This window comes from Nocardioides sp. NPDC051685 (genome assembly GCF_044453405.1).
Taxonomy (GTDB): Bacteria; Actinomycetota; Actinomycetes; order Propionibacteriales; family Nocardioidaceae; genus Nocardioides.
Genome location: NZ_JBITCR010000007.1, coordinates 18,797 through 76,467, shown reverse-complemented (window position 1 = coordinate 76,467; position 57,671 = coordinate 18,797). Strand labels below are relative to the sequence as shown.

The window sequence follows — 57,671 nt, the reverse complement described above, 5'->3', positions numbered from 1 at the left end:
GGCGGCCCGGGCCGCCGAGGAGCGTGCCGCTCGGGCCGCCCGGTCCGCCGATCGCCGCGCGCGGCGGGAGCGGCTCTTCGGCTGGGTTCCGGCTCGCCGGCCCCGGGCGGTCAGCGCGCTCGCGGAGCGCCGGCGGCGCAACGTACGGATCCTGGTCGTCGTCCTTCTCCTCCTCAACGCGCTCGTCTACCTCGTCACCGAGGACGTCGGCACGGTGGTCTTCGCGGCCATCGCGTCGGTGCTGGTCGCGCCTGTGGTCTACACGCTGCTGTTCCGCCGCTGACCCCTCCCAGCACGGCAGGATGGTCGTCGTGATCGACGACTTCGCCAAGGCTCACCTGCACGACAAGCTCCGAGGCGTCCGGGAGGTGTTGGCGTGGAAGCTCGAGGGGCTGCCGGAGGACGACATCCGCCGCCCGCTGACCCCGACCGGCACCAACCTGCTCGGCCTGGTCAAGCACAACGCCCTCTCCGACGCCCGCTACTTCGGTGAGGTCTTCGACCGTACGCCGCCGATCGACCTCCCGCCCTGGGACACCGACGGGTGGTGGGCCGCCGCCACCCGTCACGCCGGCCACGCCGACATCCTCCGCGAGACGATCGACGGCTCGGTCGGCGTCAACCCCGAGACCGCCTGAGGTGCGGGGTCCGAGAGTGCACAGGTGGGCGATCCCCGAGCGTGAGTACGCCCGACAAGAGGCCCGGCGGGGCAGACGCCATGCCTACGAGAGCCTCGACCCGTCCCGGACCGCGCTGCTCGTCGTCGACCTCGTCCCGTTCTTCTTCGAGGCGAACACGACCTGTGCCGAGATCATCCCGAACGTACGTCTCCTCGCCGATGCCCTCCGTGACGCCGGTGGCGCCGTCGCGTGGATCGTGCCGGGCGACCCCGGACCGACGACCTGGGCGCGGGAGTTCCTCGGGGAGGAGGTCGCGGAGATGTTCCGGGGCAGCGGCGGGAGCGGACCGATCGCGAGCCGCCTCGGACCGGGGCTGGAGGCACGCGATGGCGACGTGCTCATCGAGAAGACCGCGACGAGCGCACTGTTTCCGGGCAGCTCGACGCTGCACGACCGGCTTCAGGAGCGCGGCATCGAGAACGTCGTCGTCACCGGCACGCTCACCGAGGTCTGCGTCGCCGGCACGGCGCGCGACGCTGCCACGTTGGGATATCGCACGATCCTGGTCGCCGACGCCACCGCAGGACGCGACGCCGACTCCCACAACGCGACGCTGACCACGGTCTATCGCACCTTCGGCGACGTACGCAGCACCGAAGACGTGCTCGAACTGGTCGCCGCGGGCGTACGGTCATGACATGACCGACTACCAGGTCTCCAGGTCTGCTGTGCTGCCGTGCGACATCGGCCGCGTGCACGCGCTGCTCGACGACTTCCACCAGTGGCCGGCCTGGTCGCCCTGGGAGGAGCTCGATCCGGACATGTCGCGGACCCACTCGGGTGCCGAGTCCGGTGTCGGCGCGCGCTATGCCTGGTCGGGCAACAAGCGCGCTGGGGCCGGCACGATGGAGATCATCGAGTCGCGGCCCGACCATGTCGAGGTCGCGCTGGAGTTCCTGAAGCCGTTCAAGAGCCGAAGCACGGTGAGCTTCGACCTGGCGACCGTGGCCGACGGCACCCGGCTGACCTGGACCCACACCGGGTCGGTGACGGGCGTGATGGGGTTGATGCTCAGGTTCTACTCGATGGAGAAGGCGATCGCTCCCGACATGGAGAAGGGGCTGGCCAAGCTCGCGACCATGGCAGCAGGGCCGAATCCGATTGCGTAGGAATCTCGGCGCGATCTAGGTTGCCGGAATGACACCTCGGCGGTTCGGGATCTGCATCGATGCCAACGACCCGGAGCGGGTCGCGGACTTCTGGGCGGCGGTGCTGGATCGGAAGACCGAGACCAGCGGCGAGGAGATCAGGCTGCTGCCGCGCGCGGACGACGACCTCCGGATCCGGTTCCTGCGCACGGATGCGCCGAAGGTGCTCGCGAACCCGCACCATCTGCATCTGACCAGCGCGCTGGCCGACGACCAGCAGCTGACCGTGGAGCGTCTGATCGGCCTCGGCGCGACCCACCTCGACGTCGGGCAGCTGCCGGACGAGGACCACATCGTGCTCGGCGACCCGGAGGGCAACGAGCTGTGCGTGATCCCGGCGGGCAACAACTGGCTGGCCGGCACCGGGTTCCTCGGCGAGGTCGCTGCCGACGGATCCCGGGAAACCGGGGTGTTCTGGAGCGCGGCGCTCGGCTGGCCGCTGGTCTGGGACCAGGACGGCGAGACCGCGGTCGCGACCCCCTCGGGCAGCGCCAAGGTCGCCTGGGGTGGGCCGCCGCCGGTGCCGCGCGGTCCGCGTGACCGGTTCCGCTTCGACCTGATCGCGCTCGAGGACACCGATCCCGCCGACGAGATCCGACGTCTCGTCGGGCTCGGAGCGACGCTGGTCGCCGAGATCGGCAGCGACGGGCGGTGGGCGAGGATGACCGACCCCGACGCGTACGAGTTCGAGCTGCTGGCGCCCCGCTGAGCGTGTTCCTTGGTCAAGGTATGCAGCCGAACGACCGCTTCCCGTGCGGAGTTCCGCGAGGGATGTGTTCCTTCGCCTGCATACCTTGATGGAGGAACCGTCTCGCACCCGGACCGCGGGGCAGGAGTGGCGGCGTACAGAACATAGGATCGTCCCCATGGGTGACTACCTCGAGCTCCTGCCGGCCGTCGATGTGAAGGGCGGGCAGGCGGTGCAGCTGGTCCAGGGCGTGGACGGGTCGGAGAAGCGGTTCGGCGATCCTTACGAGGCCGCGCTGAGGTGGCAGGAGACCGGCGCCGAGTGGATCCATCTGGTGGACCTCGACGCCGCGTTCGGCCACGGCAACAACCGCGAGATCCTCGCCGGGATCGTCGGCAAGCTCGACATCAAGGTCGAGATGAGCGGTGGCATCCGCGACGACGAGTCCCTCGCGGCCGCGATGGCGACCGGCTGCCGCCGCGTCAACATCGGCACCGCCGCGCTGGAGAACCCGGAGTGGACCCGTGCCGCGATCGCGGAATACGGCGACCGGGTCGCGGTGGGTCTGGACGTACGCGGCCGCACCCTCGCCGCGCGCGGCTGGACCAAGGAGGGCGGCGACCTCTACGAGACCCTTGCTCGCCTGGACGAGGAGGGCTGCGCGCGCTACGTCGTCACCGACGTCAACAAGGACGGCATGCTCCAGGGTCCCAACCTCGACCTGCTCCGCGCGGTCTGCGAGGCCACCGACCGCCCGGTCGTGGCGAGCGGGGGAGTGACCACCATCGACGACATCGAGGCGCTGATGGGCCTGGTGGAGATCGGTGTCGAGGGCGCGATCGCCGGCACGGCGCTCTACACCGGCTCCCTGGACCTCGCCGAGGCGCTCGACCTCACCCTCGGACGGCCACGGGGTGACCAGTCGTGACCCTCTCTGTGCGCGTCATCCCGTGCCTCGACGTCGACGCCGGTCGCGTCGTCAAGGGGATCAACTTCAAGGAGCTGCGCGACGCCGGCGACCCGGTGGAGCTGGCGGCGATCTACGACAAGGAAGGCGCCGACGAGCTCACCTTCCTCGACATCTCCGCCTCCCACGAGGGGCGGGCGACGACCCTCGAGATCGTCACCCGCACCGCTGAGCAGGTCTTCATCCCGCTCACCGTCGGCGGCGGGATCCGCAGCGTCGACGACGTCGACCGGATGCTCCGTGCCGGCGCCGACAAGATCGCGGTCAACACCGCGGCCATCGTCCGTCCCGAGCTGATCGCCGAGATCGCCGACCGGTTCGGCAACCAGGTCCTGGTGCTCTCCGTCGACGCCCGGCGGGCGCCGGGGACCGACTCCGGGTTCGAGGTCACCACCCACGGCGGGCGCAAGTCCGCGGGGATCGACGCGATCGAGTGGGCGGCGAAGGCCGTCGAGCTCGGCGCCGGCGAGATCCTGCTCAACGCGATGGACGCCGACGGCACCGAGGACGGCTTCGACATCGACCTGATCAAGGCCGTACGCAGCGAGGTGACCGTCCCGGTCATCGCCTCCGGTGGCGCCGGGAAGGCCGAGCACTTCCCGCCCGCGGTCGAGGCCGGCGCGGACGCCGTCCTCGCGGCCACGATCTTCCACTTCGGCAAGGTGCGGATCGGCGAGGTCAAGCAGGCGCTCTCCGGCGCCGGCGCGCCGGTTCGCTGACCAAGCGCCTAGCTCAGCAGCGAGTTCGGGATCTGCCCCTGGCGTACGCGCTGGGGGTGGTTGCCGACGTCGAGGTAGGCGAGCTCCTTGCCGGTGCGGAAGTCGATCACCGCGACTGCGTCGGCGTCCGACAGCGACGCCCAGCAGGTGTTTCCGAGGCCCTCGGTGGTCCAGTAGGGCTTGCCGTAGTAGTGCCCGGTCGTCTCCTCGTCGAGGGTCGTGAAGTCACCCGTCGCGCGGTCGACCATCGCGACGTAGTCGTCCATCGTGCCGGCCGCACACAGCGTCTTCCCCTTGGCGTCGATCGAGAGGCCGTGGTGGGCGGAGTCGTTGACGTAGAGCTCGCGCGGCAGCTGGGTGCGCTTGGGGAGCGGGATGACGCGCGTGACGGCGCCGGTGCGGGGCTCCTCGATGGAGCCGGTGGAGTAGCCGACCTTGCCGTCGATGTCGGCCGCCTGGGTGTCGAACTCGACGAGGCCGTGCAGGAAGGACATCTGGAAGTAGATGAACCGCTCACCGGGCGCGACCGCCATGGGACGTACGGCTGAGGAGATCGAGGGGTAACCGGCCTCCTCGAGCTCCTTGCCCATCTCCCAGCGCTGGGAGACCTCGAAGCTGGACTCGTCGACGATCTCGAACCAGCGGTCGCCCTTGATCGCGTCGTGGACCGGGCCGATCTTGATGGGCGGCAGCAGGTCGGTGCCGGGGATGGTGCCGAGGCCGAGCTGGTCGAGGTTGATCAGCGGCAGCGAGTCGAGCGAGAGCTCCTTCTGGTCGCCGGGGAGGTAGACGCGGCCGATGGAGGCGTGGAAGATCCGCGAGCCGTCCTCGGAGTAGTTGTTCTCGTGGGGCGTCTCGCCCGACTCGAACGTACGCAGCCGCTCGCCGGTCCGCGGGTCGCCGGCGCCACCCATCCAGTACTCGTGCACCGAGCGCGAGGTCGAGTCGGAGACCAGCAGCTTGGTGCCGTCGGGGGAGAGGCCCATGTGGTCGGTGCGGTGGCCGTCCATCTGCTGCTCGACCACGATGGGGTCCGGTGAGCCGGCGAGCGCCTTCTCGATATCGATCCAGACCACGTCGGCGAGGCTGGGACGCGAGACCGCCAGCAACCTGCCGTCCCGGGTGGTGAACATGTCGTCCACGAGCTGGTCGTTGCCCTCACCGGGGCCGTAGCGGACCAGGTAGTAGTAGGCCAGCCGCTCGGGATCCTGGTGGATCTCGGCGATCTCCTCGTCCTTGTCCGGAACCAGGTCGATGCCCTTACGCAGCACCTCGAGGCTGCGCGCGTCGACGATCGAGGCCGTGCCGTCCCAGTTGTTGCCCACGACCATCACGTCCCGCAGCTCCGGCGTCGCGCTCGCGCTCATCGCCGGCGCCGCTGCGGTGAGCGAGAAGACGAAGAGCATGGCGACGGTGACTGCTGCCGCACGACGCATCGCGGGACCTCCTGGGGGATTCGGTTATCTGAGACACAACGTCTCCAGACCGAGGGAGGTTACGGGCAGTCGTTCCGCTGAGTGGGACCTCAGAACCCGAGGCTGGCATTCTCCAGCTGCGTGATCCGCTCCGCCGGCCCGTCGAAGGACAAACCCCGCACCTGGTGACGCCCGAAGCAGAAGAGCAGGAGCTCACCGACCGGCCCGGTGACGGTGACGGGCTCCTCGCCCGCGCGCAGGGTGGCGGTGTCGGTGCCGTTGCTGACGACCACCGGGGTCTCGGCGGACCGGACCAGGCCCTTGCCGAGCAGCTTCAGGGTGCGCCAGAGGTCACGCTCGGCAGCGGCGGGGAGCGTACGCGGCTCCCAGCCAGGCTGGGCGCGACGGAGGTCCTCGTGGTGGACGAAGAACTCCACGGTGTTGACCACGTTCTCGATCGGTGCGAGCGCGAACGGGGTGCCCTTCGGGTCGCGGAGGCGGGCGGCGAGAGCCTCGAGCGGCTGGGTCGTGTACGCAGCCTCCGCCTTCCTCAGCACAGGCGCGAGCGGCGGCAGGAACATCCCCGGCGCAGCCCAGGGGCGACGCTCGCGGACCAGCAGATGCACCAGCAGATCCTTGACCCGCCACCCTTCGCAGAGCGTCGGGGCCGCTGGCCCGAGAGAGACGGCGGTGTCACACAGGGCGATGCGCTCGGCGCGCGCGAAGGAAGCCACGGCCCGCAGCCTATCGAGCCAGCCCGACCAGCAGGGGCACCAAAAAAATTCGTCGCAGGCACGGTGCTGACCTAGGCTTTATCTCGAGATGAGCGACGATGAACCAATAACCCAGCGGGCCACCACGACCGACGGGTTCCGGGTTCTCGGAGTCGCCATCCGGCGCGAGTGGGGGGTCTTCACGCTCTCGACCCTCGGATCCGCGCTCTTCGGGGCACTGACCGTCGCCGATGCCTGGGTGCTGGGCTGGTCCACCGACCACGTCCTGGTCCCGGCGCTGCGCGACGGCGAGATCGGCGCCGGCTGGCTGTGGGCCGTGGTCGGGCTCTTCGTCGGTGTCGCGATCCTGCGCGCGGTCGGGGTGGTGGCGCGACGGCTGGGCGCGGGGGTGATGCAGTTCCGGATGCAGGCGCATTCGCGCCGCGCGGTCACCCGCCAGTATCTGGCTCTTCCGCTCGCCTGGCACCACCGGCACCCGACCGGTCAGCTGCTCTCCAACGCCAACTCCGACGTCGAGGCGTCCTGGGCGCCGATCGCGCCGCTGCCGATGGCCGTCGGGACGCTCGCGATGATGGTGATCGCGGTCGGGCAGATGTTCTGGACCGACGTCGTCCTGGCCTCGGTCGCGATCCTCGTCTTCCCCGCGGTCGTCGTCGCCAACCTGGTCTACCAGCGCTTCTCCTCGCCCCTGATGACCCGCGCCCAGCAGCTGCGCGCCGAGCTCTCCGGGATCGCGCACGAGTCCTTCGACGGCGCCCTCGTCGTCAAGACCCTGGGCCGCGAGGCCGAGGAGACCACCCGCTTCCAGGACAAGGCGCAGGAGCTGCGCGACGTCAACATCCGTGCCGGCCGCCTCCGCGCGGCCTTCGACCCGATCCTGGCCGCCCTGCCCAACGTCGGGGTCCTCGCCGTGCTGGCCGCCGGCGTGGGACGCGTCTCCAGCGGTGCCGCAGCGCCCGGTGACGTCGTCCAGATCGGCTTCCTGCTCACCATCGTGGCCTTCCCGATCCGCTCCTTCGGGTGGCTGCTGGGCGAGTTCCCGCGCAGCGTCGTCGGCTACCGGCGGGTGCAGCGGGTGCTGGAGGCCACCGGCCGGCTGGCCTACGGGACGGCGAGGACCAGCCGCGAGCCGACCGGCGCGCGCGTGCGGGTCGACGGCGTCTCCTACGCCTACGCCGACGGCCCCACGCTCCTCGACGGTGTCGACTTCGAGGTCGAGCCGGGGCGTACGGTCGCGATCGTCGGCGAGACCGCCTCGGGCAAGAGCACCCTGACCATGCTGCTGGCCCGGCTGGTCGATCCGGACGACGGCCGGATCACCCTCGACGACACCGACCTGCGCGACCTGGGCGCGGGGGAGTGGGCCCGGGTGGCGGCGCTGGTGCCGCAGACCGCCTTCGTCTTCGACGACTCCGTGCGCGGCAACGTCACCCTCGGCACCGACCTCACCGACGACGAGGTCTGGTCCGCGCTCAAGGCTGCCCAGGCCGACGGCTTCGTCACCGCGCTGCCGAACGGCCTCGACACCACCCTCGGCGAGCGCGGCGCGAGCCTCTCCGGCGGGCAACGGCAACGCCTGGCCCTGGCAAGAGCGCTCGTACGCCGCCCACGACTCCTGATCCTCGACGACGCCACCTCGGCGGTCGACCCCGAGGTCGAGCAGCGCATCCTCGCCGCCCTGAGGAGCGGAGCCGGCGACACCAGCCTGGTGGTGGTCGCCTACCGCAAGGCCACGATCGCGCTCGCCGACGAGGTCGTCCACCTCGAGGACGGCCGCATCCGCGACCGCGGCACCCACACCGAGCTGCTCGCCCGCGACGAGTCCTACGCCCGCCTGGTGAACGCCTACGAGACCCCGGAGACCGCGGCATGACCGCCACCCTCGAGCCCGAGACCCGGGTCGGCAGCGGCGAGGACCTCGGCGCCTTCGAGACCATCCGCCGGGGCATCAAGCACTCCCCGGAGCTGGTCGAGGGCATCCGCGGCACCTTCGCGCTGGCCGTGCTCGCCAGCGTCGGCCAGGTCGTCGTGCCCGTCGTCGTCCAGCAGACCCTCGACAACGGGCTGAGCGGCCCGGGCGGCCCCGACCTCGGCTACGTCGTGCGGGCCGGCCTCATCGCAGTCGTCGCCATCGCCGTCACGGGCGTGGCCTCGTTCCTGATGACCAGCCGGCTCTTCACCGCCGCCGAGCGGGGCCTGGCCACGCTGCGTACGAAGGCCTTCCGGCACGTCCACGACCTGCCGATGCTCACCCAGTCGACCGAACACCGTGGGGCGCTGGTCTCGCGGGTCACCAGCGACGTCGACCAGGTCAGCCAGTTCATCGTCTTCGGCGGGCTGCTGTTCATCGTCAGCATCGGGCAGATGCTGATCGCGACCGTCGTGATGGTGGTCTACTCCTGGCAGCTGGCGATCCTGGTCTGGCTCTGCTTCGGCCCGCTCTTCCTGAGCCTGCGGTTCTTCCAGCGCAAGCTCTCCGCGGCCTACACGCTCTCCCGCCGCCAGGTCGCCAAGATGCTCTCCGCGGTCTCCGAGCCGGTCGTCGGGGCGGCCGTGGTCAAGGCGTACGCCGTGGAGGACCGCACCCAGGAGCGCATCGACCGCGAGATCGACGCCACCAGCGCCGCCCAGACCAGGGCGCAGGCCTACACCTCGATCTTCTTCAGCCTCGGTGGCCTCTCCGGCGGCCTCGCCAACGCCGGTGTGATCGTCGGCGGCGTCCTGCTGGCGCTGGCCTACCGGGGCAGTGGCGGTGCGCTGAGCGTCGGCGAGATCCTGGCGTTCGCGTTCCTGGTGACGCTGTTCGTGGGCCCGGTTCAGATGGGTACGCAGATCCTGACCGACGCGCAGAACGCGATCGCCTCCTGGCGGCGCACGATCGGGATCCTGGACACGCCCGCCGACCTGGTGGACCCGGGCCCCGCCGGGACCGTCCTGCCCCGTGGCCCGCTCTCGATCGAGTTCGACGCGGTCACCTTCGCCTACCCCGGTGGCCGCCCGGTCCTGCATGACATCTCCTTCGAGATCGCGCCCGGCAGCCGGGTCGCCGTGGTCGGTGAGACCGGCTCGGGGAAGTCGACGATCGCCAAGCTGCTCACCCGGGTGATGGACGTGACCTCGGGGAAGGTGAGCCTCGACGGCGTCGAGGTACGCGAGATCGGCAACGCCTCGCTGCGCACCAGCGTCGTGCTCGTCCCGCAGGAGGGCTTCCTCTTCGACTCCACCCTCGCCGAGAACGTCCGTTACGGCCGCCTGGACGCGACCGACGAGGAGATCGTGGAGGCCGCGGGGGTGCTCGGCCTGGGTGACTGGCTCGCCGGCCTCCCCGATGGCGTGCGCACCAGCGTCGGGCAGCGCGGCGAGTCGCTCTCGGCCGGTGAGCGGCAGCTCGTGGCGCTGCTGCGGGCCCAGCTCGCCGATCCCGACCTGCTGGTCCTCGACGAGGCCACCTCGGCCGTCGACCCGCGTCTGGAGATGCGGATCAACCGCGCCCTGGAGCGGCTGATGAGCGGACGCACCTCGGTCACCATCGCTCACCGTCTCTCCACCGCCGAGGCGGCTGACGAGGTGATCGTGGTCGACGCCGGGCGCCTGGCCCAGCGCGGCCCCCACAGCGACCTGGTGGCGCAGGCCGGGTCGACGTACGCCCGGCTGCATGCCTCCTGGGTCGCCCAGCAGGGCAGCTGATCAGGCCGCCAGCACTGTGAACGGCCCCCAGGGCAGGTTGCGGACGACCGTGAAGACGAGAGTCAGCGCCAGCCAGGTGTAGAGCGCGGCGCGGGAGCGCGCCCAAGCGGGCGCGGGGCGACCGCCGACGCGGTCGCGGAGCCAGAAGAACCAGAGCAGTGCGAGCAGCGGGACCCCGAGCAGGAACATCAGCGCGTTGTGGCCGATAGCGCCGCCGACGTCACCGGAGAGCAGCGACATCGTCCCGCGCGTCATCCCGCAACCGGGGCAGTCGATGCCGGTGAGCGCGTGGATCGGGCACGGCGGAACGTAGGCGACCAGCCCGGGAGAGGTCGCGAAGACGGCCGCGAGGCCCGCCCCGCCGGCCACGACGGCCAGTGGGACGAGCCCCGCACGCGCGTGGGCGCGAGTGGTCACATGCTCCCCGACTGGGCAGCCATGCCGAGGCCGAGGACGACCGAGGCGATGACGTAGAGGACGATCACGACGACGCCGGTGATGGCGCCGATGAGGCCCCACTTCTTGGCGCCCGCGGCGTCACCCTGGACGGCCTTGACGATCGAGACGATGCCGAAGGGCAGGCAGCAGAAGATGGTGACCAGGATGCCGATCACGAGGGCGCTGGTGTCGGTCTGCTTCGCCGGTGCCGGCTGCGGGGTGGGGTTAACCATGGTGCGGTGTTCTCCAGTTTGAATAGTCGACCTTGTGGGTCGGCTCGAGGGCCGTAACCGAGTCCGGCCCGAATGACCGGGAGAGTCTGGCAGGCCCCGGCCTTTCCAGGCGCCGGATTATCGCCGCGACATGCCGGTTGTGTCCGTACTGTTGCCCAGCGGGATACTGGAGCCGTGACTACTGGACCCACGAGCGAGGGCCTGGACCCCGCCATCGCCGATCGCCTCAAGCGCAACCCCGACGGGCTGGTGCCCGCGGTGGCGCAGCAGCATGACACCGGCGAGGTGCTGATGCTCGGCTACATGGACGACGAGGCCCTGGCGCGCACGCTCGCCACGGGCCGGGCGACCTACTGGTCCCGCAGCCGGCAGGAGTACTGGGTCAAGGGGGAGACCTCCGGCCACCACCAGCACGTCAAGGAGGTGCGTCTCGACTGCGACGGCGACACGATCCTGCTCAAGGTCGACCAGGAGGGTCCCGCCTGTCACACCGGTGACCACACCTGTTTCGACGCCGGCCTGATCTCGTACAGCGCAATTTCATGAGGCGATTCGGTCCCACCGTCATCGCCGGCCTGGCCGGCGCTGCCCTGGCTGCCTGGGCGGGTTCCAACGAGTGGGTCAAGGTGACCGCGCCGGCCCAGATGCCGGCCGACCTCAACGACTCCCCGGCCACCACCGGCCTGGCCCTGGTCGCCCTCGCGGCCTGGGGCGTCGTGCTGGTCACCCGAGGTCTCGTACGCCGCCTGGTGGCCGCTCTCGCCGGCCTGGCCGGGATCGGCGTGATCATCAGCTTCTTCGGCCATGCCGGGATCGACGCGCTCGGCCGGGCGATCGACTCCAAGGTCGTCTGGGGTGAGACGGAGCACACCACCACGCCTTGGCCCTACCTCGCGCTCCTCGGCGCGGTCCTGACCGTGGCGGCAGCGGTCGTGGCCGTACGCCAGGCGCCGTCGTGGCCCGAGATGGGGCGCAAGTACGACGCCCCGGCCGACGCGAAGCCGGAGCGGAAGCCGTTGGAGGAGCAGTCCACGATCGACGTCTGGAAGTCGTTGGACGAGGGTCGGGACCCGACGGCGGGGGATCAATGAATACACTGCAGCCAAGCCCATCTGGATCGCTTCGGGCTTCGCAACAGCTTAGAGAACTCGTAGAGGAGTCACGCATGTCCGCCAGCCACGGCAACACCCCGGCAGCCTGGATCGCAGTCGCGGTCGGCCTCCTCGGCTTCCTGATCGGCAGCGTCGCCATGATGCTCGACCCGATCAGCTGGTTCGTCTTCTGGATCGGCGTAGCCGTCACCGTCGCCGGTGGTCTGCTCTTCGTCGTGCTGTCCAAGCTCGGCTTCAACGTCGAGTCACACTGAGCCTGTGAGACAGCGAGGCCCCCGGCGGATCCGCCGGGGGCCTCGCTGATTGCTGAGCCGGACTCAGTAGGTGCTGGTGCTGCCGCTGACGCTCAGGGCGCCGGTGGCGTACAGGATGATTGCCAGCACGGTCCAGACGATCGAGATGATCCCGAGGATGAAACCAGCGGTCGCCATCCCGCGGCCCGAGATCGCACCGCCGGATGCGTCGATCTCGCCCTGTGCCTGCTTGCCGAGGATCAGCGCGGGGATCCCGGTGAAGATGCCGCAGCAGACGAGACCGAGGATGCCGAGGATCATGGCCCACAGCGCCTTCTTGCTGTTGCCCGCAGGCTGTCCGGGCGCCGGCGCACCGTACGGGGGCGGTGGCGGCGGAGTTCCGTAGCTCATGTGTCTGACCTCCAAAGTCAGGCGAGTTGGGTTGAGATGGGAGAAACTTAACGTTTCCCGCCCGCACTGTGGCGCCAAATCGGGCGTGTCACGGTTCGGGTGAGAGGCTTTGCACGTGGGTCATACCCGGAAACGAGAGGTTTAAACATGTCGGTGCTCGAAAAGATCATCGACGGCGTACGTCTGGACCTGGCGCAGCGCCAGGCGACGGTGTCCGAGGCGGACCTGCGGGCCCGGCTGGCCGACGTCGACGCGCCTCGCGACCCGATGCCGCACTTCCGTGCGCCGGGCAGCAGCGTGATCGCCGAGGTGAAGCGGAAGAGCCCCTCCAAGGGCGCCCTGGCCGACATCCCCGACCCGGCCGAGCTGGCCGCGAAGTACGCCGCCGGCGGCGCCGCCGCGATCTCGGTGCTCACCGAGGAACGCCGCTTCGGTGGGTCGCTCGCCGACCTGGTCGCGGTCCGCGCGGCCGTCGACACGCCGATCCTGCGCAAGGACTTCATCGTCGAGCCCTACCAGCTGCTCGAGGCCCGCGCGGCCGGCGCCGACCTGGCGCTGCTGATCGTGGCCGCGCTGGACGACGACACCCTGCGCCGTCTCTACGACCAGGCGCGTGAGCTGGGGCTGACCGTGCTGGTCGAGACCCACGACGAGGCCGAGGTCGCCCGGGCCGTCGACCTCGGCGCCGAGCTGATCGGCGTCAACGCCCGCAACCTGAAGACCCTCGAGATCGACCAGGACGTCTTCGGACGGCTCGCCCCGCTCATCCCCGAGGACCGGGTGAAGGTCGCCGAGTCCGGCATCTTCACCGCCACCGACGTCAAGCGCCACGTCACCGAGGGGGCCCGCGCGGTCCTGGTCGGCGAGGCGCTGGTCAAGCATGGCGACCCGCAAGGCACGGTCGCCGAGTTCACCGGAATCCAAGGCTAGGACCAGCCATGACAACTCACATCCACGAAACGACGAGCTACGACGCCGACGAGTTCGGCTGGTTCGGTGGCGAGGCGGAGGGCTTCGGCGGCCGCTTCATGCCCGAGGCGCTGATGAAGGCCCTCATCGAGCTCGACGACGCCTGGCAGAAGGCGAAGGCCGACCCGGAGTTCGTGGCCGAGTTCGACGCGATCCTGCGTGACTACGCCAACCTGCCGAGCCCGCTCTACCACGCCACGAGGCTCTCCGAGCAGCTCGGCGTACGGGTCCTCCTCAAGCGCGAGGACCTCAACCACACCGGCGCTCACAAGATCCGCAACGTGCTCGGCCAGGCGCTGCTCACCAAGCGGATGGGCAAGACCCGCGTCATCGCCGAGACCGGCGCCGGCCAGCACGGCGTGGCCTCCGCGACCGCGGCCGCCTACTTCGGCCTCGACTGCACCGTCTACATGGGCAAGGTCGACACCGACCGCCAGGCGCTCAACGTGGCCCGGATGCGACTGCTCGGCGCCGAGGTCGTCCCGGTGCCCTCCGGCAGCGGCACCCTCAAGGACGCGATCAACGAGGCGCTGCGCGACTGGGTCGCCAGCGTCGACCACACCGCCTACCTGTTCGGCACCGCCGCCGGGCCCCACCCGTTCCCGACACTTGTGCGCGACATCGTGCGCGGCATCGGCGACGAGGCCCGGGCGCAGTCGATCGAGCAGTTCGGCGGTCTCCCGAACGCCGTCGTCGCCGCGGTCGGCGGCGGCTCCAACGCCATCGGTCTCTTCACCGCGTTCCTCGACGACGAGGACGTCGAGATCCACGGTTTCGAGGCCGGGGGAGACGGGTTCGAGACCGGCCGCCACGCGGCCACCATCCAGGCCAACGACCCCGGCGTGCTCCACGGCGCCCGCACCTACGTGCTCCAGGACGAGGACGGCCAGACCATCGAGTCCCACTCGATCTCCGCCGGCCTCGACTACCCCGGGGTCGGCCCGCAGCACGCCTGGCTGGCCAAGTCCGGCCGGGCGAGCTACACGAGCATCACCGACAAGGAGGCGATGGACGCCTTCGCGCTGCTCTCGCGCTCCGAGGGCATCATCCCGGCGATCGAGTCGGCCCACGCGATCGCCGGCGCCATCAAGATCGCACCCGAGATCAAGGAGCGCCACGGCGAGGGCGCCACGATCCTGATCAACCTGTCCGGTCGCGGCGACAAGGACATGGGCACGGCCATCGAGTATTTCAACCTGGGAGACGAGAAGTGAGTACGTCGGTAGCGTTCGAGAAGGCGAAGGCCGAGGGCCGCGCCGCCCTGGTCGGCTACCTGCCGGCGGGCTTCCCGACGGTCGACGGCTCGATCGAGGCGCTGACCACGATGGTCGAGGCCGGCTGCGACATCATCGAGATCGGCCTGCCCTACTCCGACCCGGTCATGGACGGCCCCACGATCCAGGACGCCGTGCAGCAGGCGCTCGACGGCGGCGTACGTGTCGACGACGTGTTCCGCGTCGTCGAGGCCGTGGCGTCGACCGGGGTGCCGACGCTGGTGATGACCAGCTGGAACCCGATCGAGCGTCGTGGCGTGGACCGCTTCGCCCAGCAGCTGCAGGATGCCGGTGGTGCGGGTCTGATCACGCCCGACATCACCCCCGACTTCGCCCAGGAGTGGATCGAGGCCGCGGACGCCCGCGACCTCGACAAGGTCTTCCTGGTCGCGCCGAGCAGCACCGACGAGCGGATCGCGATGACCACGGCCCAGTGCCGCGGCTTCGTCTACGCCACCGCGGTCATGGGGGTCACCGGCGCCCGCGCCAAGACCTCCGAGCTGGCCGCGCCGCTGGTCGCCCGTACGCGCCGGACCACCGACCTGCCCGTCGGCGTCGGCCTCGGGGTCAGCAACGGTGCCCAGGCCGCCGAGATGGCGGCGTACGCCGACGGCGTCATCGTCGGCTCCGCCTTCGTGCGTACGCTGCTGGACAACCGCTCCGACGAGCAGGCGGCGCTCAAGGCACTGGCGAGCCTGACCGAGGACCTGGCCGCGGGAGTCCGCGCGCGTTGAGGTTCCTCGCTCTTCCCGTCCTGCTCGTTCTCGTCGGAGTGCTCACCGGCTGCGGTGCTGCCGGCACCGGCCAGGCGCCGGCCTCGGCGATGACCGGGCAGCAGCACACCCCCTATCAGCTCTCCGACACCGCCCTGACCGACACGGAGGGCCGGCCGTTCTCGCTGGCCGAGGACGCCGACAAGCCGCTGACGCTGGTCTTCTACGGCTACACCAGCTGCCCCGACGAGTGCCCGCTGGTGATGTCGAGCCTGACCGCTGCGCTGACCCGTCTCGACACCGCCGACCGGGACAAGGTCGAGGTCGTGTTCATCACCACCGACCCGGCGCGCGACTCCCAGAAGGTCCTGCGCAAGTACCTCGACCGCTACGGCAAGGACTTCATCGGTCTCACCGGCGACCTGAAGGACATCGTCACCCTGGCCGAGTCGATGCGGCTCTACATAGGGGAGGCCGACCGGCTACCCAGCGGGGGCTACGATCTCGGGGTCCACGACACCCACGTCTCCGCCGTCTCCCAGGGACAGGCCAGCGTGGTGTGGTCGATGAACACCTCGCCGAAGCAGTTCGCCGACGACATCCACCACATCCTCAGTCAGAGCTAGCCCGAGTTAGTAGGAAGAGCGCCGCATGATGCTCCCGATGTCCATCCCCAGCCCGGCCGAAGGCGTGCTCTGGCTCGGACCGATCCCGCTGCGCGGCTACGCCTTCGCGATCATCCTCGGCATCATCGTCGCCGTCTGGGTCTCGGAGCGACGCTGGCAGGCCCGCGGTGGCCGGGCCGGTGACATCCAGGACATCGCGCTGTGGGCGGTGCCGTTCGGTCTGGTCGGTGGCCGGCTCTACCACGTCATGACCGACTGGCAGCTCTACTTCGGCGACGGCGGCAGCCCGATCGAGGCGCTCTACATCTGGCGCGGCGGGCTCGGCGTGTGGGGCGCGATCGCGCTCGGTGCCGTCGGCGCGATCATCGGCGCGAGGTCCAAGGGCATCAAGATCGTCCCGCTGCTGGACACCATCGCCCCGACCTGCCTGCTGGCGATGGGCATCGGCCGCTGGGGCAACTGGTTCAACCAGGAGCTCTACGGCAGGCCCACCGACCTGCCCTGGGGCCTCGAGATCGACCCGTCGCGCTACCCCGACGGCCCCAGCCAGTTCCCGGTCGGCACCACGTTCCACCCGACCTTCCTCTACGAGTTCTGCTGGGACATCCTCGCCTTCTTCGCGATCGTCTACCTGCAGAAGAAGCTGCGCCTGGGCGGCGGCCGCGTGGTCGCGCTGTACGTGATGGCCTACTGCCTCGGCCGTGGCCTGATCGAGACCCTGCGCATCGACAACGTGCAGCTGGCCAACGTGCTCGGCCTGCGCTGGAGCGAGTGGATGTCGATCATCCTGTTCGTGCTCGCGGCCGCGTGGTGGGCATATGCCACGTTCACTGGCCGGGGTAAGGTCGAGGAGGAGGTCTACAGCGATCCTGCCAAGGCCCCGGCGAACGACACTGACACGAACGACCCTGACAGCGACGTGGCTGACAACGGGACCGACGACGAGGAATCCTCGACCAAGGCCTGATCAGACGCAGATATTCGGCGCAATGTAGCGCCACGCGGGAGGGTGTCCAGCGATGGGCCCTCGATCGGAACACATCCGTGACACAGTGGTAACCTTTCCACACTCGCGCGGGCCAACGCTGTCCCCTGCAGATTGCCAGTTTCATCCCCGCAAGGGCGCGCGCACCCGTCGCAGACATCCCCCGCTCCGGACCCGACTCGAAGCAGAGTCGAAGATCCGGAGTTATTGGGCTGCGTCGGTCGGTGCGTGCCCGAGCCCGGACAGACGGGAGATCCCGGTGCCGTACGAGCACTCGTATCCATCCCCCCAGGGCCTCTACGACCCTCGGTTCGAGAAGGACGCCTGCGGCGTCGCCATGGTTGCCACACTGACCGGCGTCGCCAGCCACGACATCGTGAAGCAGGGCATCCGTGCCCTCGTGAATCTCGACCACCGCGGTGCTGCCGGCGCCGAGACCAACTCTGGCGACGGCGCCGGGATCCTGCTCCAGGTCCCCGACGCCTTCCTGCGCGAGGTCGTCGACTTCGACCTGCCTGCCGAGCGTGCCTACGCCGTCGGAACCGCCTTCATCCCGGGCGACGTCGACCAGGTCGAGCGCACCGTGAAGCTGGTCGAGGAGATCGCGACCGAGGAGGGCCTGGAGGTCCTCGGCTGGCGTGAGGTGCCGGTCAACCCCGAGTCCCTCGGCGCCACCGCCAAGGCGGTCATGCCGACCTTCCGTCAGCTCTTCGTCGCCGGCGCCAAGCAGCGCGTGACCGGCCTGGCCCTGGAGCGGCTCGCCTTCTGCCTGCGCAAGCGCGCGGAGAAGGAGACCGACGTCTACTTCCCGTCGCTGTCCAGCCGCACCATCGTCTACAAGGGCATGCTCACCACGCCCCAGCTGGCCGAGGTGTTCCCCGACTTGGTCGACGAGCGGGTCGCCTCCGCGATCGCCGTCGTCCACAGCCGGTTCTCGACCAACACCTTCCCGAGCTGGCCGCTGAGCCACCCGTTCCGGTTCATCGCCCACAACGGCGAGATCAACACCGTGATGGGCAACCGCAACTGGATGAAGGCGCGCGAGTCGCTGCTCGAGTCCGAGCTCATCCCGGGCGACCTCGAGCGGCTCTTCCCGATCTGCACCGAGGGCGCCTCCGACTCGGCCTCCTTCGACGAGGTCCTCGAGCTGCTCCACCTGGCCGGCCGCAGCCTGCCCCACGCCATGCTGATGATGATCCCGGAGGCGTGGGAGAAGCACGAGGAGATGGACCCCGCCCGCAAGGCGTTCTACGAGTTCCACTCCTCGCTGATGGAGCCCTGGGACGGTCCCGCGAGCGTCGTCTTCACCGACGGCACCCAGATCGGCGCGGTCCTCGACCGCAACGGCCTGCGTCCCTCGCGCTACTGGGTCACCGAGGACGGCCTGGTCGTGCTCGGCTCCGAGGCCGGCGTGCTCGACGACATCGACCCCGCCACCGTGGTCCGCAAGGGCCGGGTCCAGCCGGGCAAGATGTTCCTGGTCGACACCGCGGAGCACCGCATCATCGAGGACGACGAGATCAAGTCCGAGCTCGCCGCCGAGCACCCCTACGACGAGTGGCTCCACGCCGGTCTCGTACGCCTCGAGGACATCCCCGAGCGTGAGCACATCGTCCACACCCACGCGAGCGTGACCCGTCGCCAGCAGGTCTTCGGCTACACCGAGGAGGAGCTCCGGATCCTGCTCGCGCCGATGGCCAACACCGGCGCCGAGCCGATCGGCTCGATGGGCACCGACAGCCCGATCGCGGCGCTGAGCGACAAGCCGCGGATGCTGTTCGACTACTTCGCCCAGCTCTTCGCGCAGGTCACCAACCCGCCGCTGGACGCGATCCGCGAGGAGCTCGTCACCAGCCTCAACGGCACCATCGGCGCCGAGTCCAACCTGCTCAACCCGGGCCCGGCCTCGTGTCGTCAGATCGTGCTGCCGTTCCCGGTCATCTCCAACGACGACCTGGCCAAGATCCGTCACATCAACCGTGACGGCGACATGCCGGGCTTCCAGGTCCACATCGTCCGCGGCCTCTACGAGGTCGACGGCGGTGCGGAGGCTCTCCGCACCCGTCTGGACGAGATCGCCGCGGAGGTCTCCCAGGCGATCGAGGACGGCGCCCGGATCATCGTCCTCTCCGACCGCCACTCCACCCAGGAGATGGCGCCGATCCCGTCGCTGCTGCTCACCGGCGCCGTCCACCACCACCTGGTCCGCGAGCGCACCCGCTCGCAGGTCGGCCTGCTGGTCGAGGCCGGCGACGTACGCGAGGTCCACCACGTCGCCCTGCTCATCGGCTACGGCGCCGCCGCGGTCAACCCCTACCTGGCGGTCGAGTCCGTCGAGGACCTCGCCTACGAGGGCTACTACGTCAAGGCCGACGCCGAGAAGGCGATGGCCAACACCATCAAGGCGCTCGGCAAGGGCGTCCTCAAGGTGATGTCGAAGATCGGCGTCTCCACGGTCGCCTCCTACACCGGCGCCCAGATCTTCGAGGCCGTCGGCCTCTCGCAGGAGGTCGTGGACCGCTACTTCACCGGCACCACCTCCAAGCTCGGCGGCATCGGCCTCGACGTGATCGCCGAGGAGGTCGCGAAGCGACACGCCACGGCCTACCCGCGCGACGGCGTCGTCAACGCCCACCGCGCGCTGCCCATCGGCGGCGAATACCAGTGGCGTCGCGAGGGTGAGCCGCACCTGTTCGACCCGGAGACGGTCTTCCGCCTCCAGCACGCGACCCGCAGCGGCCGCTACGACGTGTTCAAGCAGTACACCGACCGCGTCAACGAGCAGTCCGAGCGGCTGATGACGCTGCGCGGGCTCTTCAAGCTCAAGAGCGCCGAGGAGCTGGGCCGCCAGAAGATCTCGATCGACGAGGTCGAGCCCGTCGAGGCGATCGTCAAGCGCTTCTCGACCGGCGCGATGTCGTACGGCTCGATCTCTCGTGAGGCCCACGAGACGCTCGCCATCGCGATGAACATCCTCGGTGGCAAGTCCAACACCGGCGAGGGTGGCGAGGACCCCGAGCGGCTCTACGACCCCGAGCGGCGCTCCTCGATCAAGCAGGTCGCCTCCGGTCGCTTCGGCGTCACGAGCGAATACCTGACCAACGCCGACGACATCCAGATCAAGATGGCTCAGGGTGCCAAGCCCGGTGAGGGCGGCCAGCTGCCCGGCCACAAGGTCTACCCGTGGGTGGCCAAGACGCGTCACTCGACGCCGGGCGTGGGTCTCATCTCCCCGCCGCCGCACCACGACATCTACTCCATCGAGGACCTGGCTCAGCTGATCCACGACCTCAAGAACGCCAACCCGAGCGCTCGCGTCCACGTGAAGCTCGTGGCCGAGGTCGGCGTCGGCACCGTCGCCGCGGGTGTTTCCAAGGCACACGCCGACGTGGTGCTGATCTCCGGTCACGACGGCGGCACCGGCGCCTCCCCGCTCACCTCGCTCAAGCACGCCGGCGGTCCCTGGGAGCTCGGCCTCGCCGAGGCGCAGCAGACGCTGCTCCTCAACGGGCTGCGCGACCGCATCGTGGTGCAGACCGACGGCCAGCTCAAGACCGGCCGTGACGTGGTCATCGCCGCGCTGCTCGGTGCCGAGGAGTTCGGCTTCGCCACCGCGCCGCTGGTCGTCTCCGGCTGCGTGATGATGCGGGTCTGCCACCTCGACACCTGCCCGGTCGGCGTCGCCACCCAGAACCCGGTCCTGCGGGAGCGGTTCACCGGCAAGGCGGAGTACGTCGTCAACTTCATGCGCTACATCGCCGAGGAGGTCCGCGAGCTCCTCGCCGAGCTCGGCTTCCGCAGCATCGACGAGGCCGTCGGCCACGCCGAGGCGCTCGACGCCCGTGACGCGATCGACCACTGGAAGGCCTCCGGGCTCGACCTGTCGCCGATCTTCACCCGCGTGGAGTCGCCGCAGCAGTTCGCCGACCAGGCCCTCTACAACACCAAGGGCCAGGACCACGGGCTGGAGAAGTCGCTCGACGTCAACGAGCTGCTGCCGCTCGCGGCCCCGGCGCTCGAGCGCGGCGAGCCCGTACGCGCCCAGCTGCCGATCCGCAACGTCAACCGCACCGTCGGCACGATCCTCGGTCACGAGATCACCAAGCGCTACCGCGGCGCGGGGCTGCCCGAGGGCACGATCGACATCACCTTCACCGGCTCCGCGGGCCAGTCCTTCGGCGCGTTCATCCCGAGCGGCCTGACGCTGCGCCTGGAGGGCGACGCCAACGACTACGTCGGCAAGGGCCTCTCCGGCGGCCGGGTGGTCATCCGCCCGGAGCGTACGGCCGGGTTCCGGGCCGAGGAGCACATCATCGCCGGCAACACGCTGGCCTACGGCGCCACCAGCGGGCGGATCCACATCCGCGGTGGCGTGGGGGAGCGGGCCGCGGTCCGCAACTCCGGCGCCAGCATCGTCACCGAGGGTGTCGGCGACCACGGCTGCGAGTACATGACCGGTGGTCGTGTCGTCGTGCTCGGCCCGACCGGGCGCAACTTCGCGGCCGGTATGTCCGGCGGTATCGCCTGGGTCCTCGACTTCGAGGAGCAGCGGCTCAACGGCGAGCTGGTCGATGCCACCGGCGTCGAGGAGAAGTACGCCGCCGAGCTCGAGCAGCTGGTCCGCGACCACCTCGAGGAGACCGGCTCGGCCGTCGCCGAGGCGCTCCTGGCCGATTGGCCGAATTCTCTGACCCGCTTCACGCAGGTCATGCCCAGTGACTACAAGCGCGTGCTCGAAGCCCAGGAGGAGGCCCTCGAGGAGGGTCTCAACGAGGACGAGGCAGCGCAGCGGATCATGGAGGTGCTTCATGGCTGAGCTTGCGAAGTCCATGAAAATCCAACACAGCATGGATGAGCTTGCGAGCTCGACGAACGTCGAGCACAGCATGGCTGACCCTGCTGAGGTGAAGAAGGAGGCCTACTGTGGCTGACCCCAAGGGCTTTTTGAAGAACGGTCGTGAGGTCGCGACCCGGCGTCCTGTCGAGGAGCGGGTCAAGGACTGGCACGAGGTCTACCCGGGCAAGATCGGCAAGACCCTGCTGCCGATCATCAACACCCAGGCCTCGCGCTGCATGGACTGCGGCATCCCGTTCTGCCACCAGGGCTGCCCGCTCGGCAACATCATCCCCGAGTGGAACGACCTGGTCTGGCGCAACGACTGGGAGGGCGCCTCGGAGCGTCTGCACGCGACCAACAACTTCCCCGAGTTCACCGGTCGCCTCTGCCCGGCGCCGTGTGAGTCCGCCTGCGTGCTGGGCATCAACCAGCCCGCGGTGACCATCAAGAACATCGAGGTCGCGATCATCGACAAGGCCTGGGACGCGGGCCACGTCAAGCCGCAGCCGCCCGAGTGGCTCTCCGGCAAGGCGGTCGCCGTGATCGGCTCCGGCCCCGCGGGCCTGGCCGCCGCCCAGCAGCTGACCCGGTCGGGCCACACCGTGGCCGTCTACGAGCGGGCCGACAAGATCGGCGGGCTGCTGCGCTACGGCATCCCCGAGTTCAAGATGGAGAAGTCGCAGGTCGACCAGCGCCTGGCGCAGATGCGCCGAGAGGGCACGGTCTTCCGTCCGGGCGTCAACGTCGGCACCGACATCACCGGCGCGCAGCTGCGGGACCGCTACGACGCCATCGTGCTGGCCAACGGCTCGACCGTGGGCCGCGACCTGCCGGTCCCCGGGCGTGAGCTGAAGGGGATCCATCAGGCGATGGAGTACCTGCCGCAGTCCAACCGGTCCTCGCTCGGTGAGGCGGTCCCCGACCAGATCCTGGCCGAGGGCAAGCACGTGGTCATCATCGGTGGCGGTGACACCGGCGCCGACTGCCTCGGCACCGCGATCCGCCAGGGCGCGGAGTCGATCACCCAGCTGGAGATCATGCCGCGTCCGCCGGAGGAGCGCCCCGAGGGTCAGCCGTGGCCGACCTACCCGATGACCTACCGGGTCGCCTCTGCGCACGAGGAGGGTGGCGAGCGGGTCTACGCGGTCTCCACCAAGGAGTTCCTCGGCACCGAGGACGGCCGCGTACGCGCCCTCAAGCTCGTCGAGGTCGAGTTCATCGACGGCAAGCTGACCGAGAAGGAGGGGACCGAGAAGGAGATCCCCGCCGACCTGGTCCTGCTGGCGATGGGCTTCACCGGCCCGGAGAAGGACGGCCTCCTCACCCAGCTGGGTGTGGAGTACGACGCGCGCGGCAACGTCGCCCGCGACGACTCCTTCGCCACCTCCGTCCCCGGCGTGTACGTCGCCGGCGACGCGGGCCGCGGACAGTCGCTGATCGTGTGGGCGATCGCCGAGGGCCGCGCTGCGGCGGCCGCGGTCGACACCTACCTCACCGGCTCGACCAACCTGCCCGCGCCGATCCGTCCGACGGACCGGCAGCTGATGGTCTGAGGCCCACAGGCCGAGGCACAACGGCGTGCCGACCACTGGCCCGGCACCTCCACCTCGGAGGTGTCGGGCCAGTCGGGTCTCAGCCATCGGATCGGAGGATCCGACAGCGTTCGTACACACTTGTGGCGGGGAGTTTGTGGCACACCTCCATTGCCCGGGCCCGCGGGAAGCGGCTAGCCGCCGGCGCCTTCACGCCGGGCCCAGCGTGGAGCGACCACATCTGACTCGGACGATGGGGTAAACCGTGCGTGAACGGCCTGATCAGGACGTGGTCCGGGTGCTGGTTTGAACGATCCAGAGGGGTAGTCTGGGCTCCCGTGAGAAGAGCGAAGATCGTCTGCACCCTGGGACCCGCCGTCGGGACGGAGCGTCGCATCCGCGAGCTCGTCTACGCAGGCATGGACGTGGCCCGGATGAACATGAGCCATGGGTCCCACGACGACCACTCCAGCAACTACGCGCTGGTGCGGGAGGCGGCTGCGGCGAGCGGGCACAGCGTCGGCATCTTCGCCGACCTGCAGGGGCCCAAGATCCGGCTGGAGCGGTTCAAGGAGGGGTCCACGACGCTCCGCCGCGGCCAGGCCTGGACGATCACCACGCGCGACGTACAGGGTGACGACCAGATCTGCGGGACGACCTACAAGGGCCTGCCCGGTGACGTGAAGGTCGGCGACCCGATCCTGATCGACGACGGCAAGCTGCGCCTGCGGGTGACCGCGGTCGACGACACCGACGTCCACACCGAGGTGCTGGTCGGCGGGCCGGTCTCCAACAACAAGGGCATCAACCTCCCCGGCGTCGCGGTCTCCGTGCCGGCCCTGTCCGAGAAGGACGAGGAGGACCTCCGGTTCGCCCTCAAGCTCGGCGTCGACATGGTCGCGCTCAGCTTCGTGCGCAACGCGAAGGACTACGAGGACGTCCGCAAGATCATGGACGAGGAGGGGCGCGTCGTCCCGGTCATCGCCAAGATCGAGAAGCCGCAGGCGATCGACAACCTCGACGAGGTCATCGCAGCGTTCGACATGTTCATGGTCGCCCGTGGCGACCTCGGCGTGGAGTGCCCGCTCGAGGAGGTCCCGTTCCTGCAGAAGCGGATCATCGAGCTGGCCCGGCTCAACGCCAAGCCGGTCATCGTCGCCACCCAGATGCTCGACTCGATGATCTCCAACCCGGCGCCCACCCGCGCCGAGGCCAACGACGTCGCCAACGCCGTCCTCGACGGCGCCGACGCGGTGATGCTCTCCGCCGAGACGAGCGTGGGGGAGTATCCGATCCACACCGTCGAGACCATGGCGCGCATCATCGCCGCCACCGAGCGCCACGCCCTCTCCCGGGACGGCTCCGCCGCCGCCGAGCTCAGCCGCATCGACTGGGACCCGCACACCCGCTCCGGCGTGATTGCCAAGGCCGCCGCCGAGGTCGCCGACCGGGTCGGTGCGAAATACCTGGTCGCCTTCACCACCTCCGGCGACTCCGCCCGCCGCCTCTCCCGGCTGCGCGGCGCGATCCCGTTGCTCGCCTTCACCCCCTACGATGCCGTACGCAGCCAGCTCGCGCTCAGCTGGGGCACCGAGACCTTCCGCACCGACGAGGTCGAGCACACCGACGAGATGGTCCGCCAGGTCGACGAGAACCTGCTCAAGCTCGGCCGGGTCGAGGAGGGCGAGCTCGTCGTCATCATCGCCGGCTCGCCTCCCGGCATCCCCGGCTCCACCAACGCCCTGCGCATCCACCGCATCGGCGACGCGATCAACGAGGTCGCGCCGGCCTACGAGCGTAAGGGTTAGGTCTTCGGTCCGATCAGCGCGTCGAGTGCCGCGACCGCCTCGCGGCGCGAGACGCTGATCGTCTTCCAGGAGGACCGGCGCCACGGGATGTCGACCAGATCGAGCGCCCAGGTGCAGAGGTCGCGGATGTCGTCGGAATGGTTGACGAACTGCCACCGACCGTACGCGTAGCGCTTCTTCTCGCCCGCGACGACACGAGTCGCCCAGTTGTTCACCCGACATCCGTCAGAGTGGAACAGCCCGCGTAGGAACGGTCCGGGATGAGCCGTCACTATCTCTTCCTGCCAGTCCTCCAGGGCGATCGGGCGCTCGTGTTTGCGGCCGGGGCCGAGTTGAGGAAACAGGCAGGGGAGGTGTTTCCACGAGATCGTGGTGATCACAGCTCCGGGCACGAGGCGAGTATGTGGACGACCGCCGGGTTTGAGCCGAGCCATCAGGACCGTGAGGCGCTCGTTGATGTCGGGGTACTTCCGGTCGTTGACGATGTGCAGATTGAACACACCGCGGCGGCCTTCGCTGATGTGTCCGTCCCCGAGATACCAGCCAAGAAGCTCGGCGTACGCCTCTTCATCAAGGTCGGCCCCGTCGCATCGTGGACATGGCGGCGCGAGATGGGTCTGGCCGCGGACGATCCCGCGACGTTGGTAGAGCCGCCGCCATCGACGGATCGTCTTGATCGCAACGCCGTGCTTCGCCGCATTGTCTGCGTCGCGCATCCCCTCGTCGGAGCAGCGCAGTGCGCTGTCGACGACGGACTGGGGACGTACGTGTGGCATACGAGCATCATGCGCGTGACCACCGACAGTCTTGGTGCCGGATGTGGGATTCGAACCCACAAGCCCTTTCGGGCAGCGGTGTTTGAGACCGCCGCGTATGCCGTTCCGCCAATCCGGCTGGATCGGGAGAAAATCTACCGGACCGTGGGCGGAATCACTGCACCGGGACGTACCTCCGATGGCCTAGTCTGTGCTCGTGACGGAGAGCAACCCCAGCAGCACCCCGGAGACCCAGGCGCGGCGTACGGTCGTCATCGCGGAGGACGAAGTCCTGATCAGGATGGACCTCAAGGAGATGCTCACCGAGGAGGGCTACGACGTCGTCGGTGAGGCGGGCGACGGCAAGGCCGCGATCGAGCTCGCCACCGAGCACAGACCCGACCTGGTGATCCTCGACGTGAAGATGCCCGTGCTCGACGGGATCGCGGCGGCTGAGGCGATCGCGCGCGACCGGATCGCCCCGGTCGTCATGCTGACCGCGTTCTCCCAGCGAGACCTGGTGGAGCGGGCCCGCGACGCGGGGGCGATGGCCTACCTCGTCAAGCCGTTCAACATCACCGACCTGGTCCCCGCGATCGAGCTGGCGGTGAGCCGCTTCCAGGAGCTCGCCCAGCTCGAGAAGGAGGTCGCAGGTCTGACCGACCGGCTGGAGACCCGCAAGGCGGTCGACCGGGCCAAGGGCATCTTGCAGGAGGGGCTGACGCTCAGCGAGCCCGAGGCGTTCCGGTGGATCCAGAAGACCGCGATGGACCTGCGGCTCTCGATGCGCCAGGTCGCGGAGGGCGTCATCGAGCACGGCGTCAGCGGGCCACGTACCTGAATCCGTGTAAACGGCACGTCACAGAACGGTTGCGGTCTCAGATGGGGGCGAACCTGTGGCTTGTTCGTGGGTGATGTCGGCCTAGACTGCCCGCGCGGATCCGGTCGACCGGCGACATCAGCTGGTGCGAGGATCCGTATTTAGGACACACAGGCAGGAGTACCCACGTGCGCAAGCGGCTCTACAGAGTCCTCGTCGCGCTCATCGGTGCGCTGATGGTGCTGTTGGTAGGGACCCCGATCGCCGCGCAGGCGACCGAGACCCCACCGCCGGATGCCACCGCGATCCAGGTGACGCTTCAGGACGAGGCCAACAAGGATGCCCAAGGCAATCCGAAACCGATCCCGGGAGTGACCCTGGAGGTCACCAAGGACGGCAAGAAGGCCGGTGAGGGCGTCACCGACGCCAAGGGTGTCGCGACCATCGTCGTCGAGGAGCTCGGGAAATACACCGTGACCCTCGACGAGAAGACGCTCCCGGAAGGCACCGTCCTCGACGAGAACACCAAGGACGAGGTCACCGTCACCGTACGCTTCCAGGGCCCGAACAACCGAGCGATCTTCCCGATCGGGGTCACTGCCGGTGAACAGTCGAGCTTCGTCAAGGACTTCGCCCAGAACCTGCGGGCGGGGATCGTGTTCGCCCTGGTCCTGTGTCTGGCCGGCCTCGGCTTCTCGCTCATCTTCGGCACGACCGGCCTGTCCAACTTCGCCCACGGTGAGCTGCTCACCTTCGGCGCCGTGATGGCCTGGAGCTTCGACCAGATCTTCAAGACCGGCGGCCTGGCCTCGGTCTCGGTGATCCTCGCCGGGATCATCGGGGTCGTCCTCGGTGGCCTCGGTGGCTACGTCCAGGACAAGGTGCTGTGGGGCCCGCTGCGCCGCCGCGGCACCGGCCTGATCGCGATGATGATCATCTCGATCGGCCTGGCGATCTTCCTGCGCTACCTGTTCCAGTACTTCTACGGCTCCTCGACCCGCTCGCTGTCGCAGTACAACGGCCAGCAGCGCGAGCAGCACTGGTACTACCTCGGCCTCTCGCTCGCCGACCGCGAGGTGATCATCGTCCTCATCGCGGTCATCACGATCACCGCGGTCTGCGTGTGGCTGGCCAAGAGCCGGATGGGCAAGGCGATGCGCGCGGTCTCGGACAACCCGGCACTGGCCGCGTCCTCGGGGCTGCGGGTCGACGGCGTCATCACCAACGCATGGGTGATCGGTGGCGCGCTGACCGCGCTGTCCGGTGTGCTCTACGCGATGCAGCTGCAGGTCAACAGCTTCATGGGTATGCGGATCCTGCTGGTCATCCTCGCCGCGGTCACCCTCGGTGGTCTCGGCACGATCTGGGGTGCTCTGGTCGGCTCGATGGTGATCGGGCTCGTCTACGAGCTCGGGCCGCTGTTCGGCGTACCGACCTCGATCAAGGAGATCGGCCCGCTGCTGATCATGATCGTGATCCTGCTGGTGCGGCCCCAGGGCATCCTGGGTCGTAAAGAGCGGCTCGGGTAGGAGAGACAATGGATATTCTCGACATTCTCCGGGCGGCGCTGCAGCAGGCGCTGGGCCCGCAGGCGATCGTCTTCGCCCTGGCCGCCATCGGCCTCAACATCCACTTCGGCTACACCGGGCTGCTCAACTTCGGCCAGGCCGGGTTCGTCGCGGTGGGTGCGTACGGCCTGGCTGTCTCCGTGGTCACCTTCGGTGCGCCGTTCTGGCTCGGCATCGTGATGTCACTCGTGGCGCCGCTGGTGCTCGCCGTGATCCTGGGTGTGCCGACGCTGCGTCTGCGTGCGGACTATCTGGCGATCGTCACGATCGCCGCGGCCGAGGTGCTGCGGTTCGTCTTCGGCTCGGTGGAGATGAAGGAGACCTTCGGTGGCTCCAACGGTCTCAACGGCTACGCCAAGCCGTTCCAGGAGGCCAACCCCTACAGCAGCGGCATCGACCTGGGCATCATCTCGTTCGGTCGCAACGACCTGTGGTCGCTGACCGTCGGCTGGATCCTGGTCGCGCTCTGCTGTCTGCTCGTGTGGGCGCTGATGCGCAGCCCGTGGGGCCGTGTGCTCCGCTCCATCCGTGAGGACGAGGACGCGGTCCGCTCGCTGGGCAAGAACGTCTTCGCGTACAAGATGCAGGCCCTTGCGCTCGGTGGTGTCATCGGTGGCCTGGGCGGCATGTTCCTGGCGCTCAAGCAGGCCTCGGTCGTGCCGAGCGACTACTCCACGCTGATGACCTTCTACGCCTTCGCCGCGCTGCTCCTCGGCGGCGCGGCGCGGGTGATGGGGCCGGTTGTAGGCTCGATCATGTTCTGGTTCCTGATCGCGGGGCTGGGCTCGTTCTTCAGCCAGTCGGCCGGTAAGGGCGGCTGGATCCCGACGGTGATCATGACCGACACCCAGGCCAGCGTGATCCGCTACATCATGCTGGGTCTGGCCATCATGCTGCTGATGATCTTCCGTCCCCAGGGGATCTTCGGCGACCGTAGGGAGATCGCGATCGATGGACGCTGACATGACTGACCAGACGAACGAAGAGGCGAGCAAGACCGGGCCTGCGGGCCTGGTCGGGGTGAGTAACGAGCCGGGCAGCAAGAAGCCCGACCCGATCGTCGTCGCCGACAACATCACGCGTACGTTCGGCGGGCTCACCGCCGTCGACGTCGACCACGTCGAGATCCAGCGTGGTGCGATCACCGCGCTGATCGGCCCCAACGGCGCCGGGAAGACGACGTTCTTCAACCTGCTGACCGGCTTCGACCAGCCCAACTCCGGCTCATGGAGCCTGGAGGGCAAGTCGATCAAGGGCGTCGCGCCCTACAAGATCGCCCGCCTCGGCATGGTGCGCACCTTCCAGCTGACCAAGGTGCTGGCCAAGCTCACCGTGATCGAGAACATGCGCCTGGGCGCCACGGGGCAGAAGGGCGAGCGGTTCTGGGCCGCGCCGTTCAAGTTCCTGTGGGGCAACCAGGAGGACGAGGTCACCAAGAAGGCCGACGAGCTGCTCGCCCGGTTCCTGCTCGACAAGAAGCGCGGGGACTTCGCCGGGTCGCTCTCGGGTGGTCAGCGCAAGCTGTTGGAGATGGCCCGCGCGCTCATGGTCGACCCGGAAGTGGTCATGCTGGACGAGCCGATGGCGGGTGTGAACCCGGCCCTGAAGCAGTCGCTGCTGGGCCATGTGAAGTCGCTGCGCGACGAGGGTCGTACGGTCCTCTTCGTCGAGCACGACATGGACATGGTCCGCGACATCTCCGACTGGGTCATCGTGATGGCCCAGGGGAAGATCGTCGCGGAGGGCACTCCTGAGACGGTCATGGCCGACCAGCGTGTCATCGACGCCTATCTCGGGGCCCACCACGACACCGACCTGAGCGAGCTCGACGAAGAGGTCCTCGAGGCCGAGGTCGAGGCAGAGCTCGAGGCCGAGATCGCCCAAGAGGAGGATTCGAAGTGACTTCCAGCGACGCGGAGAAGTTCCGCGAGACACACCTGGGCGAGGCCGAGGGCGCGGTGCTCCGTGCCGACGGCCTGATCGCGGGCTACCTCCCCGGTGTCAACATCCTCAACGACACCGACCTCTACTGCCAGCCCGGCGAGCTCGTCGGCATCATCGGCCCCAACGGCGCCGGCAAGTCGACCCTGCTCAAGGCGCTGTTCGGCCTGGTGAAGATCCACGAGGGCACGGTCAAGCTGGAGGGTGAGGACATCACCGGCAAGCGTGCCGACGAGCTGGTCAGCCGGGGGATCGGGTTCGTCCCGCAGAACAACAACGTCTTCCCGAGCCTGACCATCGAGGAGAACCTCGAGATGGGCTGCTACCAGGCCCCGAAGAGGTTCGCGGAGCGGTTCGAGTTCGTCACCGGGATCTTTCCGGCCCTTGGTGAACGCCGTAAACAGCGCGCCGGTGGCCTCTCCGGCGGTGAGCGCCAGATGGTCGCGATGGGCCGGGCGCTGATGATGGAGCCGTCGGTCCTGCTGCTCGACGAGCCCTCCGCGGGGCTCTCGCCGGTCATGCAGGACGAGGTCTTCGTCCAGACCCGCAAGATCAACCAGGCGGGTGTCTCGATCGTGATGGTCGAGCAGAACGCCCGTCGCTGCCTGCAGATCTGCGACCGCGGCTACGTGCTCGACCAGGGCCGCAACGCCTACACGGGTCCCGGACGAGCACTCGCCGACGACCCGAAGGTGATCGAGCTCTACCTCGGCACTCTGGGTGCCAAGGAGGACTGACGAGTCAGGCCGAACGGCGAGGGCCCCGGAGCGTTCTGCTCCGGGGCCCTCGCCGTCTGTGCTCAGGCGACGGTGTGCGAGCGTCGCTGGGAGCGCCGGGCGGCGAGCAGCTCGCCGACGGCGCTGGACTGCTTCGGGCTGCGCGGCAGGCGCGAGTGATGGGGAAGGGCCCGGCCGAGGACGTTGAGCCGGGAGCGTACGACGGCGGTCGGCGCCACGCGCATGACAGCCTGGGCGCCGAGGCCGATCCGGGCGAGGAACCGGTTGCCGTCACGGCCACCGGCGGAGGCCGCGGCCGCGACCGTCCTGATCCCGCGCTCCTCGGCGAAGGAGACGGCCGACTCCATCAGCATCCGCCCCACGCCGCGGCGGCGGAAGCTGGGCACGACGTGGGGCGCGAAGATCTGCACCGTCGGCTCCAGGTTGAGCGGACCGAAGGTCGTCGCACGCATGTAGACCGCTCCCACCGGCTCGCCGCCGGACTCGGCGACCAGCAGGCGCTGGTCGGGGGAGGCCTCGGCGTCACGGATGATCGTCTCCAGGTCGTTCAGCTGATCCTGGGCGTCCGCCATCCGCAGCGAGTCCTGCCAGATGCCGAGGAGGAAGAGCGCGTCATCGGCTCGTGCCTCTCGCATCGTCACCGGCACCCTGGTCATCGAGTCCGACCCCCATGGGTGCGGGGCGTACAGATCATCACAATTCCTCCACGATCGTGCCTGTTCCTGGCGGGAATCGGTTTCCCGAGTGATCATGTGTCACGTAGGCACCAATGATACGGAGCCGATCATGGGGGCAACCCAGGCGATGATGCCATGGGGGAGATGTAACGGATTGGTGAAAAGACAGGTCCCTCGGGTGATTCACCCACTGAGCGTCTCTAATGTGACTCCGCAAGGTCCGGCGTGAGCCGGGCCAGCCCATACGAAAGAGGGACTTAGCAGTGAACTCATCATCCTCTACCTGGATGAAGCTGACCGCAGGCGCCGGCGCCTTGGCGCTCAGCTTCACCCTCGCCGCCTGTGGCGGCGAGACCGCTTCCGAGGAGCCGGAGAAGAAGCCTGCCGCCAAGGGCGACGGCACTCTCACCATCGGGCAGCTCCTCCCGCAGACCGGCAGCCTCGCGTTCCTCGGCCCGCCCGAGTTCGCCGGTTCGGACCTGGCGATCCAGGACATCAACGCGGCCGGCGGCGTGCTCGGCAAGGACGTCGTGTCGGTCGTCGCGGACTCCGGTGACACCACCTCCGCGATCGCCCCGACCGAGGCCGACAAGCTCATCGACGCCAAGTCCGACGTGATCGTCGGCACCGCCTCCTCGGGCGTGTCGATGACCGTGATCGACAAGATCATGTCGTCCGGGACCGTGATGTTCTCCCCGGCCAACACCTCGACCGAGTTCGACGAGGGCGACTTCGCCAAGCCGGACCTCTACTTCCGCACGGCTCCGTCCGACATCCTGCAGGGCGCCGTCATGGCCAACCTGCTGCTCGAGGACAAGCGCACCAACGTGGCGATCCTGGCCCGCCAGGACGCGTACGGCGAGACGCTGGCCGAGGAGGTCAAGGCCAACCTCGAGGGTGCCGGCTCCAAGGTCGCCACCACGGCGTTCTACTCCGAGGACGCCACCTCGTTCGACGCCCAGATCAACGAGGTCGCCGGCTCCGGTGCCGACGCGGTCGTCGTGATCGCGTTCGAGGAGACCAAGAAGCTCATCCCGCAGCTCATCGCCGCGGGTGTCGGTCCGGCCAAGCTGCCGACCTACTTCGTGGACGGCAACCTGTCGGACTACTCCAAGGACTTCACCAAGGGTGAGCTCACCGGTGTCAAGGGCACGCTCCCGGGCGCCGAGACCGCTGGTGACTTCAAGCAGCAGCTGCTGAAGGTCAACCCGAAGCTGGCCGACTACTCCTACGCCGGTGAGTCCTACGACGCCACCATCGTCTCCGCTCTGGCGGCGGTCCAGGCCGACAACGACAACGGTGAGGCCATCGCCAAGGAGATCGTCGACATCACCACCGGTGGTGAGAAGTGCGAGACCTACGCCGACTGCGTCAAGCTGATCGAGGACGGCAAGGACATCGACTACGACGGCAAGTCCGGTCCGATCGAGCTCGGCGAGACCGGTAGCCCGACGGCCGCGTCCATCGGTATCTACAAGTACAACGACAAGGCGACCTACGCCCCCGTCAAGTACATCGCTGGCGAGGTCTGAGCCTGTGACCCTGCGACGAAGTCGCAGGGTCACAACGCGAAGAGATCGAGCGAGCGCAGCGGGTGAGCTTGCGAACCCGCGAAGCGGGTCGAGATCCAGTCGCTGAGCGAAACTGATTGACGAAGGGCCCCGGAGCGACGCGCTCCGGGGCCCCTTCGGCGTTCGTTCCTACATCGAGATCCGCTCCGCGTCGATGAGGGAGCAGGTGATCCGCGAGGTGCAGACCCGCTTGCCACGCTCGTCGGTGATCACGACCTCGTACGCCGCCGAGGTGCGGCCGAGGTGGATCGCCGTCGCGGTGCCGGTGACGATCCCGGAGGTCGCCGAACGGTGGTGGGTGGCGTTGATGTCGACGCCGACCGCGATCTTGCCCAGGGTCGCAGCGTGCATCCCGGACCCGGTCGAGCCGAGCGTCTCGGCAAGGGCGACGGAGGCGCCGCCGTGGAGCAGGCCGTAGGGCTGGGTGTTGCCCTCCACCGGCATGGTGCCGACGACCTTGTCGGCCGAGATCTCCAGGATCTTGACGCCCATCTTGTCGTTGAGGCCTCCCATGCCGTGGGGGAGTGAGGCGAAGAAGACCTCGCCTGCTGTCTGGTCGGCGGTTGATGCATCGGTCATAAATGCATGGTCGCACGTGGGCTGCGAGGGCGGTGCGCGGGGATACGGGACTCTTCGCGCGCGAGGCTCGGATGTCGGTGGCACCGTTGTCGGTGGTCGTGGATAGAGTCGGACCGTGGCTGATGTGACGCGTGACCGACTGCTCCTCCTCGATGGGCACTCGCTGGCCTACCGGGCCTTCTTCGCCCTGCCGGTGGAGAACTTCTCGACCGTCACGGGGCAGAACACCAATGCCGTCTACGGCTTCACCTCGATGCTGGTCAACGTGCTGCGCGACGAGACCCCGACCCATGTCGCGGTCGCCTTCGACCTGTCGCGGCAGACGTTCCGGCTGGAGGAATACTCCGAATACAAGGCCAAGCGCAACAAGACGCCCGACGAGTTCAAGTCCCAGCTGCCGCTTATCCAGCGACTGCTCGACGTGCTGCACATCCGCCACCTGTCGCTGGCGGGCTATGAGGCCGACGACATCATCGCGACCCTGGTGACCCAGGGCCTCGAGGCCGGGATGGAGGTGCTGATCCTGACCGGTGACCGCGACTCGCTGCAGCTGGTCACGGACTCCTCGACCGTGCTCTACCCGATGCGTGGCGTCTCCGACCTGGCGCGGATGACGCCGGAGGCCGTCGAGGCGAAATACGGGGTCCCGCCGCACCGCTATCCTGAGCTGGCTGCGCTGGTGGGAGAGGACTCCGACAACCTGCCGGGCATCCCGGGGGTCGGCCCGAAGACCGCCGCGAAGTGGATCAACACCTACGACGGCCTCGACAACCTGATCACCCACGCCGACCAGGTCAAGGGCAAGGCGGGCGACAACCTGCGCGCCCACCTCGGCGATGTGATGCGCAACCGGCGGCTCAACGCCCTGGTCCGGGACCTGACCCTGGAGGTCGGCCCGGCCGACCTCGGACGGGTCGAGTGGGACCGGGCAGCCGCGCTGGAGCTCCTCGACGAGCTCGAGTTCCGCGGTGAGATCCGCACCCGGATCACCGACGTGCTCGCGCCGGAGGACGACGTCCCCGTCGACGACAGCGGCTTCGCGCTGGCGGGCGAGACGCTGGCCCCGGGGGCCGTGTCGGCATTCCTCGAGGAGCTCGGCACCACGCCGGTCGGGGTGCATGTGCGCGGAGCCTGGGGTTCGGGCACCGGCCGCGTGGACGGGTTCGGCTTCGCGACGGAGGAGCGGGCTGCGTACGTGGGGGTGGAGGGGCTCACCCCCGAGGACGAGGCGGCGTTGGCCGGCTGGCTCGCGGATGCCTCGAAGCCCAAGATCATGCACGACGCCAAGGGGCCCGAGCTGGCGATCGACGCCCACGGCTGGTCGCTGGGCGGGCTGGTGACCGACACGGCGCTCTCGGCCTACATCGTGGCCCCCGACCAGCGCTCCTACGACCTCGCCGACCTGACCCTGCGCTACCTCAAGCGTGAGCTCAAGCAGGAGGACGACGGCGGCCAGGAGTCGCTCTTCGGCGACGACGAGGTCGGTGGCGACGGCATCGCTGCGACCACGATGCTCTACGCCCGGGCGGTGCTCGACCTGGCCGCCGAGCTCGACTCGGCCGTCGAGGCGGCCGGTGGACACCGGCTGCTCTCCGAGGTGGAGCTCCCGCTGCTGCATCTGCTGGCGCGGATGGAGAAGACCGGCATCGCGGTCGACACCGAGCACCTCGACGCCCTGGAGCGCCACTTCGCCGGCCAGATGAAGCAGGCCGCCGACGAGGCCTACGGCGTGATCGGCAAGGAGATCAATCTCGGCTCGCCCAAGCAGCTGCAGGTGGTGCTCTTCGACGAGCTCGACATGCCGAAGACGAAGCGTACGAAGACCGGTTGGACCACCGACGCCGACGCGCTCCAGCAGCTCTACGTGAAGACCGAGCACCCGTTCCTGCTCGCTCTGCTGCGCCACCGCGACGTCACTCGGCTGCGGGTGACGATCGAGGGTCTGCTGAAGACCGTGCAGGACGACGGCCGGATCCACACCACCTTCAACCAGACGATCGCGGCGACCGGGCGGCTCTCCTCGACCGAGCCCAACCTGCAGAACATTCCGGTACGCACCGAGGAGGGGCGCGGGATCCGCAAGGGCTTCGTCGTCGGCGGCGGCTTCGAGTCGCTGATGACCGCCGACTATTCGCAGATCGAGATGCGGATCATGGCGCACCTGTCCGAGGACGAGCTGCTCATCGAGGCGTTCCGTTCCGGACGCGACTTCCACTCGATCACCGCCGCGCGGGTCTTCGGCGTCGACCCCGACGCGGTCTCGGTGGAGCAGCGGGCCAAGATCAAGGCGATGAACTACGGTCTCGCCTACGGCCTGTCCGCCTTCGGGCTCTCCCAGCAGCTCGGGATCGAGCCGAGCGAGGCGCGCGGGCTGATGGAGGAATACTTCGAGACCTTCGGCGGCATCCGCGACTACCTGCGCAGCCTGGTCGAGGAGGCCCGGCGCACGGGATACACCGAGACCATCATGGGTCGCCGCCGCTACCTGCCCGACCTGCTCTCCGACAACCGCCAGCGCCGCGAGACCGCCGAGCGGATGGCGCTCAACGCCCCCATCCAGGGCTCCGCCGCCGACCTGATCAAGGTCGCCATGCTGCGGGTCCAGGCCGCCATCGACGAGGCCGGACTCTCCTCCCGGATGCTCCTCCAGGTCCACGACGAGCTCGTCTTCGAGGTCGCTCCGGGGGAGCGCGCCGCGCTCGAGGCCCTCGTACGCGAGCAGATGGGCTCCGCCGCCGACCTCAACGTCCCGCTCGACGTCTCCGTCGGCACCGGCCGCTCCTGGCACGAAGCAGCCCACTAGCCGAGAAGTCACCCCGGTCGGCCGAGGCGTCAGTCGCGTCGGCCGAATCGGCAGTTGCGGCGTACCGAATCCTCAGTTGTGGGGGACGAAGCTCCAGTTTCGTCCCCCACAAGTGCCATCTCGGCCGCCACAACTGACGTCTCGGCCGTCTGGGGTGACGTCTCGGCAGATGGAGTCAGCTGCGCTGAGGAGCCTGGCCGAGGCGCCAGAAGGTGACGGAGAGAAGGACGGCGACGAGGGTGGCGTCGACGCTGAGGACGGCCCAGACGAGGCCGTCGGCGCTGGTCTGGGTCGCGCCGAGGGCGACGACGGCGGCGACGGCGATCCAGAGGAGGTACGCCGAGAGCCGGCTGCGCCGGGCCAGAACCGAGTAGACGAGCAGCTGGAGCACGGACAGCACCGTGCCGAGGATCGCGAAGACCCAGAGCAGGCCCTCGATCTCGGCATAGTCGGGGCCGCCGATGAAGATCATCGCGAGCCACGACAGCAGCCAAGCGCCGGCGATCGCGCATACGCCGAGACCGGCGACAAGGGCCAGTGACTTGAGCAGGGCGGAGCGGCGGCTGGCCTCGGCCGACATCGACGGGAAGGCGATGATCACCACGAACTGCGGCAGGAACAGCACCGCCTTGGTGAGGATGAGACCACCGGCGTACAGGCCTGAGACATGGTCGGAGAGCACGTTGCGGGCGATCAGGATGTCGACGTTGGAGAGTGCGAAGAAGCCCAGCAGCGCGAACGAACCGTGCAGCATCTCGACGACGACGGGTTTGATGGAGTCCGGCTCCGCCTCGGCGGAGGACGTACGCCGCCGCAGCACCCACCATCCGACGACCGCCGGCGCGAACTGGGCCAGCGCGACCCCGGCCATGGCGGCGCCCTCGGTGGGACGGACCCACATCGCGGCGGTCGCGACCAGGACCCGGGGGATGCCGAGGGCAAGATAGACCATCGCGAGCTCGAGCCAGCGGCGCTCGCCCTGCAGCACCCCGGCCTGGCCGCCCATGATCGTGAGCGGCACGGCGCACACCGCGACCAGCAGCGCGGGATAGATCGAGTCCAGCCGCAGCACGCGCCAGACCAGCGGTGAGGCGGCGAGCATGACCACGCCGACGACGATGGCCGCTCGGTAGGTCGCCCGCAGCACCGTCCGCTCGATGGCGCGCTCCTGGCCGGGCGTCTGGGTCACCCGTCGTGAGGCCGTCGCCTGCATGCCGAGCTGGACCACGCCGACCACGAGGAGCAGCGACATCATCGAGGCGACGCCGCCGTACTGCCCGGGACCGAGGATCCGGGCGGCGACGATCTGGAAGCCGTAGGTCGCGACGTTGGTGACCATGATGCACACGGCGAGGAAGCCGCTGCTGTGGATGAGCGCGGACAGCGTACGCCGGCGGGCGCTGGTCGGGCTGTCGGTCATCGTGGGCACTTGGAAAGCCTAGGCCGCGACAGGTCACATGCCGGCACCGGCATCCGCCCAGGACCGGAACTCCTTCGCCACAAGTGACGTCTCGGCCGACGTAACTGACCTTTCGGCCGACGCAGGTGACGTCTCGGCCGACGGGGGTGACATCTCGGCTGGGTAGGGTTGCGGGCGTGAGCGAGCGGGTGGTGCCTACGTTGTGGGCGGTCGTGCTCGCGGTGCTGATGCTAGGGCCGGCGCTCGGTGCCGGGTTCGTGCTCAGCTACGACATGGTGTGGGTGCCTGACCTCGGGCTGACCCGGGACGTGCTCGGGCTCGGGTCGGGGCTGCCGCGGGCGGTGCCCTCGGACGCCGTGGTCGCGGTGCTGGACGAGATCGTGCCGGGCCTCGTGCTGCAGAAGATCGTCCTGCTGGGGGCGCTGGTGCTGGCCGGGGCCGGTGCCGCCGAGCTGGTGCGAGAGCGCTCGCTCGCCGCGCGACTGGCGGTGGTGAGCCTGACCGTGTGGAGTCCGTACGTCGCCGAACGACTGTGGATGGGCCACTGGCCGATGCTGCTGGCCTATGCCGCGGTGCCCTGGCTCGTCGTCGCCGGCCGCCGGTGGGCGGCGGTCAAGCACGGCCCGGTGTGGATGCTGCCCGTCCTCCTCCTAGGAAGCCTGAGCGCGAGCGCGGGCATCGTCTCGGGCACAGTCCTCCTTGCCACCGGCCTGCGTCGTGACCGGCGCCCGGCCCTGCTTCTGGCCGCAGTAGCGACGGTGAACGCCCCCTGGCTCGTGGCCGGCATGACCCACACCTCCCAGGCGGCCTCGGCCACCGGGTTCGACGTGTTCGCGCTGCGCGGTGACGCCCTGCCCGCCCCGCTGGCGGCGCTGTCGCTCGGCGGGATCTGGAACACCTCGGTGGTCCCGGCGAGCCGGGAGGGCTGGCTCGCCTGGGTGGCGCTGGTTCTCCTGGTGGCACTGGTCGCGGCGGGAGGTCGGCGGTGGTGGAGATCCGAGAGCCAACGGGTCACGATCCTGGCGCTGTGGGTGGCGGGCCTGGCGATCGCCGGCGCCGGCTGGGCGGCGCCCCAGGCGCTAGACGACCTCGCCCGGCACGTCCCCGGTCTTGCGCTGTTCCGCGACAGCAGCCGACTGCTCCCGCTCTGCCTGCCGTTGTTGATCCTGACCGTCGCAGCCGGGGTCGACACCCTGACCGAGAAGCTGCGCGGCGCCGCGCCGCGATGGGCGGCCGCTGTGGTCGTCGTGCTCGTCCCGGTGGCGGTCCTTCCCGACGCCGCCTGGGGGCTGGCCGGTGGTCTCGGCACCGCTGACTACCCGTCGGAATGGCACCAGGCACGCGCGGCGCTCGCCGAGGAGAGCGCACCGGGTGACGTACTCGTCCTGCCGTGGTCCGCCTATCGCGCCCCGTCCTGGAACGGCGGCCGCCCCGTGCTCGACCCGCTGCCGAGGACGCTGACCCGCGCGAGCGTCGTGAACGGCGACCTGCTCATCGGCAGCACCACGGTCCCCGGAGAGGACCGTCGCGCCGGATCCGTCGAGGACACGCTCACCGACACCGATGCCGCCGAGCAGGTCACCCACCTGCGACAGCTCGGGATCGGGTACGTCATCACCGACCGATCCGCGGGCGATGCGCCACAGATCGCGGGCGAGGTGGTCTACCAGGGCGGCGGCCTGCTCGTGCAGCGCCTGCCCGGACGCGATCACCATATGCCCGGGACGAAACTCGGTCCGGCCATGGCGGGAGCGTGGGTGGCGTACGGCCTGGCGTGGCTCGGAGCCGCAACATCAACAGTTCTGCTACTGATCAGTACGCGTCGCCGGCCGGCTGCTAAAGTTCGCCGCTAGGAGAGGGAGGTCACATATCCATGGGCAACATCATTGCCATCGTCGCCAGCATTCTTGTTGGCGGCGGAGTCGCCGCAGCGACCATCGTCGGAGTCGTCACCAGCAGCACGAACGACACCGGCGAGAATCCTCCGAGCGTCTCTGAGTCGACGGTTCAGTACGGCACCAACGACTGAGCTCGACACATCTGACAAGGGGCCCGGCGGTGATCCGCCGGGCCCCTTCTCGTTCTGGGCGAGCTCCAGAGCAGTCAGTCCGCGCCGACCACGTGCCCCTGCAGCGCGGAGGCGAGCACGGCGTTGAAGTTGAGCTGGCTCTGCTCCCAGGTGTGCTTGCGGGCGTGCCAGCGGGCACCCTCGGCCAGCTCCTTGCGGCGGATCTCGTCGCCGAGCAGGTGGTCGAGCGCGGCCACGAAGCCGGCCTGGTCCTCGACCAGCACCCCGGACTCGCCGTCGTCGATCGACTCGGTCGTCCCGCCCGCGTCGCGGAAGGCGACGGTCGGGGTGCCGTGCTGGGCGGCCTCGGTGACGACCAGGCCCCAGCCCTCCTTCAGCGACGGCAGCGCCATCAGCCAGGACCGCTCGTAGACGGCCTCCTTGGTCTCCTCCGAGACATGCCCCATCATCTCGACGAAGTCGCCGGCCCCCACCCGGGAGACGTACGCAGCCAGCTCGTCGGCCCACCAGCCACCGCCCACGATGCTCAGTCTCAGGTCCGGGTAGGACGCCCGCAGCGCCACCGCCGCGTCGACCGCGAGCTCGACCCGCTTGTGCGGCACGAGTCGGCCGACGACACAGATGGAGGGGTGCTCGGTCTTGGCCGGCTGGTCGCTCAGCGCCGGAGCGGCGCCGTTGTGCACGACCGCGACCCGGGCGGGGTCGACGCCGAGGGTGGCCAGCTCGGCGCGGGTGGCGCGGGAGACCGCGACGTACTGCTTGCGACGGTAGAGCCGCGGTGCCAGCCACGACTCGACCCACCAGCCGATCCGCCCGGACAGCCCGGGGTAGACCACCGGCCACTGCTCGCGGTGGACGTGGTGGACGAGCACGGTGACCGGCGCCCGCGTGCCGAGCGGTGTGAAGAACGGGAGCCCGTTCTGCACGTCGATGACGGCGTCGACGCGACCGATCGGGCCCAGCCGCCCCAGCGCGAGCAGCAGCACGCCCCACAGATAAATGCTGAGCTTGCCGCCGCGACGTACGTAGCGGACGCCGTCGCGCTCCTCACGGGCACGAGCGCCCGGGTAGGTCGCGGTGAAGACGGTCACCCGCGCCCCGGCATCGACCAGGCCGGCGGTGATCTGGTGGAGGTAGTGCTCGGCCCCACCGGCTTCAGGATTGTCAGAATCGCGCCAGCTGAACACGGCGACATGGCCGCCGTTCAGCTGCGCTCCCTCGTTGGCGCGCAAAATACAGTGCTCCCCTGGATCTCGCAGTTCCCCGCTGCTGAGTGCTCCCTCCCCAGGGGTCACGCAGTTACTGGAGAGTAGGACATTTCGTGACCAAATGCACACCCACCGGGGTAATCGGTTAGGGTTCCCGCCGTGCCGAACCTCCTCGACTCCCAGCGCAACGCCCCGACCGGCGGACGCTGGAGCGCGACGCTGGGGCGCTCCGTACGTCTGTTCAGCGACTTCCGGGTGGAGCAGACCGATCCGGCGCGCTTCTACACCGCGCTGGCGGCCGACTCGGTCGGTCAGCTGGCCCACTACACCGACGGAGAGACTCTCGACGGCACCGTGCTGCTCGACGTCGGTGGCGGCCCGGGCTACTTCCGCGACGCCTTCATGGCGGCCGGCGCGACCTACCTGGCGCTGGACGCCGATGCCGGTGAGATGCAGGGCGCCGGGATCGTCGCCGAGGGCAGCATGCTCGGCGACGGGATGCGGCTGCCGGTCCGCACCGGATCGGTCGACGCCTGCTACTCCTCCAACGTGCTCGAGCACGTCCCGACCCCGACCGCGATGCTCGACGAGATGCTCCGGGTCACCAAGCCCGGTGGCGTCGTCTTCTGCTCCTACACGCTGTGGTGGGGTCCGTGGGGCGGCCACGAGACCAGTCCGTGGCACCTGCTCGGCGGCCGGTTCGCGCGGCGCCGCTACCAGCGCAAGCACGGTCACGAGCCCAAGAACAGGTTCGGCGAGTCGATGTACGCAGCGACCGCCTCCACCGGGCTGCGCTGGGCGCGCGCGCAGCGCAAGGCGGGCAACGCCGAGATCCTGGCCGCGGTTCCGCGCTACCACCCTGCGTGGGCGGCGTGGCTGATGCGGGTCCCGGTGGTGAGGGAGGTGCTCTCATGGAACCTCCTGCTGGTGCTCCGCAAGACGTGACCCCGGATCCGCCCAGCGCTACGTCACGACTGAGGATCGCGGCGTACGTCGCGATCCTGACCGCGATCACGTTCACCCAGGCGCCGGGCCGGATCGTCGCGGACACCAAGTTCGACCTGAGCGCCGACCCGTGGGCCTTCCTGGCCCGGGCGATGAACATGTGGGACGCGCAGGGCGCGTTCGGCCAGGTGCAGAACCAGGCGATCGGCTACCTGTGGCCGATGGGCCCCTTCTTCGGGCTCGGCCAGGTGGCGCAGCTGCCGGAGTGGGTGATCCAGCGGCTGTGGTGGGCGCTGCTGCTCAACCTGGCCTTCCTCGGCGTCCTGGCCGTGGCCAGTGAGCTGCGGCTGGGACGGCCGTGGGCCCAGGTCGCCGGGGCCGCGGCGTACGTCCTGACGCCGCGCGTGATGACCATCCTCGGCGCCAACTCGGTCGAGCTGTGGCCGACCGCGATCGCGCCGTGGGTGCTGCTCGCCGTCATCCGGGCCAGCGGCACCACCACGACGAAGGACCTGGTGCGCTGGTGCGCGGTGGCCGCGATCGCGGTCGCCTGCGCGGGCGGCGTCAACGCGACCGCGGTCTCGGCGGTGCTGGTCCCGGGCGTGATCTTCCTGCTGACCCGCACCGGCGCGCGGCGGTTCGCCGCGCTCGCCCTGTGGGGTGTGCTGACCATCCTCGCCACCCTGTGGTGGACGATCCCGCTGGTGCTCCAGGGCCGCTACATCCCGCCGTTCCTCGACTACATCGAGACCGCCGCGGTGACCGCCTCGACCACCGGCCTGCTGCCGACGCTGCTCGGCACCTCCGACTGGGTCGCCTACGCCGACCCGCTCTACTACCCGGCCGGGCAGAGCCTGAACGCCACCCCCTACCTGATCCTGGACGCGGCCGCGGTCGTCGCGATCGGGCTGGCCGGGCTCGCCGGCGTCGGCCGTGCGCGCCGCCAACAGAGCACATCGGTTCGGGCTTCGCTTCACCCAGAGAGCCGGTTCCTGATCGGCTGCGTCCTGGCCGGCGTCGTCCTCGTCGGGATCGGCTACACCGGCCCGCTGGCCGGCTGGGGGGCCGAGGCCCGCCAGGACCTCGTCGACGGCGCCCTGGCCGCGGTGCGCAACAGCCACAAGTACGACGCGGTCCTCCGCCTCGGCCTCGCCGCCGGCGTCGTGCTCACCGTCGAGACCATCCTCCACCGCGCCGAGCTCGCCCGGGCCTCGGCGACGAGCACGAAGGCCGCGCAGTGGCTGCGGCGGGTGTTCGTCATCGCCGTGGTCGCCTCGCTGGCCGGCCTGGCGGTGCCGTGGGTGCGCGGCCAGGTGCCGCCACCGGGATCGATCGAGAACGTTCCGGGTTTCTGGACCGACGCCGCCGACTACCTCTCCGAGAACGACGACGGCGGGGTCACCCTGGTGGTTCCGGCAGCCAGGTTCGGCGACTACCTGTGGGGCAGCACCCACGACGAGGTGCTGCAGCCCTACGCCGACTCCCGCTGGGCCGTACGCGGCGTGGTGCCGCTGGCCGAGCCCGGCAACGTCGTCTGGCTCGACCGGGTCACCGAGGAGCTCGAGCGCGGCACCCCGAGTGCGGATCTGGCGCCGATGCTGGCCAAGGCCGGTGTCACCCGGCTGCTGGTGCGCAACGACCTGCACTGGGGCACCACCGGCGCCCCGCCGCCCTCCCTGGTGCACGCCACCCTCGACCAGTCGCCGGGCCTGACCCGGGAGGCGAGCTTCGGCACCGAGTTCGGCAACACCACCTACCACCGCGAGGAGGGCACCCGCGTCCTCGTCGACGGGGGACTGGCGGGGGAGTACCCGCCGATCGAGATCTACGAGGTCGACGACGCGACCTCCGGCGCCACGCTGATCCCCGCCAGGACGACCGTGATGGGTGACCCCGGGGAGCCGGCGAGCGGCGCCCAGGCGGTGCTGACCCCCGACGACACCCGGACCGATGACGAGGGGGCCGAGGAGCCGACCGACGTCATCCTGACCGACGGGCAGCGGCGGCGTACGACGCTCTTCTCCGGCGTCCGGGCCAACTCCTCCTCGACCCGCACCGCCGAGGAGGGGGTCGACTCCGACAAGCCCGAGAGCTTCCACCGCTACCTGGAGGATCAGGAGCGGTGGCAGAGCACCGTGGTCTGGCGCGGGGTCGAGGCCGTGGAGGCCTCCAGCTCCGCGGCGACCCCGGAGGAGCTCCCGGTCGACCGCGGCGCGGCACCCTCGGCAGCCATGGACGGCGACCCCGGGACCGCGTGGCGCACCGAGGCCGGATGGGGGCACAGCCCCGAGGGCGCCTGGCTCCGGGTGCGGTTCGAGAACGAGGTCGACCTCGGCAAGGTCACCATCGCCCTCCCTGCGAACGTGATCGGGGTCGAGCGGCTCGAGCTCGTCGCCGGCGCCCAGATGCGGAAGGTCTACGCCCCGCAACCAGGGGCTGAGGCGACGTACGACCTCACCGGGTTCAGTGCACGCAACCTCACCATCACCGCCCGCGGCGCCACCGCCTACGGCGCCTGGGGGATCAGCGAGCTCTCCATCGAACACGTCACCCCACAACGCCTGGTCGCGCTGCCGAAGCCGCCCAGCGACGCCACGATCCGCAAGATCCGGCTCGGTCGTGACACCGACCGCAGCGGCTGCATCGACCAGGGCGGAGTGCTCTACTGCGAGCCGTTCCTGGCCGCCACCGGCGACGACGGCGACGACCTGGACCGGCTCGTCACGCTGACCCGCGCGCAGACGTTCAACGTCACCGGGACGGTGTCGCTGCGCCGTGACCACGCCTACGCCGCGGCCGCCGGCCTCGCCGGCGTCGACATCACCGCGCCGAGCAGCGGAGACATCGCCCAGTCGGCGCTCGCGATGGTCGACGGCGACCAGGGGACCTCGTGGCGGGCTCCGTCGACCGACCCCGCCGCCGTCACCCTCACGCTGCCCGAACGGCAGCGGGTCAGGTCGCTGCGGCTCCTGGTGAACGAGGCCGCGCCGGTCAGCATCCCCACCGAGGTCGAGATCACCGACCTGCGCCGCCCCAAGAAGCGCACGGTCACCCGCCACGTCGGCGAGGACGGTGCGGTCGCCGTCCCCAAGGGCTGGCGCACCGACCGGCTCCGGATCCGCATCACCGCGACCGACGCCGCCTACGACCAGCCCTCGAGCAGGGCCGACGCGACCGAGCTGCCGGCCGGCATCTCCGAGCTGCAGGTCAACGGCCGTCCGCTCGGCGACGGCCGGCTCCGCGCCGGCTGTGCCGCGGGGCCCCGCGTCCAGGTCGGCGACCGGTTGCTGCGTACGTCGGTCAACGGGTCGCTCGCCGATCTGCTGCGCGGCGGCGAGGTGCCGCTGAAGGTCTGCGACCGGGCGCCGCTCACGCTGGCCGCGGGCGAGAACACCCTGCTGGCCGACCCGGTCGCATCGCTGCGGGTCGACAGCCTCGAGCTCAGCGCCGACGTCATCGCGGACGCGGAGCCGCCGGAGGCGGTCGAGGTGGAGCGGGACCCGCGCGACGCCGCGGTCTCGGCGAGCGTGTCGCCCGAGGCCTACGACCGGGTCCTCGTGCTCCCGCAGAACATCAACCCCGGGGCCACCGCGACCCTCGACGGCAAGGCCCTGCGCGCCCAGCGGGTCGACGGCTGGCAGCAGGGCTGGATCGTGCCCGCCGGCACCGGCGGAGAGGTACGTTTCGGCTTCGCGCCCGAGAGCACCTACCGTGCCGGGCTGCTCGCCGGTGCGGGCGGCGCGGCGCTGGTCCTGGCGCTCGCGCTGGTGACCTCATGGCGTCGACGCGGCACCCCGCCCAGTCTCGAGCTGTTCCCCGAGGCCGCCCCGTGGCGCTGGTACGACGCCGGCGTGCTGGTCCTCGTCGCCGGGCTGCTCGCCGGCTGGTGGGGTGCGCTCGCCGCGGTCGTGGCCTGGCTGCTGCCGCGCCTGACCGGTCGCCGCCCGGATGTCATCCGTCTCCTGGCCGCCGGGTCGGGCGCGGCACTGCTCGCCGGCGCCCTGGTCGTCGAGATCCTCCCGACCGCCTGGGACCTGCCCTGGGACCCGCCTGCCTGGACGGCTCAGGCGCTCTCGCTCGTCGCGGTCGTGCTGGCCGCCGCGGCCGCCTCGGCGGCACCGCGCTCGACCGCCGGCTCAGGAACAGACGGGCGCGACCGCCGCAGCCCCGAGGGACGCCAGCCGCGCAGCCGCATCACCCTGCGCTCGAAGAAGAGGTAGGAGAGTGCCGCCACCGGCACGGTGACGATCAGCGTCATCCCCAGGACGGTCCAGAAGCGGTCGGCGAAGACCTCGTAGCCGAGCAGCTCCATGCCAATCAGCAGCACGAACATGTGGATCGAGAAGATGCCGTAGGAGATCTCGCCCAGGGCGCTCGGCAGCGGCGTGGCCAGCCAGCGGCGTACCGGTCCCTCGAGCTCGGGTCCGAAGACCAGCGGGAAGATCACGCAGACGGCGATCAAGCCGTAGAGCACGCACCGCAGCGCCGACTCGGCTGGTGTCGGCGCCTCGACGAGGCCGGTCGGCCCGGTGATCGGCGTGCAGGCGGCGACGAAGAGCCCCAGGGCCAGCAGCCACCAGCCGGCCAGGTCGCGCGCGGCGGCATCCAGCCGCGCGCGCATACGCGGGTCGACCGAGCAGACCGCGAGCGCGGTCCCGGCCAGGAACCACGGCAAGTAGCCCGGAAGCCACTCCGCCGCCAGCGGCTGGGTGAACCAGGTCCGGGCGCCGGCCGCGAAGACCACGCCGCTCACCGACAGCAGCAGGCAACCGATCAGCACTCGCCGTACGTCCAGACGGTCGCGTGGCGTCAGCAGCCGCACCAGAAGCGGCAGCACGAGGTAGAAGGCGACCTCGGTGCACAGGCTCCACATGTGGGCCAGGCCGTAGGCGTGGGAGTCCTGGGTGTAGATCTGGGTCAGGGTCAGGTTGGAGATCCAGCCGCCGAGCCCGACGTCGTCGTTCGTCGGCGCGAAGACCAGGCAGACGACCACCACGACCCAGTAGAGCGGCAGGATCCGCAGCGCTCGCTTCCACAGGTAGCGCCCGGTGCTCGGCGGAGAGTTTCCGGCGGCGCTCGCCGCGAACCAGGGCCGGGCCAGCAGGAACCCGGAGACCACGAAGAAGAGCGCCACCCCGAGGTCGAGGTGGGCCAGCATCGCGCCCGTCCAGCCACGCGGGTAGCGACCGGTCTGGAAGCCGACGTGGGTCAGCAGCACCATCAGCGCGCCGACCGCGCGCAGCGCGTCGAGCGTGAGGAACCGACGTTCCATCAGCCCTCACTTCCCGAGTCTGAGATCGGGTCCCCGAAGGGCACGGCCTTGCCGACCTCGATGCCACCCAGGCACGGCTTCGAGCCCGGAGTGAGGCTCTCGAAGCCGACCGTGTCGAAACGGCCGTCGCCCGTGCGGATGTAGAGGCTGCGGAAACCGGGCTCGATGCCGACGTCATAGGTGTGCTCGCCGGCGGTGACTCGCATCCGGCCCACGTCGCCCTCGCCTGCTGCGTACGCGATCCGCATCCACCAGCCGGCGCCGTCGACCCCGCCGTCCAGGTTCACCTGGAGCTGCGTCTGGCGCACCCGCAGCGCGCACCGGTCCAGGCTGGGCGTGGGGTCGACGGCGCCTACGGAGCGTCGTTCGGGGTCGACGGCCGCCGGGCGGATGTGACCCTTGTCGTCGACCATGTAGAGATGATCGGTGCTGGCGCGCGGAAACTCCATCTTGCCGGCGAGCGGCCGCAGCACCCGGCTGACCTGGTTGTACGGGTAGGCGGCACCCCAGACCATCCACTGCGGCACCGGCCCGTCCGCCATCGGCAGCGGCTCGTCGACGTCAGCCAGGTCGGCGCGGACGGTGTCGATGTAGCGCCGGGTGTTGTCGTCGTCGTGCCAGCCCTGGGCGTAGGAGTAGGACGAGAAGAGCCCCATCACGGTCACGACCGCCGTCGCGACCGCGACCCGCTTCGGCACGTCGAGGAACGCAGACGTACGCGTCGGGGCCAGCGTCTCCTCGGCTCCGAGCAGCGGCAGCGTGGCCAGGGCGAGTGCCATGGCGGTGACCGCGATCGTGTCGGTGAGGTAGCGGTAGGCGAGCGCGATGTCGGCGCCGACCCCACCGGCACGGATGGCGGTGATCAGGGCGATGTCGATGACCAGGATGCCGCCGACCAGCCACCACGCGCGCAGCGCGATCGAGCGGGTGCGGGCGAGCTCGTAGGTCAGCAGCGCCAGCACCCCGACGGCGAGCGCCGAGACCACCGCGCCGGGCTCGGCCCAGCCGGCGGAGTTGCCCTCCAGCCACGTCCAGCGCAGCGGCCCGCCGACCACGCCCGGAGCCCACGACTCCAGCAGGAACCGCTGCGCGACCAGCGCGAACCCGTTGGCGTCGGAGGTCCCGGAGGCGCTCGAGGAGCCGGCCCCCAGCGCGAGGTAGGCGACCACGGAGCCGATCGAGACCACCCCGTAGAGGAGCACGCCGGGCAGGTAGCGGCCCAGGACCGTCCGCAGCCGGGTCAGGATGTCGCCGGTCGCGAACCAGCCCAGCGCCAGCACGGCGTACGGCCAGAACAGCAGCATCGCCTTCTCGCCGAAGGCGATCGCGGCGAGCGTGATGAGCATCGTCAGCAGGGCCCAGCGGAACCGCCGCGTACGCAGGTAGTTGAGGTGTGCCCACGACCCCCAGAAGATCGCGGCGAGGAACGGCAGCTGGGTGATCCCCGGACCCCAGGTCAGGAACGCCGGCAGGCTGATCGAGGAGAACAGGAAGAGGGCCAGCGGCGGCAGGATCCCGCGCCGCTTCCCGAACGCGGAGCAGAGGAACACCAGGGCGCCGAGGCTCGCGATCGCCTGCAGTGCCAGCAGCTCGACGGCGGGGTAGACCCACGCGTAGGGGTCGAGCGAGAAGTTCCAGGCCGTCAGCGCGAACGCCCCCGGCATCAGGTGTCCGGCGAAGCCGCGGAAGAGCAGGTCGGCCGAGAGCCCGTCCGACATCAGCTTGGACATGAAGTTGGCGTCGTCGAAGCGATACCACGACCCGCTCACCGCCCAGGCGCGGAAGGCGAGCTGGGCCACGATCATGACGAGCGCGGCGGCGAGGACCTTCCTCGGGGTCGACAGCACACCGTCGTCGGTGGACGCGGCAGTGGCGGGTGCGAGGTGCGGGGATGACACGAAGAGGAAGTGTCGCACAGAGGTTTGTGACCCGTTGCACACCGCACGGGGTATTGCTGCTACGGTTCGCGGATCGAGGGGGGAACCGAGGCCTTGGGAGGGGCAGAAACATGCGAAGAGTGATTGGCTACGTCTTCTTGCTGGTCGGCGCGTTTGCGCTGGTCGCCGCCGCAGTATCCGGCTTCTGGGGCCGCGACGCCGCGGCCAAGTTTCCACTGAACGTCGACTCGCGCACCGTGCTCGAGGGCACGGCCAGCGGCGCACAGGCGAAGTCTGACGTCCCGGTGCGGGTGAAGTACGTCAACGTGACCAAGGCCGACCCGAAGGCGTCGACCGACGACGTCGTGGTGCTGATCGAGCAGGCCTGCGTCGTCGTTCAGGACGGCAAACCGGCACCTGACTGCCCCAACCCGAAGACCGACCCGCGTGCGGTGAACATCTCCAAGAGCGCCTACGCCCTGGACCGCACGACTGCCGAGCCGGTCAAGGACCAGGCCAAGTACGTGGGGGAGGAGTTCGCGACCGAGGGTATGTCCGGTTACGTCGCGAAGTTCCCGTTCGGCACCGAACGTCACGACTATGAGTACTGGGACGACACGCTCGGCAAGTCCGTCGTCGCCACCTACGTCGACGACGTCGAGGTGAGGGGCGTGAAGACCTACCAGTTCGAGGTCTCGATCCCGGCCACCGAGGTGACCCTGGACGAGGGTGAGTCCGAGGGCACCGAGGACGACACGATGGGCACCTACGAGGGTGCGCAGACCATCTACGTCGAGCCGACCACGGGTCAGTACATCGATCAGACCGGATCCCAGACCGCGATCGCCGGCGACACCACGGTGATCGACATCGAGGTCAGCTACACCGACGAGACCGTCGCGAAGAACGCCAAGGACGCCAAGGCCAACATCGCCAAGCTGAACCTGATCGGCACCTGGATCCCCGTCGGCGGCCTCGTCGTCGGCCTGATCCTCCTGCTGGTCGGCCTCTGGCTGGTCCTGCGTGGCCGCAAGCCCAACGGTGGCGCCCACGCCGCCGCGGACGACCGCACGCTGGTGGACGCTTAAGCCAGGTCGGCACCGAAGATCGCGGTCCCGGGGGTCAACAGCCCCCGGGTCCGTGACCAGCCGCCCCAGATCCGCTCGTGGTCCTCGGGCCACTCGGGCTCGACCAGGTCGGTGATCCGGAACCCGGCACCGGCCAGCAGCGACACCCAGTCCCCGAGGGTGCGGTGGTGCTCGACGTACGACACCTCGCCGGTCTCGTCGTCGACCTCGACGTAGGGGGTGCGGTCCCAGTAGGACTGCGCGGCGATGAGGCCCTCGGGGCCGGGGTCGTCGGGGAACATCCACCGCGTCGGGTGGGTGATCGAGAACGCGAAGCGGCCGCCGGGCCGCAGGACGCGGGCGGTCTCGGCGAGCGCGTGGGCGATGTCGCTGACGAACTGCAGCGCCCCGAAGGAGCAGAAGACCACGTCGAAGGAGTTGTCGGCGAAGGGCAGGTCGGTCGCGGTCGCCTGCACCGCGGGCACCACGACGCCGGTCTGCTCGTCGAGGCGCCGGGAGTGCTGGAGCTGACGGCCTGAGAGGTCCAGCCCGATCGCATGCCCGCCCTGGGTGTTCACCCACCGGGAGCACTGGCACGCGCCGGAGCCGAGCTCGAGGACGTCCTTGCCGGCGACGTCGCCGAGAATGCCGAGATCGGCCTCGGTCAGGCCCTCCGGGCCCCACACGAACCCGGCCTCGCCGAGGAACGGCCCGTGGGTCGCCTGGTACTCGTCGGCGTAGCGGTCCCAGTCGGGGCCGTTCGCGCGGCGCGACTCGGCCTCCCCGACGGTGCGCCGCTCGGCTCTGACGATCGGGCCGGTTGTCTCGATGGTTTCGATCGCGCCGAAGGGATCGATGGGCGCCTCCGGTCGGACGACCGGGCTGATGGCTTGGTCCACCTCTACAGCGTAGGCCCCGCAGGGTGACGCCGACAGTTGGACGGGGCCTGTGAGTGGAGCGTAGGCTTGGAAACTGCGTCTGAAGTCTGCCCGGGTCCCGGACCTAGTGGACCTTGGCCTGCTACCTCGGCCGCCGGCTCACACCGGGCGACGAAGCCTGTTTGTGCTGGTGCCGGCGAGGGGCTGCTGACCCGTACTTCAGACGTGAATGAACCCGACGATATCTGTCCACCCAAGGAAACCACCTCCCTTATGACGAGCACGCTCAACATTCCTCTTCCTGACTACGACGCGCCTCAGGTCGCGATCAACGACATCGGGTCGGAAGAGGACTTCCTCGCCGCGATCGACGAGACCATCAAGTACTTCAACGACGGCGACATCGTGGACGGTGTCATCGTCAAGGTCGACCGGGACGAGGTCCTGCTCGACATCGGTTACAAGACCGAAGGTGTCATCCCGTCGCGCGAGCTCTCGATCAAGCACGACGTCGACCCGTCCGAGGTTGTCGAGGTCGGCGACAAGGTCGAGGCCCTGGTGCTCCAGAAGGAGGACAAGGAAGGCCGCCTGATCCTGTCCAAGAAGCGTGCGCAGTACGAGCGCGCCTGGGGCACGATCGAGCAGGTCAAGGAGGAGGACGGCGTCGTCGAGGGCGCGGTCATCGAGGTCGTCAAGGGTGGTCTCATCCTGGACATCGGCCTGCGTGGCTTCCTCCCCGCCTCCCTGGTGGAGATGCGTCGCGTCCGCGACCTGCAGCCGTACGTGGGTCAGACCCTCGAGGCCAAGATCATCGAGCTCGACAAGAACCGCAACAACGTGGTCCTGTCGCGCCGTGCCTGGCTCGAGCAGACCCAGTCCGAGGTTCGCCACGGCTTCCTGACCCAGCTCCAGAAGGGTCAGATCCGCAAGGGTGTCGTCTCCTCGATCGTCAACTTCGGTGCGTTCGTGGACCTCGGCGGCGTCGACGGTCTCGTCCACGTCTCCGAGCTGTCCTGGAAGCACATCGACCACCCGTCCGAGGTCGTCACCGTCGGTGACGAGGTCACCGTCGAGGTTCTCGACGTGGACATGGACCGCGAGCGTGTCTCCCTGTCGCTGAAGGCGACCCAGGAGGACCCGTGGCAGCACTTCGCCCGCACCCACCAGATCGGCCAGATCGTCCCGGGTAAGGTCACCAAGCTGGTGCCGTTCGGTTCGTTCGTCCGCGTCGAGGAAGGCATCGAGGGCCTGGTGCACATCTCCGAGCTGGCCGAGCGCCACGTGGAGATCCCCGAGCAGGTCGTCCAGGTCAACGACGACGTCATGGTCAAGATCATCGACATCGACCTCGAGCGTCGCCGGATCTCGCTCTCGCTCAAGCAGGCCAACGAGACGGTCACCTCGACCGACGTCGAGGAGTTCGACCCGACCCTCTACGGCATGCCGGCGACCTACGACGACCAGGGCAACTACATCTACCCCGAGGGCTTCGACCCGGAGACGGGCGAGTGGCTCGAGGGCTACGACGAGCAGCGCGCGAAGTGGGAGGAGCAGTACGCTCAGGCCCACGCCCGCTGGGAGGCCCACATCAAGCAGCAGCAGGAGGCCGCCGAGAAGGCTGCCGAGGCCGGCGAGGCCACCTCCTACTCCTCCGGTGGCTCGGTCGACGAGACCATCTCCGAGGACGAGGGCGGCTCGCTCGCCTCCGACGAGGCGCTGCAGGCTCTTCGCGAGAAGCTGACCGGCGGTCAGTGAACTCCTGAGCGGATGCTCTGAAAACGCACGAATGCCCGGCCCCTTCCGAGGGGCCGGGCATTCGGGCTTTTAGGGCCACCTGGTCGCAGGCAGGCTGCTGCGGGGTTCGAAGGCCGGGTCGATGGCGTGGGACCGGGGTGCGGCCTTGGGGCGGTCGCCGTGGACGACGGCGAAGGTGGCGTAGGTGGTGAGGGCGAAGAGTGCGATGAGGATCAGTGCTGTGGTCATGGCAGTAATTCTTCGCTACCAGGTATTCCTGCCACATTGGCAGAAATGCCTAAGTTGCGCGAATTCCTGCCACCTGGCACCCTTCTGAGGTGCTTAGGAACGTCGCTGCGGTGATCTGGGACGGTGTCGCCCCCTTCGAGTTCGGTGCGGTCTGCGAGGCCTTCGCCATCGACCGGCGCGACGACGGGGTGCCGGTCCTCGACTTCGCGGTCTGTGCGCCGACGGCGGGGATGGTGCGTACGAACCTGGGGTTCAGGGTCGAGGCGCTCAACGGCCTCGAGGGGCTCGACGATGCCGACCTGATCGCGATCCCCGCCTTCGGCGGCCCCAACGGCACGCTGCCGGCGGAGGTGAAGGAGGCACTGCTGCGCGCGCATGCGCGGGGTGCCCGGTTCCTCACCGCGTGCTCGGGAGCCTTCGCGCTGGGGGAGGCCGGCCTCCTCGACGGGATCGAGTGCACCACCCACTGGAGGTACGCCACCGAGCTGCAGCGCCGCTTCCCGGCCTCGAAGGTCGTCCCGGAGGTGCTTTACGTCGACGCCGGGCAGATCGTCACCAGCGCCGGCACCGCCTCGGTGCTCGATGCCGCGCTGCACATCTGGCGTCAGGAGTACGGCGCCGCGGTCGCCTCCGCGGTGGCCCGCCGGATGGTCGTCCCGCCGCAGCGCGACGGGGGACAGGCGCAGTTCATCTCCCACCCGGTCCCCGATCCCGACGCGGAGACGCTGGGGCCCCTGCTGGCCTGGATCACGGCCCATCTCCACGAGGAGCTCGATGTGGACTCGCTGGCCCGTCAGGTGCTGATGTCGCCGCGTACGTTCGCCCGACGGTTCCGGGCCGAGACCGGGGCCACGCCCTATGCCTGGATCACCGCCCAGCGGGTCCGCCGGGCCGAGGAGCTGCTGGAGCGCAGCGACCGGTCGGTCGAGTGGATCGCGGGCGAGGTCGGCTTCGGGAACGCCGCGGCGCTGCGCCACCACTTCACCCGGGTGCGGGGGCTCTCCCCGCAGGCCTACCGGCGCCGGTTCGCCTGCGGGGAGCCCGCGACGGCCTAGTAGGGTCTCGCCATGCGCGTAGGACTCACCGGCGGGATCGCCTCGGGGAAGAGCACGGTCTCGGAGCTGCTGGCCGGGTGCGGGGCGGTGATCGTCGACTCCGACAAGATCGCCCGTGAGGTCGTCGAGCCGGGCACACCGGGGCTCGCGGCCGTCGTCGAGGAGTTCGGGCCCTCGGTGCTGACCGAGGCCGGTGAGCTGGACCGGGCCAAGGTGGGGGAGATCGTCTTCGCCGACGAGGGGGCCCGGGAGCGGCTCAACGCGATCGTGCACCCGTTGGTCGGGGCGCGGTCCGCGGAGCTCGAGGAGGCGGCGCGCACGGCGGGGAGACTGGTCGTCAACGACATCCCGCTGCTGGTCGAGGTGGGCTACGCGCCCTTCTTCGACGAGGTGATCGTCGTCGATGTGCCGGAGTCGATCCAGGTCGAGCGTGCGGTCGCGCGCGGCATGGCCGAGGCCGATGTCCGCGCCCGGATCGCCGCTCAGGCCAGTCGCGAGGACCGGCTCGCCGCGGCGACGTACGTCATCGACAACACCGGCAGCCTCGAGGATCTGCGGAAGCGGGTGCGGGAGATCTACGACTCACTCGCCCGAACGCGGTCGTAGGCGGGGGTTGCTGACATACTCGGCGGCGTGACTGGGGGCAAGCACACCGAATCAGAGGATCAGCAGCGTCGCGGATGGCGTTGGCTGCGGCCGGTGATCGCGGGGACCGTGCTGGTCCTGGCGGTCGGTGCGGGAGCGGCGGCGGTGACCCTCTGGGAGCCGACGGAGGTCGAGCCCGGCAGGCCGGTGGTGGCCACCACGAAGACCGACCCGACGAAGGACACCACGCCGCTCGCCTGGGGTCCGACGCGCGGAGAGCTGGCCACGGCCCGTGAGCTGGTGGCGGGCTGGGGGGACAAGAAGCTCGCCGGACAGGTGATCGTCGGCCGCTACCACGGCACCGATCCGGCCAAGGCCGCGAGGATGGTGCGCAAGTTCCACCTCGCCGGTGTCAGCGTGACCGGCGAGAACGTCGTCGACGAGGAGCAGGTGCGCGCGACGACCGCGGCGGTCTCCCGTGCGGTGGCGGCGGACGGTCGCTCGTTCCCCGCGGTGATCGGGGTCGACCAGGAGGGCGGGGTGGTCTCCCACCTGCGCGGCGTGGCCACCGAGTTCCCCGAGTTCGCGCGCGCCGGGGACGCCATCGAGGCGAAGCCGGGCAAGGGCGTCGCGGTGACGACAGAGGCCGCGCGGACGACCGCGCTCGAGCTGCGTGACCTGGGCTTCACCTGGGCGTTCGCGCCGGTGGCCGACGTGACCGTCGGCGCGGCCGACCCGACGATCGGCTCCCGCTCGCCGAGCGAGCGCCCGAAGACCGCCGCAGCGGCGGTCTCCGCGGCCGTGCAGGGCTACAACGCCGCCGGCCTGGTCTCCACCACCAAGCACTTCCCGGGCCACGGGGCGGTCACCGGCGACACCCACCTCGGGCTCCAGGAGCTCGACTTCGGGATGAAGAAGCTGAAGCGTCGCGACCTGGTGCCGTTCGACGCCGCCGTGGACGCCGGGGCACCGGCCGTCATGATCAGCCACGTCGACGTGAAGGCGGTGGCTCCTGGGAAGCCGGCCAGCATGGCGGCACCCATCTACGACCTGCTCCGTGACGACCTCGGCTTCGACGGCGTCGCCGTCACCGACTCGCTGGGCATGGGCGCGGTCACGACCACCACCAAGAAGCCCTCGGTGGCCGCACTCGAGGCAGGCGCCGACCTCCTGCTGATGCCGGCCAACTCCAAGGCCGCCCACCGCAGCGTCGTCAAGGCCCTCCGTTCGGGGCGCCTCGACCACTCCCGTGTCGAGGACGCGGCCGCCAAGGTCGTCGCCATGCAGATGTGGCAGCAGCGCGTCGCTGGTGCGGTGCCGGTGCCGGATGACGTACGCGAGCAGGCGGAGAAGGCCTCGGCGGCGCTCTCCGAGGCGGCCCCCGAAGGCTGACCTCCACGGGCGTCGGTTCATGGCACCATCGACCCATGAGCGTGGTGCTGCACGTCGACCTGGACCAGTTCATCGCGGCGGTGGAGGTGCTGCGACGGCCCGAGCTCGCCGGCAAGCCGGTGATCGTGGGCGGGCGTGGGGACCCGACCGAGCGGGCCGTGGTCTCGACGGCCTCCTACGAGGCCCGGGCCCACGGGGTCGGCTCCGGGATGCCGCTGCGCCTGGCGGTGCGCAAGTGCCCCGATGCGGTGCTGCTGCCGGTCGACCACGTCGCCTACGACGAGGCCTCCGCGGGCGTCATGAACACGCTGCGGTCGCTGGAGTGGGGCGGCGTACCCGTCCTCGTCGAGGTCCTCGGCTGGGACGAGGCGTTCCTCGGGCCCGGCCCCGGCCACGGTGACCTCGGCGATCCGGCAACCTTCGCCCAGCACGTACGCGACATGGTGCTCGAACGCACCCGGCTGCGCAGCGGCGTCGGGGTCGGCGACAACAAGCTGCAGGCGAAGCTCGCGACCGGGTTCGCCAAGCAGCGGGTCGACGGTGCGGTCGCGCGCGAGGCCGGGGCGGGCGGCCACGAGCCCGGTCCGGAGGGCCAGCTGCGGGGGACCGGCGTCTACCGGATCACCCACGAGACCTGGGACGCCGAGATGGGCCACCGCCCGACCGACGCGCTGTGGGGGATCGGGGCGAAGACCGCGAAGCGGCTCGCCGGTCTGGGGATCGAGACCGTCGCCGACCTGGGCGCGGCCTCGGCTGAGGGTCTGGCCGCCGCGATCGGTCCGACGACGGGCCCGTGGCTGCGCCGGCTGGGCCGGGGCGCCGACACCAGTCCGGTGGATCCCTCGCCGTGGGTCGCGCGCGGCCACGGCCACGAGGAGACCTTCCAGCAGGACCTCGTCGAGTGGCCGGACATCGTCGCCGAGACCCGCCGGCTGTGCACCGAGTGCCTCGAGGACGTCGTGAAGGAGGGCCGCGCGGTGACCCGGGTCGAGATCAAGGTGCGGTTCAAGCCGTTCTTCACCGTCACCCGCGGCCACAAGCTCCCCGAGCCCACCCTCGACGGTGATCGCCTCGCCGACGAGGCCGAGGCATTGCTGGAGCGGGTCGAGAAGGACCGGCCGATCCGTCTGATCGGGGTACGCCTCGAGATGGCCCCGCCGGCCGGAGGCTACTGACCCTGCCGAGGCGTCACATAGGTCGGGGGGGGGGGGGGGCCCCCGGGCCCCCCCCCCCCGGGGGGGGTGGGGGGGGGGGTGTGGGGGGGGGGGGGGGTAGGCCACCGTGTCTGGGGCCGGCGGGG

The 57,671-nt window shown here is 69.8% G+C and carries 51 protein-coding genes, 1 tRNA gene and 1 pseudogene (1 of these 53 cut by a window edge); 38 read left to right on the top strand and 15 right to left on the bottom strand.

Going from position 1 to position 57,671, the window contains the following annotated elements; translation table 11 throughout:
• The 7 genes from ACIA03_RS20315 to hisF all read left to right on the top strand — a co-directional run.
• Positions 1–283, top strand: the 3' portion of a protein-coding gene (locus tag ACIA03_RS20315; protein WP_396985809.1) for a hypothetical protein. Its footprint begins 50 nt before the window's first position; the window shows 283 of its 333 coding nt (coding positions 51–333); its start codon lies off the left edge, out of view; the stop codon is at positions 281–283.
• 28 nt (positions 284–311) lie between these two features.
• Positions 312–638: a DUF664 domain-containing protein gene (locus ACIA03_RS20310; RefSeq protein ID WP_396985807.1), complete on the top strand. Its 327-nt coding sequence runs from the start codon at positions 312–314 to the stop codon at positions 636–638.
• A 16-nt stretch (positions 639–654) separates the two neighbouring features.
• Positions 655–1,317, top strand: coding sequence for an isochorismatase family protein (locus tag ACIA03_RS20305; RefSeq protein ID WP_396985805.1), 663 nt, complete (start codon positions 655–657; stop codon positions 1,315–1,317).
• A gap of 1 nt (position 1,318) precedes the next feature.
• Positions 1,319–1,789 (top strand): SRPBCC family protein, encoded by a 471-nt coding sequence (locus tag ACIA03_RS20300; RefSeq protein ID WP_396985803.1) that lies wholly within the window; start codon positions 1,319–1,321, stop codon positions 1,787–1,789.
• Positions 1,790–1,817: 28 nt separating this feature from the next.
• The gene (locus tag ACIA03_RS20295) at positions 1,818–2,537 is read left to right on the top strand and encodes a VOC family protein (RefSeq protein ID WP_396985801.1); all 720 of its coding nucleotides are present in this window, start codon (positions 1,818–1,820) and stop codon (positions 2,535–2,537) included.
• 157 nt (positions 2,538–2,694) lie between these two features.
• Positions 2,695–3,444, top strand: a complete 750-nt coding sequence (gene priA, locus ACIA03_RS20290; RefSeq protein ID WP_396985799.1) for a bifunctional 1-(5-phosphoribosyl)-5-((5-phosphoribosylamino)methylideneamino)imidazole-4-carboxamide isomerase/phosphoribosylanthranilate isomerase PriA — start codon at positions 2,695–2,697, stop codon at positions 3,442–3,444.
• Entirely contained in the window at positions 3,441–4,202 is a 762-nt protein-coding gene (gene hisF, locus ACIA03_RS20285) for an imidazole glycerol phosphate synthase subunit HisF (RefSeq protein ID WP_396985796.1), read from the top strand. Before priA ends, hisF begins: the two co-directional genes overlap by 4 nt.
• A gap of 8 nt (positions 4,203–4,210) precedes the next feature.
• On the opposite strand, the gene ACIA03_RS20280 is transcribed toward hisF, so the two are convergent.
• Both ACIA03_RS20280 and ACIA03_RS20275 read right to left on the bottom strand, forming a co-directional pair.
• Positions 4,211–5,638 carry a YncE family protein gene (locus ACIA03_RS20280; protein ID WP_396985794.1) on the bottom strand — a complete coding sequence of 476 codons (1,428 nt, stop codon included), beginning with the start codon at positions 5,636–5,638 and terminating at the stop codon, positions 4,211–4,213.
• An 89-nt stretch (positions 5,639–5,727) separates the two neighbouring features.
• A complete protein-coding gene (locus tag ACIA03_RS20275; RefSeq protein WP_396985792.1) occupies positions 5,728–6,351 on the bottom strand; it encodes a TIGR03085 family metal-binding protein in 624 nt (207 codons plus the stop codon).
• An 88-nt stretch (positions 6,352–6,439) separates the two neighbouring features.
• Between ACIA03_RS20275 and ACIA03_RS20270 the strand changes: the two genes are divergently transcribed.
• The gene (locus ACIA03_RS20270) at positions 6,440–8,224 is read left to right on the top strand and encodes an ABC transporter ATP-binding protein (protein ID WP_396985790.1); all 1,785 of its coding nucleotides are present in this window, start codon (positions 6,440–6,442) and stop codon (positions 8,222–8,224) included.
• A complete protein-coding gene (locus ACIA03_RS20265; protein WP_396985787.1) occupies positions 8,221–10,038 on the top strand; it encodes an ABC transporter ATP-binding protein in 1,818 nt (605 codons plus the stop codon). The genes ACIA03_RS20270 and ACIA03_RS20265 overlap by 4 nt, the downstream gene beginning before the upstream one ends.
• Here the strand turns inward: ACIA03_RS20265 and ACIA03_RS20260 are convergent, their stop codons facing one another.
• Together ACIA03_RS20260 and ACIA03_RS20255 are read right to left on the bottom strand one after the other, a co-directional pair.
• A complete protein-coding gene (locus ACIA03_RS20260; protein ID WP_396985785.1) occupies positions 10,039–10,455 on the bottom strand; it encodes a DUF2752 domain-containing protein in 417 nt (138 codons plus the stop codon).
• Positions 10,452–10,709, bottom strand: a complete 258-nt coding sequence (locus tag ACIA03_RS20255; protein ID WP_396985783.1) for a CD225/dispanin family protein — start codon at positions 10,707–10,709, stop codon at positions 10,452–10,454. Before ACIA03_RS20255 ends, ACIA03_RS20260 begins: the two co-directional genes overlap by 4 nt.
• Positions 10,710–10,883: 174 nt before the next feature.
• Between ACIA03_RS20255 and hisI the strand changes: the two genes are divergently transcribed.
• The 3 genes from hisI (at position 10,884) to ACIA03_RS20240 (ending at position 12,075) form a co-directional block, all read left to right on the top strand.
• Positions 10,884–11,255: a phosphoribosyl-AMP cyclohydrolase gene (gene hisI / locus ACIA03_RS20250; RefSeq protein WP_396985781.1), complete on the top strand. Its 372-nt coding sequence runs from the start codon at positions 10,884–10,886 to the stop codon at positions 11,253–11,255.
• Positions 11,252–11,800, top strand: coding sequence for a Trp biosynthesis-associated membrane protein (locus tag ACIA03_RS20245; protein ID WP_396985779.1), 549 nt, complete (start codon positions 11,252–11,254; stop codon positions 11,798–11,800). Before hisI ends, ACIA03_RS20245 begins: the two co-directional genes overlap by 4 nt.
• Before the next feature lie 74 nt (positions 11,801–11,874).
• Entirely contained in the window at positions 11,875–12,075 is a 201-nt protein-coding gene (locus ACIA03_RS20240) for an HGxxPAAW family protein (protein WP_396985777.1), read from the top strand.
• A gap of 63 nt (positions 12,076–12,138) precedes the next feature.
• On the opposite strand, the gene ACIA03_RS20235 is transcribed toward ACIA03_RS20240, so the two are convergent.
• On the bottom strand, positions 12,139–12,465 hold the full coding sequence (locus tag ACIA03_RS20235) for a DUF4190 domain-containing protein (RefSeq protein WP_396985775.1): 327 nt from the start codon (positions 12,463–12,465) through the stop codon (positions 12,139–12,141).
• Between the two features lie 147 nt (positions 12,466–12,612).
• Here ACIA03_RS20235 and trpC point away from each other — a divergent pair, with 147 nt between their 5' ends.
• The 9 genes from trpC to pyk all read left to right on the top strand — a co-directional run bounded on the left by trpC (position 12,613) and on the right by pyk (position 25,209).
• Entirely contained in the window at positions 12,613–13,395 is a 783-nt protein-coding gene (trpC, locus tag ACIA03_RS20230) for an indole-3-glycerol phosphate synthase TrpC (RefSeq protein ID WP_396985773.1), read from the top strand.
• A gap of 8 nt (positions 13,396–13,403) precedes the next feature.
• Positions 13,404–14,648, top strand: coding sequence for a tryptophan synthase subunit beta (gene trpB, locus ACIA03_RS20225; protein WP_396985771.1), 1,245 nt, complete (start codon positions 13,404–13,406; stop codon positions 14,646–14,648).
• Positions 14,645–15,442, top strand: coding sequence for a tryptophan synthase subunit alpha (gene trpA / locus ACIA03_RS20220; RefSeq protein WP_396985769.1), 798 nt, complete (start codon positions 14,645–14,647; stop codon positions 15,440–15,442). The genes trpB and trpA overlap by 4 nt, the downstream gene beginning before the upstream one ends.
• Positions 15,439–16,047 (top strand): SCO family protein, encoded by a 609-nt coding sequence (locus ACIA03_RS20215; RefSeq protein ID WP_396985767.1) that lies wholly within the window; start codon positions 15,439–15,441, stop codon positions 16,045–16,047. Before trpA ends, ACIA03_RS20215 begins: the two co-directional genes overlap by 4 nt.
• Before the next feature lie 37 nt (positions 16,048–16,084).
• Complete coding sequence (lgt, locus tag ACIA03_RS20210) at positions 16,085–17,014, top strand: prolipoprotein diacylglyceryl transferase (protein ID WP_396985765.1); 930 nt, start codon at positions 16,085–16,087, stop codon at positions 17,012–17,014.
• Between the two features lie 277 nt (positions 17,015–17,291).
• Positions 17,292–21,848, top strand: coding sequence for a glutamate synthase large subunit (gene gltB, locus ACIA03_RS20205; RefSeq protein ID WP_396985763.1), 4,557 nt, complete (start codon positions 17,292–17,294; stop codon positions 21,846–21,848).
• Positions 21,841–21,963, top strand: a complete 123-nt coding sequence (locus tag ACIA03_RS20200) for a hypothetical protein (protein ID WP_396985761.1) — start codon at positions 21,841–21,843, stop codon at positions 21,961–21,963. The genes gltB and ACIA03_RS20200 overlap by 8 nt, the downstream gene beginning before the upstream one ends.
• Positions 21,956–23,422 carry a glutamate synthase subunit beta gene (locus tag ACIA03_RS20195; RefSeq protein ID WP_396985759.1) on the top strand — a complete coding sequence of 489 codons (1,467 nt, stop codon included), beginning with the start codon at positions 21,956–21,958 and terminating at the stop codon, positions 23,420–23,422. Before ACIA03_RS20200 ends, ACIA03_RS20195 begins: the two co-directional genes overlap by 8 nt.
• 317 nt (positions 23,423–23,739) lie before the next feature.
• The gene (gene pyk, locus ACIA03_RS20190; protein WP_396985757.1) at positions 23,740–25,209 is read left to right on the top strand and encodes a pyruvate kinase; all 1,470 of its coding nucleotides are present in this window, start codon (positions 23,740–23,742) and stop codon (positions 25,207–25,209) included.
• On the opposite strand, the gene ACIA03_RS20185 is transcribed toward pyk, so the two are convergent.
• Both ACIA03_RS20185 and ACIA03_RS20180 read right to left on the bottom strand, forming a co-directional pair.
• Positions 25,206–25,985, bottom strand: coding sequence for a transcriptional regulator (locus ACIA03_RS20185; RefSeq protein WP_396985755.1), 780 nt, complete (start codon positions 25,983–25,985; stop codon positions 25,206–25,208). The genes pyk and ACIA03_RS20185 overlap by 4 nt on opposite strands.
• A gap of 32 nt (positions 25,986–26,017) precedes the next feature.
• A tRNA-Leu gene (locus tag ACIA03_RS20180) sits at positions 26,018–26,103 on the bottom strand.
• Between the two features lie 72 nt (positions 26,104–26,175).
• Between ACIA03_RS20180 and ACIA03_RS20175 the strand changes: the two genes are divergently transcribed.
• The 5 genes from ACIA03_RS20175 (at position 26,176) to ACIA03_RS20155 (ending at position 31,030) form a co-directional block, all read left to right on the top strand.
• On the top strand, positions 26,176–26,805 hold the full coding sequence (locus ACIA03_RS20175) for a response regulator (protein ID WP_141792867.1): 630 nt from the start codon (positions 26,176–26,178) through the stop codon (positions 26,803–26,805).
• A gap of 167 nt (positions 26,806–26,972) precedes the next feature.
• Positions 26,973–28,313 (top strand): SpaA isopeptide-forming pilin-related protein, encoded by a 1,341-nt coding sequence (locus ACIA03_RS20170; RefSeq protein ID WP_396985754.1) that lies wholly within the window; start codon positions 26,973–26,975, stop codon positions 28,311–28,313.
• Between the two features lie 8 nt (positions 28,314–28,321).
• Positions 28,322–29,314, top strand: coding sequence for a branched-chain amino acid ABC transporter permease (locus ACIA03_RS20165; protein ID WP_396985752.1), 993 nt, complete (start codon positions 28,322–28,324; stop codon positions 29,312–29,314).
• 1 nt (position 29,315) lies between these two features.
• Positions 29,316–30,254: an ABC transporter ATP-binding protein gene (locus ACIA03_RS20160; RefSeq protein ID WP_396985750.1), complete on the top strand. Its 939-nt coding sequence runs from the start codon at positions 29,316–29,318 to the stop codon at positions 30,252–30,254.
• A complete protein-coding gene (locus tag ACIA03_RS20155; RefSeq protein WP_396985748.1) occupies positions 30,251–31,030 on the top strand; it encodes an ABC transporter ATP-binding protein in 780 nt (259 codons plus the stop codon). Before ACIA03_RS20160 ends, ACIA03_RS20155 begins: the two co-directional genes overlap by 4 nt.
• A 62-nt stretch (positions 31,031–31,092) precedes the next feature.
• On the opposite strand, the gene ACIA03_RS20150 is transcribed toward ACIA03_RS20155, so the two are convergent.
• Positions 31,093–31,665 (bottom strand): GNAT family N-acetyltransferase, encoded by a 573-nt coding sequence (locus ACIA03_RS20150; RefSeq protein ID WP_396985746.1) that lies wholly within the window; start codon positions 31,663–31,665, stop codon positions 31,093–31,095.
• Between the two features lie 329 nt (positions 31,666–31,994).
• On the opposite strand from ACIA03_RS20150, the gene ACIA03_RS20145 reads away from it, so the two are divergent.
• Positions 31,995–33,239 (top strand): ABC transporter substrate-binding protein, encoded by a 1,245-nt coding sequence (locus tag ACIA03_RS20145; RefSeq protein WP_396985744.1) that lies wholly within the window; start codon positions 31,995–31,997, stop codon positions 33,237–33,239.
• Positions 33,240–33,407: 168 nt separating this feature from the next.
• Here the strand turns inward: ACIA03_RS20145 and ACIA03_RS20140 are convergent, their stop codons facing one another.
• Positions 33,408–33,857, bottom strand: coding sequence for a hotdog fold thioesterase (locus ACIA03_RS20140; protein WP_396985743.1), 450 nt, complete (start codon positions 33,855–33,857; stop codon positions 33,408–33,410).
• A gap of 115 nt (positions 33,858–33,972) precedes the next feature.
• On the opposite strand from ACIA03_RS20140, the gene polA reads away from it, so the two are divergent.
• Positions 33,973–36,660 carry a DNA polymerase I gene (polA, locus tag ACIA03_RS20135; RefSeq protein WP_396985741.1) on the top strand — a complete coding sequence of 896 codons (2,688 nt, stop codon included), beginning with the start codon at positions 33,973–33,975 and terminating at the stop codon, positions 36,658–36,660.
• 175 nt (positions 36,661–36,835) lie between these two features.
• Here polA and ACIA03_RS20130 read toward each other — a convergent pair whose 3' ends face one another.
• Complete coding sequence (locus ACIA03_RS20130; protein ID WP_396986158.1) at positions 36,836–38,080, bottom strand: lipopolysaccharide biosynthesis protein; 1,245 nt, start codon at positions 38,078–38,080, stop codon at positions 36,836–36,838.
• A 176-nt stretch (positions 38,081–38,256) separates the two neighbouring features.
• Here ACIA03_RS20130 and ACIA03_RS20125 point away from each other — a divergent pair, with 176 nt between their 5' ends.
• Together ACIA03_RS20125 and ACIA03_RS20120 are read left to right on the top strand one after the other, a co-directional pair.
• On the top strand, positions 38,257–39,933 hold the full coding sequence (locus ACIA03_RS20125) for a hypothetical protein (RefSeq protein ID WP_396985739.1): 1,677 nt from the start codon (positions 38,257–38,259) through the stop codon (positions 39,931–39,933).
• Positions 39,934–39,953: 20 nt separating this feature from the next.
• A complete protein-coding gene (locus ACIA03_RS20120) occupies positions 39,954–40,109 on the top strand; it encodes a hypothetical protein (protein WP_396985737.1) in 156 nt (51 codons plus the stop codon).
• A 74-nt stretch (positions 40,110–40,183) separates the two neighbouring features.
• Here ACIA03_RS20120 and ACIA03_RS20115 read toward each other — a convergent pair whose 3' ends face one another.
• Positions 40,184–41,341: a glycosyltransferase family 4 protein gene (locus ACIA03_RS20115; RefSeq protein ID WP_396985735.1), complete on the bottom strand. Its 1,158-nt coding sequence runs from the start codon at positions 41,339–41,341 to the stop codon at positions 40,184–40,186.
• A 135-nt stretch (positions 41,342–41,476) separates the two neighbouring features.
• On the opposite strand from ACIA03_RS20115, the gene ACIA03_RS20110 reads away from it, so the two are divergent.
• On the top strand, positions 41,477–42,262 hold the full coding sequence (locus tag ACIA03_RS20110) for a class I SAM-dependent methyltransferase (RefSeq protein ID WP_396985733.1): 786 nt from the start codon (positions 41,477–41,479) through the stop codon (positions 42,260–42,262).
• Positions 42,229–46,482, top strand: coding sequence for an alpha-(1->3)-arabinofuranosyltransferase family protein (locus ACIA03_RS20105; RefSeq protein WP_396985731.1), 4,254 nt, complete (start codon positions 42,229–42,231; stop codon positions 46,480–46,482). The genes ACIA03_RS20110 and ACIA03_RS20105 overlap by 34 nt, the downstream gene beginning before the upstream one ends.
• Positions 46,483–46,535: 53 nt before the next feature.
• Here the strand turns inward: ACIA03_RS20105 and ACIA03_RS20100 are convergent.
• Positions 46,536–47,483 (bottom strand): annotated as a pseudogene (locus ACIA03_RS20100) (acyltransferase family protein); the annotation flags it as partial.
• A 50-nt stretch (positions 47,484–47,533) separates the two neighbouring features.
• Positions 47,534–49,432, bottom strand: a complete 1,899-nt coding sequence (locus ACIA03_RS20095) for a hypothetical protein (RefSeq protein WP_396985729.1) — start codon at positions 49,430–49,432, stop codon at positions 47,534–47,536.
• 110 nt (positions 49,433–49,542) lie between these two features.
• On the opposite strand from ACIA03_RS20095, the gene ACIA03_RS20090 reads away from it, so the two are divergent.
• Positions 49,543–50,499 (top strand): DUF3068 domain-containing protein, encoded by a 957-nt coding sequence (locus tag ACIA03_RS20090; protein WP_396985727.1) that lies wholly within the window; start codon positions 49,543–49,545, stop codon positions 50,497–50,499.
• On the opposite strand, the gene ACIA03_RS20085 is transcribed toward ACIA03_RS20090, so the two are convergent.
• The gene (locus ACIA03_RS20085) at positions 50,496–51,377 is read right to left on the bottom strand and encodes a class I SAM-dependent methyltransferase (RefSeq protein ID WP_396985726.1); all 882 of its coding nucleotides are present in this window, start codon (positions 51,375–51,377) and stop codon (positions 50,496–50,498) included. The genes ACIA03_RS20090 and ACIA03_RS20085 overlap by 4 nt on opposite strands.
• A gap of 252 nt (positions 51,378–51,629) precedes the next feature.
• Between ACIA03_RS20085 and rpsA the strand changes: the two genes are divergently transcribed.
• Positions 51,630–53,111: a 30S ribosomal protein S1 gene (gene rpsA / locus ACIA03_RS20080; protein WP_045551137.1), complete on the top strand. Its 1,482-nt coding sequence runs from the start codon at positions 51,630–51,632 to the stop codon at positions 53,109–53,111.
• A gap of 69 nt (positions 53,112–53,180) precedes the next feature.
• On the opposite strand, the gene ACIA03_RS20075 is transcribed toward rpsA, so the two are convergent.
• A complete protein-coding gene (locus tag ACIA03_RS20075; protein WP_396985724.1) occupies positions 53,181–53,339 on the bottom strand; it encodes a hypothetical protein in 159 nt (52 codons plus the stop codon).
• Between the two features lie 89 nt (positions 53,340–53,428).
• Between ACIA03_RS20075 and ACIA03_RS20070 the strand changes: the two genes are divergently transcribed.
• The 4 genes from ACIA03_RS20070 to ACIA03_RS20055 are packed head-to-tail and all read left to right on the top strand — an operon-like array spanning position 53,429 to position 57,546.
• A complete protein-coding gene (locus tag ACIA03_RS20070; protein WP_396985722.1) occupies positions 53,429–54,394 on the top strand; it encodes a helix-turn-helix domain-containing protein in 966 nt (321 codons plus the stop codon).
• Positions 54,395–54,406: 12 nt separating this feature from the next.
• Positions 54,407–55,000, top strand: a complete 594-nt coding sequence (gene coaE / locus ACIA03_RS20065) for a dephospho-CoA kinase (RefSeq protein ID WP_396985720.1) — start codon at positions 54,407–54,409, stop codon at positions 54,998–55,000.
• 27 nt (positions 55,001–55,027) lie between these two features.
• Positions 55,028–56,371 (top strand): glycoside hydrolase family 3 N-terminal domain-containing protein, encoded by a 1,344-nt coding sequence (locus ACIA03_RS20060; RefSeq protein ID WP_396985719.1) that lies wholly within the window; start codon positions 55,028–55,030, stop codon positions 56,369–56,371.
• A 35-nt stretch (positions 56,372–56,406) separates the two neighbouring features.
• Entirely contained in the window at positions 56,407–57,546 is a 1,140-nt protein-coding gene (locus ACIA03_RS20055) for a DNA polymerase IV (RefSeq protein ID WP_396985717.1), read from the top strand.
• The last annotated feature ends 125 nt before the right edge of the window (positions 57,547–57,671 follow it).

Bases quoted from the DNA above. Each gene is read 5' to 3' on its own strand.
- ACIA03_RS20150 (WP_396985746.1), bottom strand. From the start codon at position 31,665: ATGCGAGAGGCACGAGCCGATGACGCGCTCTTCCTCCTCGGCATCTGG.
- ACIA03_RS20120 (WP_396985737.1), top strand. From the start codon at position 39,954: ATGGGCAACATCATTGCCATCGTCGCCAGCATTCTTGTTGGCGGCGGA.
- rpsA (WP_045551137.1), top strand. From the start codon at position 51,630: ATGACGAGCACGCTCAACATTCCTCTTCCTGACTACGACGCGCCTCAG.
- ACIA03_RS20300 (WP_396985803.1), top strand. From the start codon at position 1,319: ATGACCGACTACCAGGTCTCCAGGTCTGCTGTGCTGCCGTGCGACATC.
- ACIA03_RS20130 (WP_396986158.1), bottom strand. From the start codon at position 38,080: ATGACCGACAGCCCGACCAGCGCCCGCCGGCGTACGCTGTCCGCGCTC.
- ACIA03_RS20270 (WP_396985790.1), top strand. From the start codon at position 6,440: ATGAGCGACGATGAACCAATAACCCAGCGGGCCACCACGACCGACGGG.
- ACIA03_RS20105 (WP_396985731.1), top strand. From the start codon at position 42,229: ATGGAACCTCCTGCTGGTGCTCCGCAAGACGTGACCCCGGATCCGCCC.
- ACIA03_RS20160 (WP_396985750.1), top strand. From the start codon at position 29,316: ATGACTGACCAGACGAACGAAGAGGCGAGCAAGACCGGGCCTGCGGGC.
- ACIA03_RS20240 (WP_396985777.1), top strand. From the start codon at position 11,875: ATGTCCGCCAGCCACGGCAACACCCCGGCAGCCTGGATCGCAGTCGCG.
- ACIA03_RS20165 (WP_396985752.1), top strand. From the start codon at position 28,322: ATGGATATTCTCGACATTCTCCGGGCGGCGCTGCAGCAGGCGCTGGGC.
- ACIA03_RS20055 (WP_396985717.1), top strand. From the start codon at position 56,407: ATGAGCGTGGTGCTGCACGTCGACCTGGACCAGTTCATCGCGGCGGTG.
- ACIA03_RS20140 (WP_396985743.1), bottom strand. From the start codon at position 33,857: ATGACCGATGCATCAACCGCCGACCAGACAGCAGGCGAGGTCTTCTTC.
- ACIA03_RS20075 (WP_396985724.1), bottom strand. From the start codon at position 53,339: ATGACCACAGCACTGATCCTCATCGCACTCTTCGCCCTCACCACCTAC.
- ACIA03_RS20145 (WP_396985744.1), top strand. From the start codon at position 31,995: ATGAAGCTGACCGCAGGCGCCGGCGCCTTGGCGCTCAGCTTCACCCTC.
- ACIA03_RS20090 (WP_396985727.1), top strand. From the start codon at position 49,543: ATGCGAAGAGTGATTGGCTACGTCTTCTTGCTGGTCGGCGCGTTTGCG.
- ACIA03_RS20265 (WP_396985787.1), top strand. From the start codon at position 8,221: ATGACCGCCACCCTCGAGCCCGAGACCCGGGTCGGCAGCGGCGAGGAC.
- ACIA03_RS20185 (WP_396985755.1), bottom strand. From the start codon at position 25,985: ATGCCACACGTACGTCCCCAGTCCGTCGTCGACAGCGCACTGCGCTGC.
- priA (WP_396985799.1), top strand. From the start codon at position 2,695: ATGGGTGACTACCTCGAGCTCCTGCCGGCCGTCGATGTGAAGGGCGGG.
- ACIA03_RS20280 (WP_396985794.1), bottom strand. From the start codon at position 5,638: ATGCGTCGTGCGGCAGCAGTCACCGTCGCCATGCTCTTCGTCTTCTCG.
- ACIA03_RS20255 (WP_396985783.1), bottom strand. From the start codon at position 10,709: ATGGTTAACCCCACCCCGCAGCCGGCACCGGCGAAGCAGACCGACACC.
- ACIA03_RS20235 (WP_396985775.1), bottom strand. From the start codon at position 12,465: ATGAGCTACGGAACTCCGCCGCCACCGCCCCCGTACGGTGCGCCGGCG.
- coaE (WP_396985720.1), top strand. From the start codon at position 54,407: ATGCGCGTAGGACTCACCGGCGGGATCGCCTCGGGGAAGAGCACGGTC.
- ACIA03_RS20295 (WP_396985801.1), top strand. From the start codon at position 1,818: ATGACACCTCGGCGGTTCGGGATCTGCATCGATGCCAACGACCCGGAG.
- ACIA03_RS20200 (WP_396985761.1), top strand. From the start codon at position 21,841: ATGGCTGAGCTTGCGAAGTCCATGAAAATCCAACACAGCATGGATGAG.
- ACIA03_RS20245 (WP_396985779.1), top strand. From the start codon at position 11,252: ATGAGGCGATTCGGTCCCACCGTCATCGCCGGCCTGGCCGGCGCTGCC.
- trpC (WP_396985773.1), top strand. From the start codon at position 12,613: ATGTCGGTGCTCGAAAAGATCATCGACGGCGTACGTCTGGACCTGGCG.
- lgt (WP_396985765.1), top strand. From the start codon at position 16,085: ATGTCCATCCCCAGCCCGGCCGAAGGCGTGCTCTGGCTCGGACCGATC.
- trpB (WP_396985771.1), top strand. From the start codon at position 13,404: ATGACAACTCACATCCACGAAACGACGAGCTACGACGCCGACGAGTTC.